Raw genomic sequence first — 57,671 nt, forward strand, 5'->3', positions numbered from 1 at the left:
TTTCTCGTAGGGCCCGGGCACCGCCACGACCAGAGGAGCCGCGAATGGCACCGTAGCCGAGATTCGTGACGATGTTGGTGCCAAAGTCGCCGTCGGACGAACTGCTGATCATCACGTGGATGTTGCAGTCATTAAAGCCGCAGCCGTTTACAAATAGATCTTCGTGCCAGGTGGCGTAGATAGCGCCCGAGCGCGTGACGCGAGGATCTTGGGCCGGGTTGGCTACATCGTGGTGCACTCGTAAGGATGAGTACCACAGCCGAAAGCCCCAAGCCAGGGGCAAAGCAAAGCGGTTGAGAAGATGAGGTTTCGACGATCGGTTGCGAGCCATCCGTGACCTTATTCTGGCAGGTGTAATAGCTGCTCTGTTGTAGGTTCTGACACGTGTATGGTAGCGGAATCGCCACCGCCGCGCAGGGCGACTCTCGCCTCCACCCCGATAGCCGACGACTTATTAGTTTTCGGCCGAAAGTATCAAAATCGCCAGCTCGATGTGCCAATCTCTGAAACATTGTGGCGGCAATCGCCATCTGATATTATGAAATGACGTAATTGCTTCCGTCGGAAGCAATTACGTCCCGCCGCAGAACGTTCTTCCCGCCCTTTGGTCAAAATTCATGCGCAGCTACTTCAACGCGCTTGCCAGCATCACTATCGCCACGATTTTCTCGTGCACTGTCGTTGTCGCCGCTGATAGCACTTCCCCTGCGAAGGCGACCTCAGCAGCCTCGCTCGATTTCCAGAACGAGATCCAGCCTGTCTTGTCTCGTCACGGCTGCAATTCGGGGGGCTGCCACGGCAAAGCCAGCGGGCAGAATGGGTTCAAGCTATCGCTGTTTGGCTTCGACGACCGCTTCGACTACGAGGCCATCGTCCGGCATGCTCGTGGGCGACGAATCACCCCCTCAGCACCCGAGCAAAGCCTGTTGCTCCTCAAGGCCACAGGTCAAGTTCCACATGGCGGCGGCCAGCGCTTGGACCCGGATAGCGAAGGCTATCAAACGCTCAAGAATTGGATCGCGGCTGGTGCTCCGGCTTCAGCACCGGATTCGCCCCGCGTCATCAAGTTGCAGATCGAGCCGACGCAGGTCGTGTTTAAGGCTGATCAAACTCAGCAGTTGAAGGTGATTGCCGAATACTCGAATGGTGAGCGGCGAGATGTCACCCGCCAAGCTTCCTTCGACAGCAACTTGGATGTGATTGCGGCGGTCGACGAAGAAGGACTCGTCCGCGTGAATGACGAACGGGGTGAAGCTGCGATCATGGCCCGGTACATGGGGCAGGTCGCGGTTTTTTATGCGATTCGTCCGCATGGCGACGCACTCGCTGAAATTCCTGGCTGGACACCGAACAACTATGTCGACGAACTGGTCGCGGCCAAGTGGAAGAAGTTGGGCCTGCTACCTTCCGGTCCGTGTGACGACGCCACCTTCCTACGCCGGCTGACGATCGATCTGTGCGGTCGTTTGCCAACGAGCATTGAAGCCCGCGAGTTCCTCGCCGATCAAGATGCCAACAAACGCCAAAAGCTGATTGATAAACTGCTCGACTCGCCCGATTACCCGGCGTACTTCGCCACCCGCTGGAGTGCCATTTTGCGCAACAGCAGTTTGGCCGGCGCCGATCGGGCCGCGTATGCGTTTCATAGTTGGATCAAGGACAATCTGGCCGAGAATCGGCCCTACGATCAATTTGTGCGCGGCATCGTGGCCGCCGCTGGTGAGTGGCAAGATTCGCCCGCGATCAACTGGTATTGGCAAAGCCGCGACGATCAACTGCATACGGTCTCTGCCGACACCGCGCAGGTGTTTCTCGGCCTGCGACTGCAATGTGCCCGCTGCCATCATCATCCGTACGAGCGCTGGGGGCAGGAAGATTACTACGGGTTAACGGGCTTCTTCACCCGCCTGGGCCGCAAGAGTTTTGGTGAGCCGCCACCTTACTTTGCTTCAGCCAACGTCAGCACCGGCGAGAAGAATCCGCTGACGGGAAAGACACCGGAACCGAAGTACCTGGATGGTGAGTATGCCAAGTTCACGCCCGAAGAGGATCCGCGGCACGCGCTGGTCGATTGGATGGCCAAGCCCGAGAATCCGTTCTTCGCCAAGGTGCTGGTGAATCGTTACTGGGGGCACTTCTTCGGCCGCGGCATCGTCCACGAAGTGGACGACCTGCGCGAATCGAATCCGCCTTCGAATCCCGAATTGCTCGCTGCGCTGACGAAGGATTTTGTCGCTCACAAGTTCGACATGAAGCACATGATTCGGACCATGGTCAGCAGCCGGGCCTATCAGCTTTCCAGCGAGCCGACCGAACACAATCGGCACGATAAGCAGAATTATGCCCGCTACTATGCCAAGCGGGTCATAGCCGAAGTCTTTGCGGACGCGGTCGATCAAGCGACAGGCAGCAAGACAAAGTACAACAACATGTCCGCCGTCAGCCGGGCTGTCGATCTGCCTCACGAAGGGTTTGGTTCGTACTTTCTGGATACCTTCGATCGCCCTCGTCGCGTCAGCAGTTGCGAGTGCGAGCGGGCAACCGGCGCAACGCTGGCGCAGGTGCTGCTGCTGGCCAATAGTGACGATCTGGAAAACAAGATTGCCAGTGGCACTGGCAAAATCGCGACGCTGGTGAAGGAGAAGCGGCCGGCGAAAGAAATCATCGACGAACTTTATCTCGGCGCGCTCGCTCGTTTCCCGAACGCTGATGAACTGACCAAAACGCATACGTTTGTCGAAAGCTTGCCTGCCGATAAGCAACAGCAGGCGCTGGAAGATATCCTGTGGGCGGTGCTCAATACCCGCGAGTTCATGTTCAATCGCTAACGAAATGGTTTCTAGGTCAAGGTCCACAACCTTGAGCTTTGAACCTGAAATTTTAGACACGAGATCAATTCATGTTGACCATTCACGGCGAATCCTTTGCGAATTGCGACCGCGTCCCGCGACGTGACTTTTTGAAGGTCGGCGCGCTCACGCTGGGTGGCCTCTCGCTGGCCGATCTGCTGCGGTATCAGGCTCAGGCTGCCAGCGCACCGGCGAAGAAGAAAGCGGTCATCCTGCTGTACCTGGCGGGCGGCCCGAGCCATATCGACATGTATGATCTCAAGCCCGATGCTCCTGCCGAAATTCGGGGCGAGTTCCGGCCGATCAAGACCAACGTGGCTGGCATCGATATCGGCGAGCATTTGCCGCTGCAAGCCAACGTGATGCACCAGATGTCGATCGTCCGGTCGGCGTATCACACCAATGCCGGCCACGGCATGGGCAGCCAATGGATGCTCACGGGGTGGCAGCCCACGATTGAAGTGAACGACAACATCTACCCCGCCACGGGTTCGGTCGTTGCCAAGGTGAAGGGGCCGAATGAACCGGGCTTGCCCGCGTATGTTACGCTGCCAAATCGCACGCCGTTTAGCAAAGCGGCTTACCTGGGCGCGGAGTGCAACCCGTTCACTCCCGATGCCGATCCCAACCAAGATGGCTTTCAGGTTCGCAACTTGAAGTTGCCGGGTCGGGTTACGCCCGAGCGGCTCGATCGCCGCCGCAATCTGCTCACGCAACTTGACCAGGTTCGCCGCGATCTCGATACCAAGGGGGATATCGTCGGCATCGATAAGTTCTATCGCGACGCGATGGAAATGGTCACCAGCGATAAGGCTCAAAAAGCGTTCAATCTGAAGGACGAGGATCCCAAGCTGCGGGAGAAGTACGGTCGGCACGACCTGGGCCAATCCTGCCTGCTTGCGCGCCGGCTGGTCGAAGCGGGGGTTACGTTCGTTACGGTGCAAACCGGCGGCGGTTGGGACACGCACGGCGACAACTTCAATCAATTGAAAAACAGCCTGCTGCCCAAGTACGACCGGGCCTTGACGGCGCTAGTGCAAGACATTCACGACCGTGGCCTGGCCGAAGACGTGCTGGTCATCAGCTATGGCGAATTCGGCAGGACACCGCGAATCAATCCCGGCGCAGGTCGCGATCACTGGCCAGGTGCCATGAGCGTGGTTTTTTCGGGTGGCGGCCTGAAGATGGGGCAGGCCATCGGCGCCACGAACGACAAAGCGGAGTATCCCACCGAGAAGCCTTACACCCCGGGCTGTGTCCTCTCGACGATGTATCACTGCCTGGGCATCGACTACAAGCAATCGTTTTTCGATCACGCCCGCCGTCCGATGCAAATCCTCAACGAAGGAAAGCCGATCGCGGAGTTGGTGTAGCGGTATGGTTCCTGGCATCGACCCTAAAGTCGATTACGCTTTCAAAAAGCTGCTTGGTTCGGAGAGTTCGGCCGACCTGCTCGTTTCGTTTTTGAATGCGGTCCTCGATCCACCGCCCCATCAGACGATTCAGCAAGCCGAGATTCTGAACCCGTTTCAACCTCAGGAGTCGGAGGATGACAAGCTTTCGATTTTAGATATCAAAGCCCGTGATGAGACGGGGCGATTATTCAACATCGAGATGCAACTGGTGCCGGCTTATTTTCTGCCGGAGCGGATCCTGTATTACTGGGCTCGCTTGTTTCAGGATCAACTGTTTGCTGGCGACGACTATAGTGAACTAAGGCCGACGATTTCCGTCTGTATCAGCAGCTTGCCGATGTTTCCGCAATCTGAGCATGCACACTCCAAGTTTCGCTTACTCGAGGAAAGGTCGGCCTTTCCGTTTACCGACCGGATTGAACTGCATACGCTAGAATTAGAGAAGTTTCGCAACGGGGAGGCGGCGATTGCCAGCGACCTGGAACGTTGGATGTACTTTCTGAAACATGCCGCAGGATTCGACCAGGCCAAGCTTCCGCAGTCCCTCGATCGCCCCGTCTTTCACCGTGCCATGGAGGTTTTAACCATGATTCAGCAGAATCGAGCCGAACACGAATTGTACGAGGCACGGCTGAAGTTTCAGCTCGACGAAAATACGAAACGGAAGATGATGGAGACGGGAATTCAGCAAGCTCTGGAGCGAGGCTTGAAGGAAGGGCTTGAACAAGGGCTTGAACAAGGGCTTCAGCAAGGAATCACAACCGGTGCGGTCATCGAGCGCATCAGGATCTTCGAAGAATTGCTCGGAAAGGCCGTTTCGCCAGCAGAGGTTTTGAGTGAGTTGACGCTCGATCAACTCAATGAGCGAGCAGCAATGCTAAAGTCAGAATGGACTGATCGAAATGCCCGCAATTAGAAACATCCTTCGGATCGCACTGCCAGTTCTGCTGGTCATGCTTTCTTCGCCCCTGATCTTCGCTGAACTTCCTTCGCCACGACTCGACCGTGTGAATCCGCTGGGGGCTGCTGCGGGGACATCGTTGGAAGTGCAAGTGTCGGGCGCGGAGATTGAAGACTTGCAAACTCTGGTGTTTGATCATCCGGGGATTGTCGCGAAGCCCGTAGAAGGGAAGGATCTGAACAAAGATCGCAAGTTCCAGGTGACGATTGCCGCCGATGTGCCGGAAGGAACTTACGATGCGCGCGTTACGACCAAGTGGGGCATGAGCAGCCCGCGGTTGTTTGCCGTCTCTCATGGCCTGGCCGATATGGCCGAGCAAGAGCCGAATAATGAGAACGCGACGGCCCAGCAGCTCTCGGTGAATACTGCGCTCAATGGCCAGAGTGACGGCAATGATCGGGACGTGTTTCGCGTCGCACTCAAGGCTGGCCAGCGGATTACCGTCGATTGCCAGTCGGCGCGGCTCGATTTGCAACTCGATGCCGTGATGCAACTCCTCAGCGTCGATGGCCGCCAACTGGCGAGCAGCGGTGATTATTTTGGTCGCGATCCATTCATCGATTTTCAAGCAACTGCAGATGGTGACTACTTCATCGTCGTTCACGATTTGTCCTATCGCGGTGGACTTCCCTATCGCCTGATCGTGAGTAACCGACCATTCGTCGAAAACGTCTTTCCTCGCGCGGTGCAAGTCGGCCAGACTAGCGAACTGACAGCCTGGGGACGCAATCTGTCGGGCAATTCGGAAGGCAAGTTCTCGCTCACGCCGCCTGCCGATGCTGCGATCGGCATGTATCGATTCCTGGAACATCCCACGGCTCACTCCGTCGCTCCGACGGCGGCCACTTGTACGCTCAACGGATTCCAGGTTCGTCCTGATTTTGGCGGTGCGTCCCTTAACGCAGTCCCGGTGTTGCTGGTCGATACGCCGGTCAGTGTCGAGAAGGAACCCAACGAGACCCTCGAAACTCCGCAGCCCATCACGCTTCCCGCCGTGATCAGCGGGCGCTTCGATCAGCAGCGCGACGCCGACTGGTACGAATTCAGTGTTGAGGAAACGGGGCCATACGCGCTCGATGTCTATTGTGAGCGGATTGCTGGGCAGGCTGATCCGTATGTCGTGCTAGTCGATGAGAGGGGAAATCGGTTTCAGGAACTCGATGACTTCGGTCATCGCCAAGGACCGTTTGATGGGCACCTGCGCGACCCTTCGGGGATGGTGAATCTGACCGCGAAGCAGAAGTATCAATTGCTCGTGCAGGATCGCTATCGTCGCGGTGGACCGCGGTATCAGTACGTCCTGTCGCTGCGCAAGCCCAAGCCTGACTTTTTCGTAGCCGCCATTCATCACCAGAATCCCGGCCCCGGCGGTACCACGTTGCGAGCAGGCTCGGCTATCTACCTCGACCTGATCATCCACCAACGGGATGGCTACAAGGGAGCGGTCGTCATCACCGCGGAAAACTTGCCGCCGGGCGTTCATTGCGAGGCCACGTCGATTGTTTCAAACTCGCACGGTTCGGTCGTCCTTTCGGCCGATGAGCATGCGGCCAACTTCGACGGACCGATCAAGCTGATTGCCACGGGCAAGCAGGGGGACGAAACGATCGTTCGCGAAGTTCGTCCTTACGCACGCGTTTGGCAGGACAATCCGGCTTCGAGCCGTCCAACACGGCAGACTTTCATTTCAGTGCGCGAGCAGGCCCCTTTCGGTTTGCAGTTTGAAAACGACAAGCTGACGATTGAAGCCGGCAAGAAGGGAGAGGCGAAGGTGCAACTGAAGCGACTCTGGCCCGACTTCAACGGGCAGCTGAGTTTGCAGTCGTTCGCGCCGCCCAATTCCATCAAGCTGAACTTGCCTCAAATTGCGGCGGGGGCGAATGAAGCAACCGTCACATTTGATGTGCAGAACAACACGCAGCCTGGCGAATATACGATTACGCTGCTCGGGCAGGCCCAGGTTCCCTTTGAGAAAGATCCGAAGAAGGGGAAGGCCAACACGCTCGTCACGCTGGCCTGCAAGCCGATCACGATAACCGTGTCGGCTGCAGCGAAGTGATTGTAACGTGGGCTTTTGCCCGCGTATTATCTACCGGTATGCGTAGGCTAAAAACCACGTTACTTAACACCTACAACTTCTTGATCTTGATGTTCCGCAGGCTCAGCGGCAGGCCATGATCTTGAAAACCGATGGCACCGGTTTTGGGACGAGCCTTCAGTTTGTCGGTTGTTAAATCAACAACGTTGACTGTCTCGCCATTGAGCACGACTGTCAGGTTGTCGCCTTTGGCTGTGATGACAAAGCGGTTCCATTCGCCGGCAGCTTTCGCGGCGCTCTTGGTTGGTGGGATGCTGGGGATGATGCCACCGCTGTCGTGATCGGTCAGCTTGGCTCCTGCGGGCTTACCGTGCGAATCGTAGATTTGCACTTCGATCCCCGTAGCGACAGGCTGTTTCACATCGCCCACGTGAAAATAGAACCCGCTGTTACCCTTCGTCTCCACCTTGTACTCAAAATCGATCTCAAAATCTTGGTAATCTCCTTTGAGCCACAGGTAGGCATCATAACGCTGCCAGCCCTTTTCACCGTCCCGCGGTTTGAGCGTAACGACTCCGTCGTCTCCCAGAATCCAATTCCCGGTGGTGGTCCAGTTCTTGGTGAGATCCTTGCCGAGCAGATCGTCGTCCGCAGTTGCCAAGGACGAGAGCATGCAGAGCGAGAGCGTAATCAGACCAGTAGCGAGAACGAGATTCTGTGAATGACTTTTCATTGCGTTTGCTTTCCAAAGGAGAGGACCAGAACCTGCTGCAATTCTGGCTGGTGGTGAATAATCTCGCTACTACCCATCAAAATGGCCTGATATACTTCCTGATACCCCTGCCCGCAGCTTGTGCTGCAAACCACCCGCCGGAGATTCTTCATGGATCACGAAGATCGCTGCCGCCAGTCGGCCCGCCGTACTTTTCTGCAAGCGGGTTGCCTCGCCGCTCTTGGTTTGGGACTACCACAGTTGCTGGCCGCGCGGACGATTGGTCGCGTGAGTGCTGGTGGCGGCAGAGCCAAGAGCTGCATCTTGCTGTTTGCGACCGGTGGCCCTGCCCAACAAGAAACGTTCGATCCGAAGCCCGATGCAGATATTGCAGTCCGCGGTGAGTTCGACCCCATTGTGACGAATGTTCCCGGCATTCAAATCTGCGAGCATCTGCCGCGGTTGGCCGCCCAAGCGGACAAGTTCGCGATCATTCGGTCGACCTATCATAAGAGCGGCACCCACGGCGTCGGCGTGCACTACAACATGACCGGGCTCAAGCATGCTCCGCGGCAACAAGGCGAGCCGCAGGTCTCGCGGCTCGATCCACCCTGCATCGGCGGCGTGGTTCGCCAGTTACGTGGCGACCTGAACGGCTTGCCGGCTTCGGTGCAGTTACCAGTGCGAATCGGCGACCAGAATAACTTTCAGTGGGGCGGACAGCACGCCGGATTTCTGGGGGCGAAGTTCGATCCGCTCATGCTGATCGACGATTCGTGGACGCCCGGCACATTGCCTCCCGCTTTTCTGCCCCATCCCGAAATTGGCCTCGCGCGCATGGCCAACCGCATGGACCTGCTGCATCAACTGGAAGCACCTCGCCGTACTCTGCCGTCCGAAGAGATCGCCACTTATCAATTGGCACAGCAACGCGCAACAAGCGTGCTCGAGTCGAAATCGGCATGGGAATCGTTTCTGCTCGACGGTGAGCAGCCATCCACAATCGAGCGCTATGGCGATAACAAGTTCGGCCGCAGTTGCCTCGTCGCTCGGCGGTTGGTCGAAGCCGGCGTGGGACTCGTGACCGTGCCCTGGATGCACCTGGTTTCGACCAAGAACTTCGATACACATTCGCAGCACTTTAAGCTGATGAAGGATTTGCTCCTCCCGCCGGTCGATCAGGCTCTATCGGCCCTGCTCGAAGATTTGCACGACCGTGGCCTACTCGACGAAACGTTGGTGGCCTGGACGGGCGAGTTCGGACGGACACCGAAGATTAACAACAACGCTGGTCGCGACCACTGGGGTAATGTTTATAGCACCCTGCTGGCCGGCGGCGGCATTCGCGGTGGGCAAGTCTATGGATCGAGCGACAAGCAAGCCGGCGAACCGGTCGATCATCCAGTTCACACCACCGACTTTGTGGCGACCATCTATCACGCGCTAGGCTACGGCCCGACAACGGTGGTGCACGATGCAGGTGGTCGTCCCCATCCCATCGTGCAAGGCAAGCCCATTACGGCTCTGTTTTAGGCACGCTGTCTGGCACATCGAGCGCGGGGTTTTGCGCAAAGAAGCCTGCGGGAACGAGCGAAAATCCGGAGTGAGCCGCGGACATCACGGGCCATTCTTCGGCCCGAGGTACGTGAGTCACGGTCATCGTGTACCACATTACCAAGTCCTGCTTCTCCAGTGATTCATCGCCGCTCCACTGCGGCAGGCCTTCGCCCGCCGCTCGTTGCCGCGGATAGTCCCCAGCAGCGTGCAACTCTTTGTCCTTTTGCTGGGTGACCCAAAGGTGATGGTCAATATAACCGGCACGCTTGCGGATGATCGATGTCGGGCCCAGCTTGGGAACGCAATTGCTGCCTGGCTCCAGCAAGTAGCCAGAAAAGTGCCCGAGGTCGTTCGTCACGGTTGGGTTATAGACCTTCCAACGCCGATGTTCTTGCAAATTCAGATTCCGCCGTGCTTCGCGCTCCGTACGCAGAGGCGTTTCAAGATGGACGAAGGCATTGGCCGCGGGATTGTCTGGCCCCGCTGGTGCTGGTTTCACGCTCGTCTCGACCACGCTATTGCCGGAGCCGTCGATATCGAAGTCCAGGCGAAAACTGAAGATATGTTGGTGGTTAGCAGCGACAACACTTTTGCCTACGAGCGTCCCGTAGCGCTGGTCACCCTTCGCTTCGCCTGTCGCGCCGCGTTCGACGGCTGCACACTTCTCGCACTTCTGCGGCACGACGCCCTTCACCAGTAAAATGCCCGTCAGGTCGACGCGCGCTTCCAGCGTACCGTCCTGGTGGAAGATCCAATTCAGCCCGTAGTCGTAATTGCCTACGGTGGTCACGGTGCCAATCACCAGTTGTCTCGCGCGACGGATGGCGACCTTCCCCGATGTTTCGTCATAGTGCTTCCAAAGCACGCCGCCATCCTGTTCGTAAATCGCTACCGAGGTGGGCTTCGTATAAGGCTGACCGTAGTCGTCGACGAATGTCGTATCGAATAGCCGGGCATTGGCTGGTACGTCCTGACCCAAGATCAATGAATTGCAAGTGCGCCCGAGGCCATATTCACCTTGATCGAAAGCGCTGCGCCAATTCCAGTTCGCCGCGGCATCGCCGTAAGGCACAACCATCTCAGCCACCGAAGCGCGATGCAGGATCGAACGCACTTTCTCTTTCTCTTCGTACCCGATGGTATGCAGCACCAGTCCTTCGCGCGGATGCAAGGAGTAGCGAAATCGCCACTTCTGCCAGCGAATCTCGTTCCCTTCAACCTCGAAGCTCGGCCCCTCTGGCTGAGAGATCAGGAGTGGCTTCGGTACCGAGCGTGGCGGAATGTTGTTTTTCGCAAAAAAGTCGGTACCAGGATCGTTGGAAACTGGCACTACGCCGGTATCGACCAACTGCTGCACTTTGCCTGTATCGAGATTCACAAGCGCGATCACTCCTTCGACCGGCCGCCCATAGGCGTTCACACCTTCGCCTCGATAGAACGACAGCACCCGCATCAGTCTGGCGGTCTCTGCCCCAGGAACCGACAGGAAACCAGGGGCCCAGCCATCGAGGTTGACCTGCTCGAACTTCTCGATGCCGCGTTTTTTCATCGCCGCTTGCCACAGCGGATCGGCCCGCACGATGTTCGCCACCCGCTCGTATTCTTCAAGTAGCACGGTGGGATGAATGCCGGGCAGTTCTTGCCAACTTGTCAATTTGCCTGCAGCAAGATCGACGGTCGCTTCGTAACTGCGGCGCGCTTGCCGATCGAGCACTACTGCACTCGCGCGGCGAGGAACGCTTTTGCCTGCGGCGAGTCCGTGCAGTTCTTGCTTCGTCGGTTCTTGCAAGGCGAGCATTGGGAAAAGGAGTTCCCCTCGCTTGCCGTGTCCCGCGCAGATTAGGTCGACGCTGCGGTTGAGTTCTGCTTCGGTGAGCGGCAGGAGCGGATGAAGACTCTCTGCTGCGCAGGTCATGTGAACAACTACGAAGAAGCACCAAGTTAAGCCAATGACAGATTTCATCGGGTGGAGTCCTTACGGGCAGGCGCGCGGCAGAGCGACCAATCTTGGGCAAGCAATTGGATTGCCACTACTGTCGCTATTTTCAGATGTCTTGCAATGCGAGTCGCCGGGTATTGAGCGTTCTCGCCAATTGCCAATTTTCTGTTTGGCAAAATCGCGTCTGTGCGCTAGACTATGCCCAATCCCCTCCACCAAGCCTCGCTTGGTCTTCCTGCCGCAGACCCATTCACGCCATCCCCACTCCGGAGCATACGCATGCCAGCGTGGCTCGCGCCGAGACAGAAGCTGCGTTCTCACACCCGGCCCATCCTTGCGGCTATAGCAGGACTGTTGTTGCTGACCGCATGTACGGTCAAGCCGAAATCTCGTGAAGATGAGACCACGACAGATTTTCGGCAGATATCTCGGGCCTACGATTTGGTCATCGACGGTAAGAAGCGTCCTCCCAAAGACGTGTCTGAACTGCGTCCTATCTTGCATGATTTACATCAAGCCAAGATGGGCGATGAACCTGACAAAGTGCTAACATCGGCTCGTGATGGCCAACCTTACGTGATTATCTACAACGTTCCGCTAGGTTTAGATGGCTCGAATGACGTTTTCATTTACGAAAAAAATGGAGCGAATGGTGCGAGGTATGTGATGACAGTGGGGCGGGTTGTCTCTCAAGTTGCGGACAGCAGTTTTTTTCACCAGTCATTCGCAAAGGGCCATCGTCCCGAACGCTAAAGGGATTTTTGTTTGTGCCAAGCGATTGGAGGAAGTTGTAAATGATGCGCGTCCATTCAGTACGTCCTGCCCACCGCGGATTTACGCTCGTTGAACTACTCGTGGTAATTGCAATTATCGGTGTCTTAGTGGCGCTGCTACTGCCTGCAGTTCAAGCTGCCCGAGAAGCTGCGCGACGGATGCAATGCAGCAATCATTTAAGACAAATCGGCCTCGGTTTTCAGCATCATCACGATTCACATTTAAGTCTTCCGAGCGGCGGTTCCGGCGTAGACGTTGCCCGCACTTTAGTCGGGGGCTCACCAGCCATTGGCACCGATCAGGCCTGGAGTTGGGCCTACCAGATTTTTCCATTTATCGAGCAATCCGCGTTGTTTGTTGAACCGATCGACGACAATGTCAAAAAAGCAACAGTCAAGATGTACTTCTGTCCTACGCGTCGTTCTCCCCAAGTTTGGAACGTGATGGCAAGTACAACGAATGGAATGCGGGCTCAAATTGACTACGTGGGTTGTCGCGGTTCGCAAAACAACGGAGAAGACGGCTTAGTTTCTCGAGCACAGCTCGCCTCCCCAATTATCACTCGATTTCAGCACGCAACCGATGGCCTTTCGAATACGCTGCTGGCGGGAGAGCGTTGTTGGGCAATCGATTGGTATCGTACTCCCGGTGGACCTGAAAGCGACTGGTACCGCGGCGGTTATCTCAGCGGGTATACAGGCAATTCGGGCCAAACGTTTCTCTGCCTTGCTGGGACCAACGTACCAATCCCGGATCCCCGCGGTCCCTTTCCTACGACAACAGTACCGCTGCTGATGGCAAAAAGCTTTGGCTCGGCGCATCCTGCCGGAATCAATGTCGTTCTTGGGGACGGCTCGGTTCGCAATGTTAGCTTCAATGTCTCGGGGGCAGTCTTCCTCAACTTTGCTGATCGGGACGATGGAAATGCCTTCAATCCCGGCGATTTGAATTAACGTTCGCGTGGCCGTGGCAATTGGCATCTTCGTTACAGTCCGCACCTGTCGGCGGGGGATCGCGGAAATGTCGGTAAGAGTGCGAACACGCTGACGGGCGGTCTTTGGGGGCGGCAAGCATACTGGCGGAGAGACTTCTCTTGTCTTTCCTGCGAGTCGTTATGTCGACGATCGTTGCACCCCCTGAAGTGGTTTCGCCCATTTCGACTACAAGTTCATCGCCTGTGCCTGCTCAGCAGCAGCCGACGAAGTTTTATCGCCCTGAGTTAGACGGTTTGCGATTCTGCTGTTTTCTGGCTGTGTTTATCGGCCATTCGTTCTTGATCTCGCCGCAGATGTTCTCCGGCAGCGGGCCAATGATGGCGGAACTAGGCCGCTGGCTCGTTGCCATCATGAATATGGGTTACGTCGCCGTGGGGGCGTTCTTTGTCCTCAGTTCCTATTTGATCACCGAACTTCTGCTGCGCGAGCACGAGCGAACGGGACGAATCGATATCGGCGCGTTTTACGCGCGGCGGGCCTTGCGAATTTGGCCGCTGTACTACTTCTTCTTGATTGTGACGTTAGTCGTTGAACGAAGTTGCGGACTCGCCAGTATCCCGACCGCCGACCTACCTTGGTACTTCACCTTTTTAGGGAATTGGCAGATCGTCACTTCCGCTCACATCCCGCACTCCGCTGCCCAGTTGTTGTGGACGGTCGCGATCGAAGAGCAGTTTTACCTGGTTTGGCCTGTGCTCATTGCCTTCATTTCGCCGAAGCGACTGGTCTGGGCGTGCCTGGCACTCCTCCTTGCTGGATCGGTGACCAGAATCTGGTTGTGGCAAACGGGAGCTTCGCACTTCGCCATTTACTTCAACACGGCGGTCCACTTTGACACAATCGCGTGGGGCGCTCTGCTGGCGATCGGCACCCGCTGTGGTTGGTTGGATAGCTGGTCTGCTGCGGCTCGCTGGTCGCTTGTTACCGGGGGCGTTGTCGCAGCGATTCTCACGCAACGCTATCTGGCGGACGTTCAACCCTTCCCCGCTTGGCCGGTGATTGCCTATCCGCTGTTTGCCTTGGCGGCACTGGCGGTGGTTGCCGGCGCAATCCGGTTGAACGCAGAACAGACCAGTCCTTTAACACACCCCTGGCTCGTTCACCTGGGAAAAATTTCGTACGGACTCTACATCTGGCATTTGCTCGCAATTCTGCTCGTCTATCGACTGGGTTGGTGCGCGCCTCGCAGTCCTGGGACGATACTGTTCGCATTGCCATTAACGATCTTGCTGGCGGAGTTGTCATACATCTGGGTCGAAAAGCCGTTCTTAGCCTGGAAAGAACGCTACGCCCGGGCCGATGCCAAACCGGAAGGTCTGCCCCGGCAATCGGCCGTTGCTGAGATTTAGTATCAGCTACGGCCACAATTTTCCTGTTTCATTCGCTGGCGTTCTCTTGCCAGCTTGACGCTATTTCGCACTCGTCCTACGATTCCGGCTCAGGTCCGGTGTTCAGAACAGCGGGCCGCTATAGAATGCAGTAGGTTTTGGCAAACTGGGCGCAGGAACTTACGTTTCTGCGGGCAATTTGCCGATCAGCCAATGTGCATGCTGAATTACCTTTGTCTGCAGCACTGAGATGGTTACGAGTGCTGCGATCATCGATTTCCGTCGTTTGACTAGCAGGAGAGTTTGAGTCATGACCCACGTTGTCTGCGCACCATGCTTCGGGTGCAAGTACACCGACTGCGTTATCGTGTGCCCCGTTGAGTGCTTCTACGAAGACGAGCAAATCCTCTACATTCATCCCGATGAATGCATCGATTGCGAAGCTTGCGTACCCGAATGCCCCGTGGAAGCAATTTTCCATCAGGACAACGTTCCTGAAGATCAAAAGGGCTTCATCGAGTTGAATGCCGAGAAGGCCCCGCAGTGCCCCTCGATCACTGAAAAGAAAGAGCCGCTGGGCGACCACTAGTGCGCTCTGGTTGCCGTCTTGGCTTCGCTTCTCATGAATGTGAAGCGAGCACGCGATTCAAATTTTTAAAAATGAGGGCTCCTATCGAACTGATAAGGGCCCTTTGCATTTCTTGGTCGGTCTGACTTCTCACGTCTAAAACAGCGGCGGCTTGCCCAGTTGGCGGCGAACAACGGCCCATTGGCCACAGTGCATGAGCCAGTGGCTGCCTTGCAGGCAGAGTTGCTCACCTTTGGTCGGACAGTACGGCACGCCGGTGGCGAGGCCCAGATCGCCCTCAGAGATTGCCGCCAGCGCCGCCATGGTTCCTGCCCGTTGTTCGGCCCATGCCTGCAGAAGTTCTTCTTTCGTACAGAACTGGTCTCGGTCATCGCTGGTTGCAGTGTCTTTGTGATACTTCTCGGCAAAACCCGGCGGAAGCGACGGCATGCCCCCGTTGGTGACCATATTCCCGTGATAGTTCTCCGCCAGAATAAGGTGCCCGACCTGCCAATTGATGTGGTTCACACCCGCGTGAGCCCTGCGCATGAGATCTTCGTCGGTTAGGTCGGCCAGGTAGGCCTGACACACGAAGTTTCCCATGTCGATTTGCGACTTGATAATGTCTTTGGCGTTCATCGTTGCTTTCAGGGGAGGAGTTCGACACTCGACACTTGGTTGCTTCATGCTTACCAGTCGTCAATAGCCGCTGACTGCGCCCGCTGCCACGCCAGTGATCGGCGACAGATTCAGCCGGCGGCGAACATCATCGAGCATGTCTTTGGTGCGGCTGGCTCCGCAACGTGTGGCACCAACTTCCCGCACTTTCAGCAACGTATCGACATCGCGGACAGCGCCCGCGGCCTTCACCTGCACATGGGCGGGTGAATGCTTGCGCATCAAGGCGAGGTCTTCGAGCGTAGCTCCGCCTGTGCCGTAGCCGGTCGATGTCTTCACCCAGTCGGCCTTTAGTTCGCCACAGATCTCGCACAGCTTGATTTTGTGTTCGTCCTTCAGGTAGCAGTTTTCGAAGATCACTTTGACCTTTGCCCCAGCTGCGTGGGCCGCTTCGACGACTCCGGCGATATCCTGGCGCACGTTGTCCCAAGCACCGCTCAGCACCTGACTAATGTTCACCACCATATCGAGTTCGCGTCCGCCATCGGCCAAGGCTTGCCTGGCTTCCGCGACCTTCATGGCAGAAGTGTGCCCCCCGTGCGGAAAGCCAATCGTGGTGCTGGGGACTACGGTGCTCCCTTTCAAGATCTCGGCACAGCGCTTGAGGTAGTACGGCATGATGCAGACGCTGGCACAGTCATAGGCAACTGCCAGTTGGCAACCGGCCTCGAGATCGGCAACCGTCATCGTCGGTTGCAGCAGCGAATGATCGATCATCTTGGCCAGATCGGCGTAGGTATAGTTCATGGGTTTTCAATTGGAAAAGTAGAAGTGCAGATGAGGAACAGCAACGTGCTGCGAACTCGACTGCGCTACAATACGGCTGATCGATCCCCGTTGGCAAGTGGCCCCTGTTACGGACCCGGGCGCGCCTGCGACGATCGACTCTCTACTATTGCCGCTGGACCCTTCGATTGAGAAACCAGATATGCCCGAAGAGTTGCTGCTGACGACTAGCCGCTTCAAAGTTGTCCGCGATCGATTTGTCACAAGTAGCGGGGTTACCAAGAATCGCGAGATTGTTCGCCATCCGGGCGCGGTCGTGATGGTTCCCAGATTGCCAGATGGCAGCGTTTGCCTGATTCGCAACTATCGCATTTCGGTGAATCAGACGCTGATTGAACTACCTGCGGGCACGCTCGATCCTCAAGAGACGCCGCAATCGCAGGCTGAGCGGGAGCTGATCGAAGAAACGGGCTATCGCGCCGGCACAATGAAGTTCCTGCACGCTTTCTATCTTTCGCCGGGAATTCTCGACGAACGAATGCATCTGTTTCTGGCAACCGACCTGGTCGCAGGCGAAGCGGCCCGCGAAGTGGGCGAAGAAATCACGAACCTGGTCGTACCGTGGACTGAGGCAATCGCCATGATTTTCCGCGGGGAAATTCAGGACGCCAAGACGATTGCCTCGTTATTGTACGTTGACCGGCTGGATTCGCATTAGCCAAATGGATCAACCGGAGCTGGCATGGGGGCGGCTGGCTTTGGTGCCGCGGGAGCCGGATCGCCAAATGGATCGACTGGTGCTGGAGCGCCAGGCATGGGTGCAGGAGCAGCTCCGGGATCAGCAAACGGATCGATCACTGGCCCGGCCGGCATCGGCTGAGGGGCAGCGGGATTCGCACCACCGGCCGTGGGAATTTTTGGCTTTTTCTTCGCGTCGGTGAAATAGTGAGCTTGTGGATACTTGAGATTCGTCTGCCGAATGCACTGCAGGAGGCCGGTCGTCTGGCCCAGAAAAATGCGATCTGTTTGCAGGTTCGGCATTTTCAGGGTCATGGTGGAAGTCGGCAGTGAACCGAGCAACGCACCGGAGTTGGCGTCGAGCACGATCATATTGCCAGTGACATCGGTGCAATACAGACGCTCGTCACTGCCTGAAAGGAATCCGCCAATGCCGGGCACTACCCATTTTTCGGTGGCATCGGCTACGTTGATCGCATACATGCTATGTTCGCGAGTAATGGCATAAACCATATCGCCAATGGCCACAGGCGAAATATCAATCGGTTCTCCGGTGGTGAATCGCCAGAGGACGTCGCCACGCACCTCGTCGATGCAGTAGACATAGCCGTCGAGCGAAGTGGCAAACAACTTGCCAGCTGGGCTGAAACACGGCTTAGAAACGATTCCATCCTTGGCTTCGATGCGAAACCGCATGCCGGTTTCATTCGCAAACCCAACGTACAGATGTCCTTCGTCGGTTGGCCAAGCCACGCTATTGTACGACGTGACAGGCTGGACCAGGATTCGGCCAAACGCCTTGTAAACGGCCGCGGGACGCTTGGGATCGTTGACGTTATATAGCTCGGTGGCGCCATTGATGCGCGGCACGAACACGAGATTGTCCGAAACGGCCGGGCCAGCACCAGGAGCACCGTTGATGGGGCGCGACCAGGCGAAGGTACCATCGGCCGCATTCAGCACATGTAGCGTCGAACCATTGACAACCGCCACAAACTTGTCGCTGCCCCCGGCAGCGGTCGTGGGATAACGAGTCTTACCAACAGAAGTCGACCAGCGCGTCTTGCCGGTGTTCCCGTCGATGGCATGAACCATGCCCTTTTCAGTGGTCGCGAAGAGGGTAATTTCGGGCACAATCCGTTGTTCGATTGTTGGGACCGTTGGTTCGGGCAGGCCGCGCGTCGCATATTCGAGTACGATCTGGGCCCACATTTGGTCAGCCTTCGATTTGGCTCCCGCGGGGCCGAACACGTTGCCAAAGGCATCCCGATCACGTTCCGATACAGTGTACAGCTGATTATCGAAAGTGAATTCGTAGATCGTCTGGGTCTGATTGCTGCTGACGAATTGAGTTACATCGACCACCCGATCGCGACCACGGTCGACTTCGATTGTCGTGGCCCACGCCAGCTGTAAACCCAGTGGTGCCAACGACTCAGGCCCAATCAGCCCGCGGGAAGTAATTTGTCCCCAACAGATCGATCCCTGGCCGAGAAATGCCAGTGCGAGGAGAAATGCAACCGCGAGACTTACGCAGCGTTTTGCCATGCCAGCCATCCTTCTGTCCACAATCAGAAAAGAACCGCCAGCGGTCTTCGCCGGCGATCAGCATTTGATTCTACTCACTGGACTGGACAAATTCATCTGTCAATTTCTCCGCATTCACCCTGCTGCGGATAATCGTCAGCTGCCGTAAAGTCGCCAATCAAGCAATAATCGGCAGAATCGACGCGCCCGTTTCTGGACGTTACGCCCGCCCTAAATTATCCTTGTTTGGATTGTATAGTTGCAGGAAGCCCCGCCAACGGCGATTTCCGCCGACAGCGCCCCCCCGCGAGTGGTCGATCCCCGCCTCGCATCCCGCCTTTTAACTCTCCAGGAGTTTGTCATGAAGAATTGTTTCGTTGCACTGGCGATTGCCGTCGCAGTTGCCGGTGTGGCCGCCGATACGACTGAAGCCCAGGCCTTCGGTCGCCGCGCTGCACGCCGTCAGGCCGAGTTGTATGGTTCGCTAAATGCTACCCTATCGGCCAAGATGGACCGCGACTTAGGTGCCAAAGTGGCTGCTGCCGAAGAGAAATTGGCGAAGGATTCGCAGGCCCTGGTGGCCGACGAAGCTGCCAAGTTGAGCGACCAGGTAAAAGTTGAACTCGCCAAGCTGCGCGACGACGCGAAAGCCGCCGTGGCCAAAGAAGCTAAGCGTCTGAGCGACGATACCGCTGCCAAGGTCGCCGCGCTGAAGAAGGAAGCTGCCGATCAATTCGCCAGCGAACTCAAGAGCCTCAAAGCTCAAATTCAGGCCGACTTTGTGAAGGCTCGCGAGGATAGTGCGAAGGAAATCGCCCTCGTCATCGCTCAGTTCAAAAAGGACGGTTCCAAGGCTGCCAGCGAACTGAAGGACACGCAAGTCGCACTGCAGAAGAGTCAAGTCAGTCTGCAAAAGAACGTCAGCGACGAATTGGCCAAGGCGCAAAAGACAATGGCCGACGAAGTACAGAAGGCCAAGGAAGCTTTGCAGGCTGAAATGAAGACGATGGTCGAGAGTGCCTCGAAGAAGCCGGAATCGACTCCCGAACCGAAGCCAGAAGAAAACAAGCCCGAGGAAGCAATCGCCCCCAAGCCGGTCGATAGCAAGCCGAAGGACGAAGAGAAGAAGGAAGAGTAAGCTCCTCCCTGTGATTCTCAAACTAGAAACCTTCAAACGCCCCGTCAGATTCTGGCGGGGCGTTCTTGTTGACGAGCATCAGTTATCGCGTTGATATGCAGAGAAAGTACGCGACCGCAATTCATGGCGAAGTTTCAGCTTCCATTTTCAACGTAAGTGTCCAACTCGTACCACCATTGTTGGACACCAACCTGCAGTCAAACCCGAGAATTACGCACACCACTGTCCAACTATCGACCCGATTGTTGGACACCCCCCTTTTGCGGTTTGTGTGCCAAGCTGTCACTCGAAGGTCGCTTCTTCACGACGACGCACAAATCGGCCCACAACCTTCTTCACGACTTGCTTTCCCTCCGCACACACGTCGTTTAAGATGGCCGGTTCAGGAACCTCCCTTCCCGCCCGGTTAATGGGCGCTTGTTGACCGCTATCGGAGCAAAACTCACCATGTCCAAACGTAATCGTCGTCAGTTTCTCGAAGATTCCATGTTCGCCACTGCAGCTGCCGTGGCAGCCAGTTCCAGCGGTCAGCTGTTCGCCCAGGAAGAAGACAAACAAAGCAGCAGCCCGAATGAACGACTGAATGTCGTCGTCGTCGGTGTGAACGGTCGCGGTGGTTCGCACATCGGTGCGTTCGCCGGCCGCAAAGACACTAAGATCACGCACGTCTGCGATGTCGACCGCGATATCGGCGGCAAGCGCGCCATCGAAATCGGCAAGCGGCAAAATGGTTTCGAGCCCAAGATGCTCGAAGACCTGCGCAAGGTGCTCGAAGACAAAGACATCAACATTGTCAGCATCGCCACGCCCAATCACACTCACTCGATCCTGGCCATTTGGGCCATGCTCGCGGGCAAAGATGTGTACGTCGAAAAGCCCGTCAGCCATAACGTGGCGGAAGGACGCCGCGCAGTCCAAGTCGCCCGCAAGCACGGCAAGATTTGCCAGACGGGCACCCAAAGCCGCAGCAATCCCGGCATGCGCGATGCCATCGCCTTCATTCACGCCGGCAAGATTGGCGATGTGAAGCTTGCTCGTGGTCTCTGCTACAAGCCCCGCGGTTCGATAGGTCCAAAAGGCGAATACAAGGTTCCCGCCAACGTCAATTACGACCTGTGGTGTGGTCCTTCGCAGATGCTGCCGCTGACTCGACCGAAGTTCCATTACGACTGGCACTGGCAGTGGGAATGGGGCAATGGCGATCTCGGCAACCAAGGCATTCACCAGATGGACATCGCCCGCTGGGGCCTCGGTGTCGATCAATTGAGCGACAAGGTCATCAGCTATGGTGGCCGCTTGGGCTACGAAGATGCTGGTGAAACTGCCAACACGCAAGTCATCATGCACGAATTCGGCGACAAGACGCTGACATTCGAAGTCCGCGGCCTGAAGACCGGCGCCTACAAGGACGCTAAGGTCGGCGTGATCTTCGAGGGCTCGGAAGGCTACGTCGTGCTCCCCAGCTACAACGGCGGCGCTGCGTTCGATAAGGAAGGGAACAAGATCGCGGAGTTCAAGGGTGGCGACGACAAGAACCATTTCGAGAACTTCCTAAAGGGTGTCCGCTCGCGTAAGTCGGAAGACCTGAACGCCGATATCTCGGAAGGTCACCTCTCCAGCGCTCTCTGCCACACCGGCAATATTTCCTATCGCCTGGGCGAAACCGCCCCGATCGCGTCGCTGACCGCCAAGCTCGACGGCCTAAAGACGAACGACAGGTCGAAGGAAACGCTGGAACGAACCGTTGCCCACCTCAAGGACAACGGTGTCGATCTTGAGAAGACTCCGCTCGCCATTGGCCCACTCCTGACGATGGACCCCAAGAGCGAAACGTTCCCTGGCAACGAAGCCGCCAACAAGCAACTGTCGCGCGAGAACCGCAAGCCTTTCGTCATTCCTTCGGAAACCGAAATCTAAAGCGCACTTACTACTCCCCTCGCCTCGGTACTCCGGGGTGAGGGGCTTACTGCCAATTGACTTTGTTCGGCTTTGAGGCTATCCACCTGCCCGGTCAATCTTGACCGGGCTTATTTTTTATCCCGACGAGCAGGGCGGAAATGAGAACCGAAGCACGCGATGCCGATGAGCAGCGAGTCCTCGACGACATCGCACAGCACGGCTGGCATATCGTCGGTATCGAGGAGGATTCCGAGGGACCGGGATTCGCTTACTCCGTGGGAATGTTCCACACCCTGAAGCATCCTGAGATCATCTTGTTTGGTTTGAGCGACGTCGCCACGATGGCGCAGATCATTAACTCTATCGGCGACGAAATCAGAAACGGAGCAAGCTTCCAAGATTGGTATGAGAGCGATCAGATTCTGGAAGGTTACTCGTGCATTTTTCGAACTGTGCCCGCTGCGGCCTATTCCGAATATCTCGGCTATGGGCGGTGGTTCTACCAAACGGCCTCATTTCCAGTTCTGCAGTGCATTTGGCCGGACAACAACCATCGGTATCCTTGGCAGGCCGACTTCCCTTCCGCCTTGCGTGAACGGTAGCCAATTCTCGCGGCGAGTGATGCGTGGCGATTTCACGAAGGGAAGAACCGAGCTGTATTCACGACCAAGCAAGTCTTGGATGGCACGCAGCCGATCTTGCGAGTGAGTCACGATGCGGATGGGGACTGGCAGTTCCTTTGCGGCACTACGACTGAGTCCGCTGACGGCCGAATTGTGAGCCTGGGAAACATCGTCGGACTTCATCCCACTCTCGCCGAACTCGGTGACCTCCCTGCAGGTTGGCAGGCTGAACGAGTATCCGCAGACTCACCTTGGAAACGTTCCCTTATCCTGTAGGGACCTTGAGCTATAGCGAATATTCGCAATGCGGCTGTCGATCGACTAATCTATTCGTCCGTTCCTCTGTTCAACTTTCTTTCCCGCCGCACGACCATGAACATCACTCGCACCCGCTTTTTCTCGCTCCTGCTCATTATCCTCCTGGTGGCTCCCGCGCTCGCGCAGGAAAAAGCCAAACCCGCACCGAATAAGGCTACTGCCAAAAAGACTGTCCGCGTCATGACCATCGGCAACAGCTTCTCGCAGGACGCTACTTTCTATCTGGACGAACTGGCAGCTGCGGATGGCAACGAACTGATCCTCAAGACGGCGAACATCGGCGGCAGCCCGCTCGAACTCCATTGGAACAAGGCTCAGTTGCACGAGAAGGATCCAGCGGACAAAAACGGCATCTACACCTCCGGCCGCGGGCTGAAGGAAATCCTCGCCGATGGTCCCCACGATTTTGTCACCATTCAACAGCGGAGTATGTCGAGCCACGATATCGCGACGTATCGCCCGTATGCTCAGCAGTTGCAGGAGTACGTCAAAAAGCATGCGCCGAGCGCTGAACTGATCGTTCACGAAACCTGGGCTTATCGCGTGGACGACCCCCGCTTCAATGTCGCCAAGCCCCAGGAGGGCGAACCCAAGACCCAGCGCGAAATGTACGACATGCTGGCGAAGTCGTATCGCACCATTGCCAAGGAACTTGGTGTGCGGCTGATTCCGGTTGGCGATGCCTTCATCGCTGCTGACACCGATCCCAAATGGGGCTACAAGGTCGATGCCAAGTTCGACGCCAAGCAAGCGAAGTCCCCTGCCCTGCCAGATCAAACCCATTCGTTGCACGTTGGCCGCAAGTGGTCCACCAGCAAAGACAGTAAGACGCCGTCGCTAAGTATGGATGGCCATCACGCCAGTGTTGCTGGTCGCTATCTCGGCGCGTGCATCTGGTACGAAGTCCTCTTCAACACCAGTTGTGTCGGCAATAAGTTCACCGCCGGCCTCGACGGCGACTACGCCCGCTATTTGCAGGAAACAGCCCACGCAACCGTGATGAAAGAGAAGTAACCGCAGTCGGAAGGTTCATTTGCGAGGCAACACGTGACCTAAGCCGCCGTCGATTCCGATTACCTGCCCCGTCACCCAATTGTTCTCCGCGGCGAGCAACCACTCCACCAGCGATGCCACTTGCTCGGGTTCGCCTAGGCGACCGAGCGCGTGCATTGCCATTGATGCAGTCGCCGCTGCCGGGTTCTCCCACAGGCGGCGAGTTAGTTCGGTGCGCACGAGACCAGGACTAACGACGTTGACGCGCACGTTTGCCGGCGCATAAGTGGCCGCCGCCGAACGAGCCAGCCCAATGATGCCCGCTTTGGCCGCAGCGATTGCTTCGTGATTCGCAATACCGATTTCGGCCGCTGCCGAGGCAAACAGAACGATCGTTCCGCCATGTTCACGGAGAAACTTTGCCCCTGCCCGCACGGTGGCAAAGGCGGTAAACAGGTTGGTTTCGATCACTCGGCGGAATTCATCGTCACTGGTGGCATGAGCCGGCTTGAGCAGCACAGAGCCGATGCAGTTCACCAGTCCATCGTACGGTCCGTGCGATTCCGCAGCTTGACTCAGCGCACCTTCCAAGTTCTCTGAACTACTCAAGTCGACGGCAACAAACGGTTGGCTCAACTCACTACTGAGCGCTTGCAGTTTCTCGACGCTCCGCCCCACTAGGAGCACGTTCCGACCGTGACCCACTAAACGCCGCGCTAATGCGGTGCCGATGGTGCCAGAGGCCCCCAGGATTGCGACTCGTTGCATGTGACCTAGCTTTTCAGAATGAAATGGGAATGCCAGTTCATCTTAGGCACAGGTCAACTGGGTTCGTCACTGCACAAAGCGTTCCGGCCTACTTCGCGGAACTGAGTTCTTTGATCCGCAGGTTGCGATACTCAACGTCGGTGCCGTGGTTCTGCAGGCCGATGAAACCAACTCTGGGGCGTGTTTTCAGTTCTTCGAGTTTCGACATATCCCCTTCGGTAATCTTCTTGCCATTCAGCACGACGGTGATCAGGTCACCGCGGCAAGTGATTTCGTACGCGTTCCATTTGCCTGCGCCGGCGAACTCGCTTTGGTCGGCGGCGACAGCGCCGTAGATCGAACCGCTGTATTGCCAGGGCTTGAGCTTGCCCATGTAAATCGGTCCGCGGTCATCGAGAACCTGAATCTCGATTCCCTGTATCCAAGGCCTCTCACCTTCCTTGAGTTCCGGCACGCGAATGAAGATACCGCTGTTGCCGTTCTCGGGGACTCGCCACTCCAGCTTGAGGACATAATCGCCATATTGCTTCTCGGTCGCGAGCCACGAGTTTCCCGCCTTCGCGGTCAGCACACCATTGACGACCGTCCATTCATCCGGTTTCGAATTCTTCTCGGCCATCACCTTCCAGCCAGCGAGCGACTTGCCGTCGAAGAGTGGTGTGAAACCTTCCTCCGCGGTGGCCAGGGAAGCACACATGAAGCAAAATGAGAACGTCAAGCAAGCCAGGCGAGTGAGCATGGAGAATCTCCAGAGGATGGATTTTGGAGTGAGAGTACATTCGAGATAGACTATAGAGGCAGCACTCTTCTCCAAGCAATCTACTCACTTCAATTCGCAACAGCTCGTGGAGTTGCCCCTATGTCGACTTCCGCACGAACTTCAATCAACGAGAAAACGCAGTTCAGTCTTCGTTCGCTGCTGTGCACGATGGTGACTGTGAGCATGGTGTTTGCGTACGTGCGGCTGTTCGGCACCGAAGGGGCAAATTTGACGGTGCTCATGGTTGCGTCAGCCGTGTGCGGCAGTGTGCTTGGGATCGGGTCGGGGCGAGCGATGGAAACGCTGATGTGGACGTTTGTCGGCGGCAGCTTGGCTCTCTGCTGCGTGCTGTCGGCCGACAATCACGTGAGCATGCCTCAAAAATATTACTGGGTTGAAGTGGGCGTGTTTGGCGGCGCTTATGCGGGCTACATTGCGCCTGGCGCTTGGAAGTGGCGCATCATCGGCGTGCTAACGATCTGGTTAAAGTTTGCACTCGTCAGCTTGCTCGGCGCGATTGGCCCCCTCGCCTATTTTGACGAGTGGAACGCGCTGTTCGATGCCCTGCTGACGTTGCCGGTTCTGCTCGGGCTGACGGTCTTGGTCGAAGCGATCTATTGGCTGCAGCGGCGACATCACATCGCCCTTGATGTGTGGGCGGCTGGAATCGTCTTTGCCGTGATTGCCGGGAACTTCGGCGCGGTCGTGGTGTGGAACCTCTGGTATGCCTGAGAGATACCGGAGCAGCCGAAACAGTTAACGCTGCGTCGCGCCGGGAGCACCAGGCTGAGTTGCGAGCGTGCCGGCCGCTTCGCCGTCATAGATGGTCCAGACGACCGTTTTCTTACGCAGCGTCTCGATGCACTCCTTGTAAGCCACTTCGCGCCGCTGCTGATTGATCAGTTCCTTAATCTTCACTTGGGCATCGGTGAAGGGAATGAAACCGGCCTGCTGCCTGTCGGTAACGCGGACAATGTGAAAGCTCTTTTCGTCGGCGAGGATTTCACTCAGGGCGTTCATTTCGAGCGAGAAGATGGCACGGTCGACGACTTCGGACGCGAGGCTCTTCTCGGTTGTCCAGTCATAAGCGCCGCCTTTCGAGGCATTCGGCTCTTGCGAACCCTTGCGGGCGACAGCGGCGAACGGAGTGCCGTAATAGATCTCATTTCCCATCTGAGCAATCGCGGCATACGCGGCCTGCTTGTTGGGAAAGCTATCGTACCGAACCGAGATGATTTCGAACTTGGCTCGAGCTTTCACCGCGAAGTCGTCGGCGTGGTCGCGATAGTAGTTGAGCATCTCCAAGTGCGAGACCTCGGTCTTCACTTTAAGCTTTTCGGATAGGTTCGAGCGACCCAGGTTGAAGTCGGCAAACTGCCGTTGTTGCTTTTCGAGCGACGAGCCGTAACGCCGCAGAACTTGATCGAGATCGGCAAGTGTTTCGATCTGATGCTCTTTCATCAGGATGGCGAGGCGCGGCAAGATTGGGTCGCGCTTGGCCATGTCCTGAATCTCTTCCGGCGTTGACGTTAGAACCTTTTCGCGAGTCGAGAGGAGTTGCTTCTCGAAATTATCGCGCATCTTTTTGGCGATTTCCTGGCGAATTTCGTTCATCTTGTCTTTGGCCTTGGCTTCGATCTCACGTTCGAAGTCGAGGTACAAGATTTTCGTTTCGACCATCTGCCGCACCACTTGCTGCGTCAGTCGCGGACGGACAGATTCCAGCTCTTGCCGCTCGGCATCCGTACGAATCTTGGCCAACACCGGGGCCAGCATTTGATTCACGGTCGGCTCTACGTCGCCATACAAAATGTATTGATTGCCAACCGTGGCCACGATCTGGCTCGGCTGATAGAGGGCTGCACCTTCGGGCAGCTTGGCGTTCGGCGAACTCGCCAGCGGGTCGTATCCGGGAATCACTAGCGACACGGCATCGGGGCGCTTCACACCTGCTGGAGGTGCGGCGGCCTGCGGTGGCGCAGTTTGGGGAGGCACTGCTTGTGGCAGCGGCGGATTGAACTGTTGAGGTGCGAATTGCGGATTCGGTTGGAACCCGACTGGTGGCTGCATCGCAGGTTGCGCTTGAGGGGCAGCAGGCTGCGCCGGTTGTTGAAGATTTGGATCGGGCGCGAAGCGAAAGCCCGTATTTCCCCCCGGCACAGGAGGCTGAGCATAGGGATCGGGCCGTGGGCCAGGCTGAAATTGCCAGGCTTGCGCGGAACGCACGAAGTGCGCCGCTATCAGCATCGTCAGCAGGAGCTGCTGCAATTTCACGCCGGTGCCTTCCCTGGCAAATGTGTGCGAACGATTTCGCCGCAGCGAGACCGAAAAACAGGCGGGGAACTAATATCAGTTCACTTGATCGGTCGCAACACCGATTTCACCCAAGAAAATATCTGGTCCGGTTCAGTAACGTTTGCTGGCAAAGGCAGATACGCCGATTTGTCGTCCACAATTCGCAATTTGCCGGGGTTTTGCCGTGCCAACTGATCGAGGCGGCTCCGGTCGCGGTAGTGGAAGACGACGAACTTGTCCTCGCGAAAAATCGCCGAGATGAACCAGAGCGTGGCATCCATTTTCAGTTCGACGAGTGCCAGCAGTCGCTCGACTTGCCGCGGAATCGGGCCGAAGCGGTCAATCAATTCCGCGCGAATGTCATCGAGTTCCTGGAAGGCGTTGATCCGCGTTAGGCGGCGATAGAGATCGATTTTCAGCCGCAAATCGGGAACGTAATTGTCCGGCAGTAACGCTTCGCCGGGCAGGTTGATATCCACTTCCAACTTCAGCCGCGGCGTGGAGTTCTGCAGGGCCCGAACTGCATTCTCCAGCAGCTGGCAATAAAGCTCGTAGCCAACGGTGGCAATGTGCCCGCTCTGTTGGGTGCCAAGCAGGTTGCCAGCACCGCGAATTTCGAGATCGCGCATCGAAATGGCAAAGCCGGCGCCCATCTCGCTGAACTCTTCGATGGCGCGCAGCCGGCGCGAGGCATTGGGCGTGATGTGACGATTGGGGTCGGTCAGCAAATAGCAGTACGCGCGATGTTTGTACCGTCCGACTCGACCACGCAACTGATGCAGATCGGCGAGACCGTAGCGGTCTGCTTCGTCGATGAAGATGGTGTTCGCATTCGGGATGTCGAGTCCACTTTCGACAATGGTGGTCGCCACCAGAATGTCGAACTTGTGGGCCACAAAGTCGATCATCACTTGTTCGAGCTCATCGTCGGCCATTTGCGCGTGGCCAATCCGAATCCTGGCCTCGGGAACCAGTTGATTGATCCGCTTGGCGACCTGCTCGATATCGTTGACGCGATTATGCACGAAGTAAATCTGGCCTTCGCGCCCCAACTCGCGGTTGATGGCATGGCGAATAAGATCGTTATCCCAACGGGTAACGCGCGTTTCGACGGCAACACGATCTTCGGGGGGCGATTCGAGATTTGAAATGTCACGCACGCCGACCAGCGACATGTGCAGCGTTCGCGGAATCGGCGTCGCCGAGAGAGTCAGCACGTCCACCGTCGCGCGCAGCAACTTCAGCCGCTCTTTCACATCGACGCCGAACCGCTGCTCTTCATCGATGACGACCAGTCCCAGGTTATGGAACTCGATATCTTGGGAGGCAATGCGATGGGTGCCAATGACGATATCGACTCTGCCCGACTTGATTCCCGCCACCGTCTCGCGAGTTTGCTGCGGTGTGCTAAAGCGGCTGAGCTTGCCGATATCGAAGGGAAACTCGGCCATCCGCTCGCAAAAACTGTTGTAGTGCTGCTCGCACAGGATTGTCGTTGGCACGAGAACGGCGACCTGATAGCCGTTGTCGACTGCTTTGAATGCTGCCCGCATCGCGACTTCGGTCTTGCCAAAGCCGACGTCGCCGCACAACAGCCGATCCATCGGCCGCGGCTTCGTCATATCGGACTTGATCGCGCGAATGGCTGAAAGCTGATCGACGGTTTCGCTGTACGGGAAGGACGAATCAAACTCGCGCTGCCAGTCGCTATCGACGGTGAACGCAATGCCCGGGCGGCTGCTGCGCATGGCCTGCACTTCGAGCATTTCGACAGCCAGGTCGCGAACGGCACTCTCCGCGGCTTCCTTCTGTTTGATCCAAGTTTTGCCACCGATTTTGGCTAGCGTCGGGCGGGTCTTCGTTCCGCCAACATACTTTTGCACCAAATCGATTTTGATCGCCGGAACGTAGATCCGCGTGCCACCATCGAACTCCAACTCCAGGTGTTCTTCGGCCTGTCCGTTCTTGCTGATCTGCTTCAGCCCGCGATAGCGACCGATGCCGTGCGCCAGGTGAACGACCAGATCACCATCGCGCAAATCGAGAAAACTGTCGATCGCCTTGCCGAGATGTCGCCGCGGAATGCGCCGCAGTTCGCCGCGATGAAACAATTCGCCGCCGGTAATAATCAGCATCTGGTCGCGCGGCAGCCGAAATCCTTCGCGCAAACTGCCGATCACAAAATGCAGCCGGCCCGTCGCCATCAGTTTCGTTTCGCGCAGAAGTTCGCGCAGCCGTTCGGTCTCGGCATCGGTGGCGACAATCAAATAGACGCTGTGATCGACGGCCACATGGTCAAGTTCATCGCGCACGCGTTGCAGTTCGCCGCTGAAGCGTTCGACTGACTCAATGGGCAGATGGCAGTGGGCACCATAAGTGCCGCCCGACAGATGGGCCGCGGTGGCGACACCCAGCCGACTGCAACTGGCCAGGACTGCCGTCACCGAATGAAATTCAGCGGGCTTGTCGGTTCGCTGCAGGATGTTTTTACCTTCGTCGGCCAATTGCTGCGGCTCAATCAGCATCGCCCAGGCATTCGCGGGCAAATAGTCCGCCAGATGCGCGCTTGGGGGCTCTGTCTTGGGCAATACCGTGACTTCGATCTGGTCGAGGATTTCCAAGCTGCGCTGGGTGGAGACATCGAACGAACGGAGCGACTCAATTTCGTCGTCGAACAACTCCAGCCGCACAGGCTCCAGCCAATCGGGCGCGAAGATATCGAGAATGCCGCCGCGATGGGAAAATTCGCCGGGCAGTTCGACCGCGCTCGTCGCGTGAAAGCCACTTTCGACGAACCAGCGCAGCAGTGCATCGATATTCAGTCGTTCGCCGCGGCGGATCGTCCGCGTCGCCTTACGCAATTGCTCGGCACTGGGCACGGGCTGCATCAGGGCGGCAATACTGCCGACCACAACCGGTGCAGAGCCGGCGGGCGAACCAAGAGCCAGTTGTTTTAGGAGGCGAATCCGCTTGCCGTAGGTTTCGTCGCGAATGCCGCGGTCTTCGGGCAGCGTAGTCCACGCGGGAAAGCTGACTGCCTGCATCGTGCCGAAGAGCGGCAAATCGGCCACGAGATCGTCCGCTTCACGCTCATGTGCAGTGACAATGAGCACGGGACGTTGCCCTGCTCTGGCGAGTGCGGCCGCCAGCAGCGCGCAGCTTGAGCCCCAGACTCCGTCGAACGTCGCGGGTTGGCCGGTTGCCAACGCTGCGGTCGCCGCGGCGAAGCCTTCATAACGCATCAGCGAATCGGGCAGCAGCCGAAGGCTCTCGGCAGCTGTCTCTGTGGCGGGCAATGTTGCCGTCATGGCACCACCATTCTAGCGCAGTGGGCAAATCCAGCCAACGGCGGTTCGCAGCTCGCTCGCCCCCTGGGCAAAGAGGAGTCCTGCGGCCAATAATCGCGACCATGAGAAGCATGCTGCGCGAGAATTTGACTTACGACCCGATTCACGGCTATCTGCCGTTCGTTTCCGGCACCGACCTACCCGCCGATGAAGTGGCCGAGCGGCAACTGATCGATCATCCCTGGCTGCAGCGAATGCGGCAGATTCACCAGCTTCAAACCGCCTGGTGGGTCTTTCCAGCGGCGGAGCACTCGCGCTTTCCACATGTGCTGGGGGCCATGCATTTGGGAAGTCGCGCGATCGCGCAAATGTATGACAGCTTGCAGGACTCGTGCGCCGATACGCCCAGTCGCGGCTTGGTCGAATGCACGGTGCGATTGGCCGGGCTCTTGCACGACGTGGGGCACGGCCCGTTTGGACACTTCTTCGACGAGCATTTTCTCAAAGCCCACGGCCTCACTCATGAGTCGCTCGGCGCGGCCATCATCGAGCGCGAACTGGCGGACCTGATTCGCGGTATTCGGCGGAATCCCCATTCCGAACTGTTGGCAGACGAGCAAATTGACCCGGCTCAGATCGCCTGGCTCATTCAACGCCCCAAGCCCCAGGACGAAACCACCGAGCGTCCCAAGTGGCTCGTCTTCCTCCGCGGCCTGCTGAGCGGAATCTATACGATCGACAATATGGACTTCGTTCTTCGCGACGCGGCCCTCAGCGGCTATAGCAAGCAGGCTTTCGATCTTGATCGCCTGTTGCATTACACCTTCTTCAGCGAGCGCGGGCTGACGATTCACGACCGCGGCAGCGATGCATTGGTGCGGTTCGTCACCGTTCGGGCCGAACTGTTCCGCAACATCTATTATCACCGCACGGTCCGGGCGATTGACTTTTCGCTGCGAGACTTGTTCAACGAGAGCAAGCAATGGCTCTTTCCGGGGAACCCGCTGGAACATCTCGACGACTATCTGTACTTCACCGAGTCGACGCTGTGGGCCGACGTGCAACGGTGGGCCAAGTCGAGCAATCCACAATTGGCTGACTTAGGAACACGCTGGCGAGCGCTGCTGGCCCGCAAAATTGAATGGCAGATGGTTTGCCAGCGGAGCCAGGTCTATGCACCGAACGACGCCGAGCAAGCGAGCATCTTCAGCGATGCGGAACTCGTGGAGCGGAAGTTGCGGCAACTGCTGCCCAGCGATCTGCAGCAAATCCCGTTAAGAATCGATATCGCCCGGACAATCTTGCGACCCAACACCAGCGGGCCAGCCATGGGTCAGAACTTTCTGTACGATTCGGCCCGCCGGGTTGTGCGGCCACTGGTCGCCGAAGAACTTTATCGCCGGTTGCCTATCAGCCACCGGCTCTGCCGAATCTATGCGAAGTCCTTGGACTACGCACCCATTATCACCACCGCCCTCGATCAACTCGTCGGTGGACCCAGCGGCGATGATGCGACAAATATGTAGTAGCTAATACTACTTTTTGACACTGGGTGCCGCGGCTTTGGCGGGCTTCGGATTTTCCAACTGGTTTAATCGATCCTTGATTGCATCCAGGTCACTCTTGTTCGCTGTCATGAAGCCGTCCAACTTCGTGCCCAATTGTTGAATGGCCTTCATTTCTGTACTGGGTTGCGGGGGAATCTTCGGGGCAGGCACCGGGGCGTTTTGACTATTGGCCAAGCTAACCCGCATCTTCATGATGTCTTTCTGGATCCTCTTCATTTTCAGGAGTGCGGCTTGGTGCGACTTATCAGCTTTCAGCATGTCATCGGCTGCTTCAGCTACATCGGCTTTGTAAGCAGCGCGGAGGCTGGCCGCATCGGGCGACCCAAAGCCAGCCCCGCCATCACCTCCGCCGTCGCCACCGCCACCTGAGTCGGCTGGTGGAGTTGGATTGACAAATTGATAGACTACCGGCGCTACGGGATACGCATAATAGTAATGGTGGCGATGATGATGTCCCCAATGCGCAGAGCCTGCAGTCGGCAGGGCGAAGATTGCCAATATTGGCAGAATCAGGGCAGGAAGATACTTGAGCATTAAACCCCTCCTAAAAATGAATTGCCTACGTCAAATAGCGTATGTCGTAAGCTGGGGTATTTCAAGTCGTCCGTTCCGGAAAGGCAAGATATAACACCTGTTGGAAAGCAAAGAAAAATAGGTTGCTGCCCTCCAAAAACTGACTGCTTTAGCGGTTATGCGACGCATGGTATGGCAGAAGCTGTCCAACACCTGGCATGGTTGAGATTTGCACAAAGAGCCAGAGATAGGCAGCCGAACATTTCTCTATACCCCGGTGAATTCGAGGGGTGGATCATCCTCTGTCCAGGTACATGAAGGCGAGCCGGCCATGAAGCATACTGCAATGAAGCTCTTCTCCACGGTATTTGCAGGCATCCTCGGATTCTCGACCGTCGCGGGCACCGCGCAAGCCGGCGGTGGCTGCGGGTGCGAAGCGCCAACGGTGGTCTGTGCTCCTCGCTGTCATCACCATCGCCACTGTCACTATCCGCCGACCGGAATCCTGGTGCAGTCGGCCCCGGTAATGGCCACGCAAATGATGGCGGCACCCATGATGGCCCAGCCCGCAATGTTCGCGGCACCGGCGGCGCAAGTAACGTTTGCGGCACCTGCTCAATACGCTCTGGTGCAAGTCGCTCCCAGTTCAACTTCCAGCAATACGAACTCCAATCTCAACTCGAATTGCCAAGGTGCTACGGAGTTATTAGAAGAGCTGCGCAAACTCCGCGGCGGACAGGCCTCCAGCCTTTCGCAGGCTGCGTTGGGTTCGCAGGCCGAGCAGGACCTCGCCCGTTTGCAAGATCGCGTGGGCGAGATTGAAACGACCATCAAGCAAATCAAGGATTTGATCACCGACCAGAATAAAGCCATCCTTGAATTGCGTAATAAATAAATTTAGACGGCAGTGGCACCTGCGGCCGCTTCATAGTGCCGAGTAATCAAATCGTTCTGCAGCCACAATACTCTATTAAATGCCCGGAGGGTCTTGACCTCCGAAGCGCGATCGAGTCCCAGTCCGAGCACAGTGCTCAAGACGGCGTCCGACACAAAGCCCATGAGGGCATTCATTTGCACCAGCGGCACGTTCAGGGTCTTCGAGCCGGCCAGCGGAGTGTGCATCTTGCCGACGTTATCGAGATAGCTCAGCATCTTGTTGTCGTAAGGGCGGGTCACCAGGGCAGCGAGATAGCGCCCCAAATGTTGCTTGCGAAACGCGATCATCGGGTGGTCCATCGCCAGTGAGCTCACATCGCTGGGCACATCCCCCTCATAGCCGAACTGCCGGGGTACGAAGTGTCGCTTGGTCGCGTCGTACGAGAACAGTTTCTCGTAAACTGCGTCAACCAGCGCCGGCACCAGCGGCGCGAGCAACGGAGCCGACGCATGCAACGTGGCTATATCTTCCGCACCAAAGCCCATGAATTCGCTGGTATAGCCCACGCGATAGGCTAAATCATGTTCGAGCCGGGTTTCGTCGATGTGTTGCATGGCCGATACTCCAGTCAGGCGATAGTAAGCTGGCAAGTGATAACTGGACAAGTTAGTCCAGTTATCGTAAGATAGCGGTTGCTAACTGGATGTCAATGTCCACTTTTGCAAGTTTTCGCGTCCGGAGTTCAGAGCATGCTATCTCAGACAGTCGAATATGCACTGCGGGCCGTGGTGCATCTGGCGAGCATGTCTCCTACGGCGCGGACGACAGAGCAGATCGCGCAGGCGACCCTTGTGCCGCGGGCTTATCTCTCTAAGGTGCTGCAAAGCCTGGCTCGCGGCGGCGTCGTGCAATCGCAGCGCGGTCTAGGGGGCGGCGTGTCCCTCGTCAAATCGCCCGACCAGTTAACGATTCTCGAGGTCGTCAACGCTGTCGAACCGATTCAACGAATTCGCACTTGCCCACTTGGCCTGCCGAATCACGGCACGCATCTTTGTCCGCTGCATAAGCGGGTCGACAACGCGCTGGCCATGATGGAACAAGCCTTCGCCAGCACCACACTCGCCGAAGTGCTGGCGGAACCGAGTCGCAGTATTCCTCTCTGCCGCTTTCCCAATGAACAAGTTATTGACGATTCTGTTGCCGAAAAACATTCTCAACCAAAAGCAAAATCCAAAGCCAAGGCATAGTTCAATTTTGAGCCGCGCGCTGGGCAGCCACATAGCGGCTGAGCAGATCGAGATTCTTGATAAACGTTTCGCTGCGGACGATTCCTCCTGGCGGATCGACTTTCTTCCCTTCCGCATCGCGAATGGTTCCCTTCTCCGTCCATGCGCCGCGGCTGTCCAAGCTGGCGATAACAGCCTGCACGGGACCGCTCGCAGGTAGCCCACTCTTTTTGCTGGCCGGTTTCTTCACCGAAAAATCCCTCGCGGCTGCAGCCTGATACTTCGTTTCCAGGGAAGCCACGTTCGAGCTGACGATGTACCCATAGCCGTCGGCAATGTTATGGTCGTCGTAGGTCCATTCGTGACCCTTGCCCCCCGGACCGCGCTGAAAATAAATCGGCCGGTTGGTACGCACTTCATAGAACCGTGCGAGCTTGCCGCCGGGTAGTTCCGATTTTTCTAAATAAGCCAGCGCGGGCGGAATTGGCGCGAGATACTTCTTGTCCTGCGTGGCTTCGTACAAAGCGATGAGCGACAGGATGATCTTTTGCGTTTCGCCACCTGTAATTGCAGGCGGCTCGAAGGCGCGGCACCAGCATGGTCGCATTTGCTCGTCGTACTGCTGAGCCCACGCCGCTTGAGGCGCGGGCAATTGGGCGAGAATCAGAAAGTCTCCGGCTCGTTTGGCTGCGGCCAGATACTTCTCTTCGCCATACGTCTGCCAGGCGAGCAGGAGCGTATCGATGCAGTTCGACATTTGATTGTCGTTGAGCACATAGCAGCCCGTAAAATCCTTCGGCCACTTTTGCGAAACCGTCTCGGGCAATTCCGCTTTCTTAATCGGGAACGTCTCTGGCGAAGGAGATCGATCGGGAAAGCGGTCCCACGACGAACTCCAGCCCCCGCTCGGATACTGCGCGCAGAGCAGCGCTTGCAAACTGTAGAGCGCGGCATCGTGAATCTCTTTATCCTGGAACTTCTTCTCGGCATCCATTCGCATCAGAAAGCGCGTGGCCGATTGCGTCACGTCGTCGTCATACGTGGTGATGTTTCCCTTGTTTTTGCGGCGTTTCCAGTCGAGCCAGCCATTGGTGGACTGACGGTCGGCGGCGGCCGTGGGATCGGCCAGCGGCTGGCCTTGCAGATCGCGGCGATAGGCCATCTTCTGGCGAACTTCCGGCGCAAAATGAACGCTGTAGTACCAACCGCCGGAATGCAACTGCCCGCGCGTCAAACTGAGCGCAGCCGCATGCGCGGCACGCCAGACTTCCTCATCTCCAGTTGCCTGATAGGCTCGCAGCAGCGCTTCGCCCACCGCAGGTGTTCCGGGGGGCTGCACCCAGATGGTGTCGTCGTCGGGAATTCCTTCCGCTTCACGCAGCTTCAAGTCGGAACTGCTTAAATAGACGTAGCCGCCGTGGCGGGCCACTTTCTCGTGCGCGAACTTGACCGCCTTAAGGAGCGTCTGTCGAACTTCGTCTGCGGTTGGATCCGCGGCGCGAATTTTCGCGGTGGAAACCAAGCAGCCAATGATGACCCCGAGCAGCAGGAAACGTTTCATAGGAGGCACTCAATGACGAAGGCCGGTGGAGAGATGGGGCGGACGTACGATCATATCCGCGCGGAACAGCCCGAAGATAGTCTCACTATCGACGAAGTCGTGCGTCAAGCATTCGGACAGGAAGACGAGGTAACTCTCGTTCGCGCCTTGCGCGACGGCGGCCTTAATCTGCTGTCGCTGGTGGCGACATCGCAGCAGCAGATTGTGGGGCATTTGTTATTTACTCGTTTGACGATTGTCGGTGCCGATCACACCTGGCCGGCCGTCGCGCTCGCGCCCCTGGCAGTCTTGCCCACGAAGCAGCGCTGCGGAATTGGCAGTGCTTTGATGCAGGCGGGATTGCAGCAACTGACAGGTCAGGGCGAAAAAATTGTGGTCGTCTTGGGGCACGACCACTTCTACGCCAAGTTCGGCTTCACTGCGGCTGCAGCGCTGCCGTTACTCGCAAGTTTCAGCGGTCCCGCCTGGATGGCACTGGCGTTAGTTCCCGGCGCATTGGACGGCGTACGGGGGAAAGTGAAGTACTCAGCGCCGTTTGGCTGCTAACCTGGGACATGCTTCCAGCTTGTCGCTCCGATCGCACGACAAATCCTCACAGGCTGGAAGCCTATGTCACGGCAGATCAGATATTCAGGAACTCTTCGAGCGCATCGCGCATGACTTCCGGATCGGGATCGACGCCGGTCCAAATCTTAAAGCCGATGACAGCCTGATTCACAAGCATGCCAAGACCATCGAGCGTGCGGCAGCCGCGCCCTTCGGCATCGCGAATCAGTTTGGTGCGGGGTGGATTAAAAATCACATCGGCTACGACGAGTTCATTTCGCAGCGTAGCGACATCGACGGGCACCTGAGCCTGCGCATCGCCGAGACCGATCGACGTGGCGTTGATGAGGACGTCGATCTCCGCGGGAACTTCAAAGTCCCCTTTCCAGTGCACCAACCGGCTGTTGACCTTCACTTTGTCATTCAGCAGCGATACCAGGTCTTGCCCGCGCCCCACCGTTCGATTGACGATCACAATTTCAGCGGCACCGCTCAGACCCAGTTCCACCGCAATCGCCCGCGCTGCGCCACCACTGCCGAGAATAGCGATGCGTTTACCACTGGGATCGAGCAGGGAGCGAAGTGATTGCACAAAGCCTTTGCCGTCGGTGTTTTCGCCCAGCAGTTTCGCACCGTCACGCTTGACGCAATTGACCGCGCCCATCAGTTCGGCTGCGGGACTGAGGCTGTCGAGCAGCGGAATGACGGCGACCTTATGAGGAATAGTAAAGTTCGCGCCGCGAAAGCCCATTGCTCGCAGCCCGCGAACGGCATCCGTCAGTTTGTCGGCCGGGACTTCCAGCGTGAGATAGCGCCAGTCGAGTCCCGCAGCGACGAAGGCTTTTTCCATCATATACTGCGTCGGGTTACCCGCGACGGGTTGGCCCAGGCAGCACACAATCTCTTGCAACGCTTGATGAGGCACGGGAAGGAGCTTTCGTTCGCAGGAATTAAATCGACCCCGCCGATGATTAACGCATCAGCTCTTTCATCTCGCGCACGGCCCGTTCGAAGCCGACGAGCACGGCCCGCGCCACAATGCTGTGGCCGATGTTCAACTCGCGCATGTCTTGGATTCTTGCCACGGGTCCGACGTTTTGATAGTTCAGCCCGTGACCCGCATGCAGCGTCATACCCAACTCACGAATCTGCTTGCCAGCCGCGATCAATTGCGACAATTCACGCTCGCGGGCCTGGCCGGTGGTGAGTGCATATTGACCGGTGTGCAGTTCAATTGCCGCACAGCCCAACTTGTGACCAGCTTCGATTTGCCGCGGATCGGGATCGAGAAACAGGCTGACGAAAACACCGGCCGCATGCAAGGCATCGACCGTGCGGCGGACGGCATCGAGGTTGCCGACCACGTCGAGTCCGCCTTCGGTCGTTACTTCTTCGCGCCGTTCGGGGACAACGGTTGCCTGTTGCGGTTTGACTTGCGTAGCAATGCCGACAATCTCGGGAGCGACGGATAACTCAAGGTTCAATTTGACCGTTACCGTTTCGCGCAGCACGCGGACATCACGATCTTGAATGTGCCGGCGGTCTTCACGAAGATGGACCGTAATCACATCGGCCCCGGCCAACTCGGCGAGGACTGCTGCCGCCACCGGATCCGGTTCATAGGTTTTGCGCGCTTGCCGAATGGTCGCCACGTGATCGATATTCACCCCAAGATCAGGCATTCCGTCTCAATCTCCCATTAAGAACTGGCAACAAACTAAAACCTAACTCAACAACTGCTTGACGACTTTCCCTTCGACATCGGTCAGGCGAAAGTCGCGCCCTTGAAAGCGATAGGTCAGCCGGGTGTGATCGATCCCCAGGCAATGGAGCACCGTCGCGTTCAGGTCGTGCACGTGCACGCCGTCGCTGACAATGTTGTAGCAGTAATCGTCGGTCTCGCCATGCGTGATGCCCGGCTTGATGCCGCCGCCGGCCAGCCACATCGAATAACAGCGGCCGTGATGATCGCGGCCGTAGTTGGTTGCGGTCAGCGAGCCTTGGCTATAAACCGTGCGGCCGAATTCCCCGCCCCAGATGACGAGCGTATCTTCGAGCAGGCCGCGATCCTTTAAGTCTTTCACTAGCGCCGCGCTGGGGCGGTCGACGTCTTTGCATTGCCCGCGAATCTGTCCGGGCAGTGAACTGTGCTGATCCCAGCCGCGATGCATCAACTGAATGAAGCGCACGCCGCGTTCAGCCATCCGCCGAGCGAGCAAACAGTTGCGGGCAAAGCCGCCGTCGACGTTGGAGTCGTTCACACCGTACAGTTCAAGCGTCTCTTTGCTCTCGGTGGCGAGATCGGTCAACTCCGGCACCGACGACTGCATGCGGTACGCCATTTCGTACTGCGCAATTCGGGTCTGAATCTCTGGATCGTTGAGTGTGCCCGCCGACAGGCGATTAAGCTCGCCGACGCCGTCGAGCATTTCGCGCCGCGCGACGGCATCAATCCCGCTCGGGTTCGATAGATAAAGAACCGGGTCGTCTCCGCTGCGAAAGCGGACACCTTGATGTTCCGACGGCAAAAAGCCGGGGCCCCAGAGTCGCGAGAAGATCGGTTGATCGGTTTTATTGCCGCTCCCTTGCGAGATCATCACGACGAACGCGGGCAGATTGTCGGTCTCAGCACCCAGGCCATAACTGAGCCAGGCACCCAGGCTCGGCCGGCCCGGTTGCTGCGAACCGGTTTGCACAAAGGTAATCGCCGGGTCGTGATTGATCGCCTCGGTATGCAGCGATTTGACGATGGCGATGTCGTCGGCCACGCCACCGATATGCGGCAACAGTTCACTGATCCACGAACCACTTTTGCCGTGCTGCTCGAACTTGAAGAGAGACGAAGCGCAGGGAAACGCTTTCTGGCCGGCCGTCATCCCGGTGATCCGCTGCCCCATGCGAATCGAAGCGGGAAGCTCGGTGCCGTGATGTTTTTTCAGTTCCGGTTTGTGGTCGAACAAGTCGATGTGACTGGGACCGCCCGACATCACCAGATAGATGACGCGTTTCGCTTTGGGGGCGAAATGCAGCGTCTTCAGTTCGCCGGGACGCGCGTTCCCCTTCACCGGCGCCGCGAGCAGGTTTGGATTCAACAGCGCCGCGAGCGCAGTCGCACCCAGCCCGGCACTAGCGCCGCCCAGGAATTGCCGGCGCGCGAGCGGAAGATTCGCAGGTTGAAATTGCATGGGCTTAACCTTTGCTGAGCGCTTCGTCGGTGTTCAAAATCGCGCTGGCAACCATTGTCCAGGCCGCTAACTCGGTCGCTGAAAGAGTCGCATCGGCGGGATATTCGCCGACTTTAAGCAACTGGCCTGCTTCATCGGCATTCTTGCCAAAGTGGACAAGTTGACGACTGTAAAGGTTCTTGAGGACCACAATTTCTTGCTCGCTGGGTGCTCGCGCAAGGACGGTACGGAACAAGTAAGTCAGCCGCTGGTCCGGCGTGCTGCCACCCGTCTTCATCGCCCGTTCGGCAAGCAACCGGGCAGCCTCGACATAGGTGGGATCGTTCATCGCCACGAGCGCTTGCAGCGGAGTGTTGGTGCGCGAGCGCTTGACGGTGCAGATTTCCCGATCGGGCGCGTCGAACGTCGCCAGGCTGGCCGGTGGACAAGTCCGTTTCCAGAAGGTGTACATCGTGCGGCGATACAAATCGACGCCATGACTCTGCGAGTACTTTTGCGCCGTCCACTTGTCGTTATCGGCCCGCGACATCAGTTCTTCCCACAGGCCGGCGGGCTGATAGGGCGAAACGCTTTTGCCGCCGATGTGCCGATCGAGCAGCCCGCTACTGTAGAGGGCCTGATCGCGAATGAACTCAGCTTGCAGGCGAAATCGCGGCCCGCGCGAGAGGAGCCGATTTTCGTGATCGCCGGCTCGCGATTGCGGCGAAGCGGCCGATGTTTGCCGATAGGTGGACGAAGTCACCAGTTGCCGAACCAAATGTTTCACATCCCAGTCGGTAGTGCGCTGCGAAGTCGTGCCGACGAAATCCGTCGCCAGCCAATCGAGCAGTTCGGGATGGCTGGGCGAATCGCCTTGCGAGCCGAAGTCGTCCGCGGTCTTCACCAGTCCCGTGCCAAAGACAAGTTGCCAATAGCGATTGACCGTCACGCGCGACATTAAAGGGTGAGCCGGATCGATCAACCAATTCGCGAGCCCCAGGCGGTTCTTCGGAGCCTTCGCCGGCAACGGCGTTAGAAATGATGGAACTTGGGCACTCACTGGCTGGTTCTTATCCGGTTTGTCATAGGCACCCCGCATCAGCAAGTAGGTGGGGCGAGCTTCGGGCAGTTCCTGCATTACCATTGTGGTGGGAATGGCCTGCTCCAACTGCGTCTGCAATTGCGTCAGTTGTGTCAGCTCGTCGCGCAGGGTGCTGAGCGATTGCGAGACATAATTGCGAAAGTAAGTGGTCACTTCGAGTTGCTCGGCAGTGCTCCGCGAATCGCGCGATTGCTGGAGGAACCGGGCGATCTTTGCGGGCATTGGCGCTCTGGCAATCGGTTGCTCGGCATCGGTTACCGAGATCCGCACGCGCCCCATCTGATGCTGCGCGAAGGACGACTCGAACGCGAGGCTGAGCTTGACGCGCGCCGCTTCCGAAGCCGCAATCGGCTCCAATAAGTGAAACACAGCCGAGTGATCTTTGCCAGTTTCTGGATGAATCGCCCAGCCTGACTTGGGATCAGCATCGAAGGCCTTCGCCAACGGAAAGGTCTCTTGCTCATAATCGGCTGCGGCGGCTTTGATTCCGACCGCGGCGAATGTGTCGTTCTCGGCAGCCGCTTCAATGCGCACATCAGTCAGGACGAAGTTGCCATTGATCGATCGCCCGGGGCCTTTCCCCTTAAAGCTGTCGTCGGCCAACGCTTCGACGCGAATCGCCGTGATTTTCGGCAGCGGGGCATAGAAGTTGAACTCTAGCAATTCGGTAACGCCGTTCGCACCGCCAAAGAGGAGCGAATGATCGTCGAGTTCTTTCACCGACGCGCCACCGCGACTCTTAGCAGCAGCTTTTTCCGCGACCTGCCATTTCACTTCTTTCTTGGCGAGGGCTGTTTGCTCCCATCTGGCTTGTTCGGCATTGGCAGCTGGCAAATCGCCGGCCAGTTCCTGCTGAATCGCCTGCATGCGGGTGGCGATGCGTTGCAGTTCGTTTTGCTGAAAGGTGGTGGGGGTCTTCAGCAGCGGGGCGGCGTTACCTTTCGAGCCGTCGAGCCCTTTTTCTGGGACGGCATTAAAGAACGCAAACAGCTGATAGAAGTCGCGCTGGGTGATTGGGTCGTACTTATGGTCGTGGCACTGCGAGCAGCCCACCGTCAGGCCGAGGTAAATCGTGCTGGTCGTGTTCACGCGGTCGATGATGTACGCCGTCAGATATTCGTCCGCAATCGCCCCACCTTCGAAGTTAATCATGTGGTTGCGATTGAACCCGCTGGCGATTTTTTGCCGCAGGTCGAGCGTCTCGTCCCCCGTGGCCGGCAGCAGGTCGCCGGCCAGTTGCTCCAGCGTAAAGCGGTCGTAAGGCAGGTTCTGATTGAACGACTCAATCACGTACTCGCGCCACCGCGTCATATTGCGACCGCTGTCGATGTGATAGCCGTGAGTGTCGGCAAAGCGGCTGGCATCCAGCCAATCAACGGCCAGTCGTTCGCCAAAATAGGGCGAAGCCAGCAGCCGGTCGACCGTCTGCTCATAAGCATCAGGGCTTCGATTGCCCACGTAGTCGTCCACTTCAGCTATCGTCGGCGGCAGGCCGGTCAAATCGAGCGTCACGCGCCGGATCAACATCTCGCGCCCCGCAGCGGGCGAAGGTGTGAGTCCCGCTTTCTCCAATTTGGCCAGAATGAAGTGATCGATCGAGTTCGCTGTCCAGCCGCGGTCCTTCACCACCGGCAACGCGGGCTGACGGGGCGGGACGAACGACCAATGCTGTTGAAAATCGGCTCCAGCGGCAATCCAAGCCTTCAGCAGGTCCTCTTCTTCGGCTGTCAGCTTCTTGTTCAGCGACGGGGGCGGCATTTGCACGTCGAGATCGTCCGACATGATCCGCCGCAGCAGTTCGCTTTGCGCAGGCTTGCCAGGAACGATGGGGTGTTCCCCCGAATCGGCTGGCTTCACAGCGGACTCGCGCTCGTCCAGCCGAAAGCCCCCCTTGCGCTCGGCCGCATCGGGTCCGTGGCAGCGATAACACTTGTCCGACAGAATCGAACGTATCTGGCGGTTGTAGTCGATCTTGGCGGGCTGCTCTTGGCCGGCTGTTTCTCCAGGCAAACTTACGCCAGCAAAACCAAGCCCCGCCAGCAACAGCAAACTCAAGCGAGACCAGCCTGGCAATACCCGGCAAATACGAACGAGCGAGTTCATGGGCGTGTAACCGTGGCAGGAAAGGGTGGGAGGTAACCCACAGCATAGCTCAAAATGCTGGGGCAACCAATGTTCGCCCCGCTGGAACATTTTTTCCCCTTCTGCTACTGTAACGCCTTGCAGTTCCGTCGCTTCCGGCCCCGTATTCGTTCGCTAGAACCATGACCACCACTGCTTTGCCCATTCCCCAAGCCATTGCCGGTGTCACTCCCGCAGAAACTCGCGAAACCACAGTCATGACCGTGTGGCCGTCCGTCGCCCGTTTTGGGTTGGGGCGAATGCTCGGCTCGTTGTACGACATCCGCATGCCGGATATCTACTTCTTCCGCCTCGGCCGCCTGATCGCCCTGGCTGCCATTCCGGTGTCGTTGGTCCTGTTCTTCATGCGCGTGGCCCCAGGCATTGGCACTCGCTACTTGCTGACCAACCGCCGCCTGATCGTGCAGAAGGGTTGGAAGATGGCCGAAGATAAAGCCATCGACCTCGACCGCTTCGATACCATTGATGTCGAAGTCCTTCCCGGCCAAAGCTGGTACGACGCGGGGGACCTCGTCTTCCGCAAGGGAAATGTCGAGACCTTCCGCCTCGACGCCGTCTCGCGCCCCGAGGCGTTCCGCTCGACCGTCATGAAGGCCCACATGGCCTACGTCGGTGTGAAGCAAGCCCGCGACCGCCAAGGCCGCTAGTTGGCCGTCCTCACGCGCTGTGAGAGGGGCTACTGCTTGACCGTCGTGATCCACAAGAATGGCCGGTCTGCTTCGTCGATCCGCAGTTCGTACTTGAGCTTGGCTTGAAATAGCAGCCGCTCGAGAATCTTCGCGTAATACGTGTTCGTCTTCGGCAGCGTGACCTTCACCGTCGCGAAGTCGATCTTTTGCCGGGCCAGCGAATTCTGGTCGATAATCATCGGCACGTTCAAGCGCCCCCGAATCGCTTCGACCGACTCGGCCAGCGAGGCATCGCTGACTTCCACGTTCAGAAACTTAAAGAGATCGGGGAGCGTTTCGCGGGGCGAAGTCTTCATCGGCCAACCGACGGGCCAGACTTGTTCTGCGGCCTGCGAGTCCAACACCCGCAGCGTGACGTCGTTTCCCACTTTCGCCGGCAACAGCACCAGCCCCAGTGGACGAATTGCCGCGGCCAGCGCCGTACCCGAACTCATCCCCAGCAGTTCGTCAGTGACTTTCTCCTCGCCGAACTTATCGCGCACGGCCGGATCGACCTTCATCCCGATCGGCAAGTTCACAGCAATTGCCTGCACCACTTCGCGGGTCGTCTTGCCGGTGGTCGAGAAGTTCACCTTCGTTGTCAGCCCTTCGTGCACGGCTACCAAATCTTTGGGTACGAGCCCAAAAGCCCCCGCCCTGGCATTCAACCCTTCTTCGCCACCTGCCTTCAGCTTCTCGACCCAGGCGTTGATTTTGCCGCGACTCTCGAACGAATAATTGCCGTTGGGCAAGTGCAGCCGATTGTCCGATGTCAGCACTGCTGTCACTTGATAGTTGGCCGAGTTCCCGCTGCCGGTCGCCACAATCGCCGCGCCGTCGCCATCGCGACCGGTTCGCACGCGCACGTTGCTAAAGCCCGCCTTCTCCAGCGCGGGGAGCCATTCGCGAATTTCTTCGGCCGAGAACCCGGGCTGCGTTACCACTTCCAGCGAGACGCGCGCCCCACTCTGCGCTGCTGCGGGCAATGTGGCCAGCATCGCCGCCCCCACGAGCATGGTCAGCCAGCAGGCGGCAGCAGCCTTCCTAAGGGAAATCATCGTCACGATTGTTTCTCCCGCCCTGTTTCTGCCCTGGCACCACTGAGACGCCGCTGGTCCGAAATCGGCGCAGGCAATTATATGCCCTTATTTCCCGCAGCAAACGCGCAAAACGGACGGCCTTGGCGGTTTCTGCCAGCGGCGCTCGCCAGCGGCCCATTTGCGAAGCTGCGTAAGCTGCTCAAGATGCCGGTCATGCCGAATAATCGTTCAATGCCGGTCGCAAGGTCTGCCGATGGGATTAGTACAGGCCGCTGGACCCAACGGCGTGCATGATTCCGGATCGCCCGCAACGATCCGCGACTCGTGCCGCTTCTGCAAAATTGGCCGCTTCCTCGACTGACAATGCCGAGGCTGACGATCCGGGTGACGAAGGGCTCTAAGGGGGGACTCTGATGATACGTCGTTTGCTACTGGCGCTTGCCTGCGCCTTTGTCATGGGCGTCGTTACGACGGCCTCAACCGCCGAAGCCCAAGAGCGTGCCTATGGCCGCGTGTGGGGCGGGCAATACAGCCGGATGGACTGGGAACGGTTCTACCACTACCCCTACGTCTACTATCCGCAGAACTTCTACGGCAACGAATACTACCGCAGCAGCGAAGACATGTACTTTCGCTATCCGTCCGAAATGCGGATCCCAACCTACAACCGCCAATGGCACAACGAATATCCGGAAGAACGCCGGTATCACCAAGGCCACCAGTTCATGCTGGACGTGTTCTAAGCGGGAGCTGGGAATTGGGGCTAGGAACTAGGGTCTAGGGTCTGGCAGCAAGACCAAACCTCAACCGTATTACTCCCTCGCCTCGGTACTCGTGGTACTCCACGAAACGACAGGGAGAGGGTTGGGGTGAGGGGCTGAGGCGCTAAACGCCCAGCCACCCACACAAATCACCGAGTGCGAACAGCGTTCTGAACGCAGACGCACTTACCAAAAAACTACAACCCCGGATCTTTGCACCCTGAGCAAGTGCCTGGAAACGGGGTTGTGGCTTTTCTTGTCCCCGCTTTAGGTAACCCGAAGCGTGAGCGAGGAGCGCGCCGTGGTAGCCAGCGATTCCATCTCTCGCTATTCGTTCGCTTCGATTTGGCACCGAGCGCGCTGGTGAGGAATGATCGATCTTGCAGGCGACTGTGTCTACGGTCTTCTGAACAGGAGCAAACTCCCGCATTGCGCACTACTGCGCGAACGTTAGCGTGTGCTGCACTTCATACGTCCGCGAGTCGGTCCCATTTCCCTTGCCCACATTCTCGCGGGCAATCTGATACAACTTCTGCCCGCTCGGCGTCGGATAGCGACCGGTGATGCAAGCCTGGCACAAACTGCTGGCGTCATAACGCACCGCTTTAGAAATCGATTCGACCGGCAAATATCGCAGCGAATCGGCACCCAGCGAAGCGGCCATCTCGGCTTCGATTTCGGGCGTGATTTCGCGTCCCTGCAAAAACTTCGGCGCGAACAGCTCATCGATGGTCGACATATCGATGCCGTAAAAACAGGGCGCGACAATCGGCGGGCAAGCCACGCGCACGTGAATCTCTTTCGCGCCCCCCAAACTTCGAATGCGATTCAGCAGCACCCGCATCGTCGTCGAACGGACGATCGAATCTTCCACCAGAAAGACCCGCTTCCCCTGCAGCACTTCACGCAGCGGGGTGTACTTCGTTTCAGCCTTCTTCCGACGACTGTTCCCACCTTCAATGAAGGTCCGGCCCGAGTACCGATTCCGAATCAACCCTTCGCGCGAGGGAACGCGCAGGCGGTGAGCCATTGCATCGGCGGCCGCTTTGCTGGTGTCCGGCACCGGCACAACGATGGTGTTCTCGTCGATCGGCACCGAACCATCGAGCAGTTCCAAGCGGGCCAACTCTTCGCCCAGCGCGGTGCGCGATAGATAGACGCTCCGTTCATCGAGCGTGCTGGCCACGTTGGCGAAATAGATCCATTCGAAATAACAGTGGGCTCGGCCCACCGTATCGGCATAGCGCTGAATGTCGAACTGGCCGTCGATGATCGTGATCGCATAACCGGGGGGGAGCGACTTGATATTCTCGGGCTGAAAACCCAGATTCAGCAGCGGGACACTTTCGCTGGCGGCCGCGAACAGGTTCCCCTCTTTGGCATAACAGAGTGGCTTGATTCCCAACGGATCGCGGGCGACCAGCATATCGCCTTGGGCATTCAGCAGCACCAGGCTATACGCCCCATCGAACTTGCGGCTGAGGTTCGTCATCAGTTCGATCAGCGTGGGGCGGCGCTCGCCCGACATCTCGCGGCCGATCTCGTGCATGATGACTTCGGTGTCGTTGTCGCGCGTTAAATGGTGCGACGTATCGGCCAGCAGTTTGTCTTTTAGCTCTTGCACGTTGGCCAGTTGGCCATTGAAGCCAAAGCTGAACCACTTGCGCTTTTCGATATGGTTACGCTCGAATGGCTGGGCATAATTGCGATCGTCGGCACCACACGTGGCATAGCGCACGTGGCCAATGGCCGCGATTCCCAGGTTTTTGCTCATGATCGCTTCGGCTTCGTCTCGTTGCGACAGCCGAAAGGCTTCGCTGACCATGCCGAGTTCTTTGTGCGTCGTGAGGAGTTGCGGCCGACCGGGCAGATAAGACGTCATTCCCGCGGCCAATTGCCCGCGGTTTTGAATGTCTTGCAGCATCCGTGGCAACAAGCGGGCAGCATCTTCGTGCACCAGACCAGGCACGAGAGGATGTAAATCGCCTGGCAAGTGATAGATCGCGGCAATGCCGCATTCGTGGTGGATTTCACTCATTTCGGGCGGCACTCGGGCGACGTAAATCGCTAAACAGGTCGCGGGAAAACTTCGAAACCATCACAGGCCTCCATTCTAGCAAGCAGCGGGTGCTGAACAAGCCAACACCTGTGATTCGTAACACAATGCGCGCGAACATGCGCCAAGTTGCGCGAACTACGTAGAAAAATCAGCGCCACACTGCTCGTTATTTCTTCCGCCCCGCCAGCTTCTTCGCTAATAACGCTTGCCTGGCCCGCCGCTGGTGGCGATTCAGGGGGATTGCGGCGGAAGTCGCAGCTTCGCTTTGCTCCTCTTGAACAGTTCGCATTTCGCTCTCTCGGTGCTGCCGAAACGCGAACCGCTCCGCGCGCGAAACCGTTCCATTCTCACGACTTACTAGCTCAGCGATGATCTCGCACGGAGCCTCTGCGGGCTGCTGGCTCGTGCGGGTTGAACAGTCCTCAACCGGGTGGTTTACAGCCGGTTCATTTACAACCGCCGCGCTCTTGTGCCGCTTCTCCGGACGCACTTCGTTCTCGCTCGTCACTGCTTGCCACGGCGGCAGGCGCGAGGCCGTCATTTTGGCGGCCATCACGTTGATGCGCACCGCAGCGGACAGGTATTGCACGTCGCCATAGTTCCGCCGCGTCGTGCTCACCGAGCGCGAGTCGCGCCCCACGCTCCGCGACGTCGTCACGTAACCTTTCGAGTCTTCCCAACTTTGCATGGCCACCCGAAACAGAAAATCGAAGCGATCCGCGGCCACTTCCTTGGCCACATACATGGCCTGCGCGCGCCGCGCTTCGTCGTCGGCAGTGGGGGCCGTCTCGATCAAAAACTCCAGCACCCGCTGCACAATCTGGCAGACTCTGGTCTGCGAAATGCCCAGTAGTTCGGCCACCGCCCGCGTCGTCCGCTGCTCGACTTTAATCAATCGAAACGCTTGAAAATCACGTTCGCTCGGCGGCACTTTCAGATCCGCAACCATGGCAGTTCTCCCGACTCGTGAAAGAAATAATCTCCTCATTCCATCACAACTCGTTGACTAGTCTGGTCAGCAGTCAGCGACTATTTCTTCACAACATCTGTTTTTTCTCCCCCGTAGCTCGGTCACTCCGTGACCGAGAGCTATGCGGTTCAGCCGGATTGGAAAAGCGAGTCATGGAATGACTCGTCTACGGGGAGGGCACCCCAATCACCTCAAAATCCCCATGTCACGGGTTGCCTCGCCTACGGAAAAACGCCCTCTTCCGCAAAAATTCTTCGTCCCCAAGCGTTGACAGCCGCCAGCCAACAAAGAACAATTTGCGGTTTACGAGACGCCGCTCCCTACCAGCCTTGTTGGTGGGTCGCGGCGTTTAGCCGTTTCTGCCCGTAATGGTTCGGCGGGCTAGTAGAAGCAGCAGTAATACCAAAGCTGGGTGTTGCACCCAGGTTAGCTCGCGACGCCGTCGCGGTGGGAGTTTGCCTGAGTTGGAAGAAGCCATTCAAAAGGCCGACGTGCTGATCGAAGCACTCGGTTGGATCCGCCGGTTCCGCGATAAGATCACCGTCATCAAGCTCGGTGGCAGCATCATGGAACAGGAGAATTCCCTGCGCCACGTGCTGCTCGATATCGTCTTTATGGAAACGGTGGGCATGCGTCCCGTCGTGGTGCACGGCGGTGGTGCTGCCATCGACCGCGCCATGGATGCCGCGGGGCTCGTCCCCAAAAAGATCAAGGGCCGCCGTTACACCGACGACGATACGCTGCGGATTGTCGAGGAAGTGCTGGCCGGCGAAATCAACGAAGGCATCGCCCGCCAGATCGAAGAGCTCGGCGGCCGGGCAATGAACCTCAATTTCAAAACCACAAATGTCCTGTTCGGCGAGCGGATGACGTTGCCGGGCGAAAACGGCGAGCAGATCGACCTCGGTCACGTCGGCAAAGTGACCCGCGTCGACCGCAACGTGATCGAAAACCTCTGCTATGCCGGCCAGGTGCCGATTATCCCCTCGATGGCTCTCGACGCCAGCGGCGGCAAGCTGAATGTGAATGCCGATACCGCTGCCACTGCGGTTGCTCAGGCACTTGGTGCCGAAAAGCTCATCTACATGAGCGACGTGAATGGCGTGCGGCGCGATAAAACCGACCCGACGTCGATCATTCACTCGCTCACCGACGTCGAAGCGCGTGAACTAATCCGGACCGGCGTTGTCGATGCTGGCATGATTCCCAAAGTCGAAGCCTGCCTCGAAACACTCGACCGCGGCGTGCGTAAGGTGCACATCATCGATGGTCGCCTGCGTCATTCCCTGCTGCTCGAGATTTACACGACCTCGGGCGTTGGCACGGAAATGATGAAGGCTCAGTAGCGAATTGTTTTGAAAATATTCCCCTCTCCTCGGTATCCGTGGTATTCCACGCAAATACAGGGAGAGGGATAGGGTGAGGGGCTGCGGCTGAATGGTCGCGACTACTCCACTTCGGCCCCTCACCCCGGCCCTCTCCCCGTGAGTACACGAGGCGAGGGAGTAAGAATCGAATGCAGGGAGAAACGAAATGCCTACCGCCGTTGGACTCAGTTCCGCCGAAACCGTCGCGCTGTTCAAGCAACACGTGATCGCCAACTACAACCGCTATCCGGTCAACCTGGTCCGCGGCGAAGGCTCTCTGGTGTGGGACAGCGAAGGGAACCGTTATCTCGACTTCTTCCCCGGCTGGGGCTGCAATCTGCTGGGCCACTGCCCGCCGAAGGTGGTCGCCGCCGTGCAGGAACAAGTGGCCACGCTGATTCACGTTCCCAATACGTGGCACATGGACGTTCAAGGGCGTTGGGCCCAGGTCATCAACGAGCGCAGCTTTGGCGGCCAGGCCTTCTTTTGCAACAGCGGTACCGAAGCCAACGAAGCGGCCATCAAGATCGCGCGTCTGCATTCGCCCAAGGGCAAGTACAAGATCATCACCTTCACCGGCGGCTTTCATGGCCGGACGATGGGTTCGGTCACTGCCACCGCGCAGCCCAAGTATCACGACGGCATCGAGCCGATGTTGCCCGGCTTCGTCTACGCCCCGTTTGGCGATCTCGAAGCTACCCGCGAACTGGTTGACGACGAGACCTGCGCGATCATGATCGAGCCCATTCAAGGGGAAGGTGGCGTCCGCATTCCCCCTGCCGGCTTTCTGCAAGGGCTGCGCGATTTGTGTAACGAGCGCGGCCTGCTCCTGATGTTCGACGAAGTCCAAACCGGCTGCGGCCGCACCGGCGATTGGTTCGCCTATCAAAAATTCGGCGTCACACCCGACGTGATGACGCTCGCCAAAGCTGTCTGCGGCGGCATTGCTGGCGGCGCACTGATTGCCAAGCGCGAGATCGCCCCGGCACTTCGTCCCGGCATGCACGCGGCGACCTTCGGCGGCAACCCCATTGCCGCGCGAGCCGGCATTGCCACGTTCGAAACGATCGAAGAAGAAAACCTGCTCGACAATGCCAAGCAGTTGGGCGAGCTCTTCCGTCGTCGCTTGACGAAGTTGCAGCAGCAATGCGATCTCATCAAGGAAGTTCGCGTGGCCGGCGTGATGATCGGCGTCGAACTTTCGGTCGATGGCAATCCGGCCGTGCAGGCCTGTCTCGAACGAAAGCTGCTCATCAATTGCACGCAGGGGAAGACGATTCGCCTGCTGCCGGCGATGAACCTGCCCGAAGAGCAAGCCGAAGAAGGCTGCGATATTCTGGCCGACGTACTGCAGAAGTTGCCCCGCTCCTAGTCGATTCATCCTGCTTTTTCCGATTGGCTTTTTCCGCTTCGTAGTCCTGCTCCTCTTTCTTGAGGAAGGCGTGTTTTTAATGCGACATGTTCTCACGTTATTCGAATTGTCGAGCGAAGAAATTGGCGAAGTCTTCGCCCTTTCGCACGAACTGAAGCGCGACCTGGCTGCGGGCATTCGCGAGCCTCACTTGCCCGGCCGCGTGATGGCGATGCTCTTCGAGAAGCAATCGCTCCGCACCCGCGTCAGCTTCGAAACGGCCATGGCCCATCTCGGCGGCAATACGCTCTTTTTGGGGCAGGACGTGGGCTGGGGAAAGCGTGAATCGACCGCCGACTTCGCGCAAGTGCTGAGCAGCTATGTCGACATCATCGTCTGCCGCACCACGGCTCATTCGCGCATCGAAGAACTGGCCAAATACTGCAACTGCCCGGTGATCAACGGCCTGACCGATAGCGCCCATCCTTGCCAGGCGCTGGCCGACCTCTTCACGCTCGAAGAGATTCACGCCCCGCTCAAGGGCAAAAAGCTGGCCTTCATCGGCGACTCGAACAACGTGGCCCGCAGCCTGGCCGTCTGTTGCGGCAAATTGGGCGTGGAGTTCGCTGTTGCGTCGCCCAAGGGCTATACTTTCGACGCCGAGTTCCTTGCTGAACTGAAGCGCGAAGTGCCTGAGTTGGTCCTCACGCAAACGGCCGACCCGCGCGAAGCGGTCAGCGGCGCGATTGGCGTTTATACCGACGTCTGGACCAGCATGGGACAAGAGGCCGAAGCAGAGGAGCGCAAGCTGGCGTTCAAAGATTACCAGGTCGATGTCGCCCTGATGGAAGCCGCACCCGAAGGAGCTGTCTTCCTGCACTGCTTGCCCGCCAAGCGCGGCGAAGAAGTCGCTGCCGACGTCATCGACGGCCACTACAGCGCCGTCATTCCCCAGGCCGCCAATCGCATGCACGTGCAAAAGGGCCTCATCGCCTGGCTGCTCGGCGAACGAGCGTAAATCCTCTCTGAAAGCCCTCATGACCCGCAAAGCCAACGAACTCCGCCCGGTGAAGATCAAACGCGGCTATACCAGCGCCACGCCGGGGAGCGTCCTCTATCAAGCGGGCGAGACCGTCGTCCTGTGTACCGCCAGTGTCGAAGCCAAGGTTCCCGACTGGATGGCCGGCAAGGGGAAAGGCTGGATCACCTCCGAGTACAGCATGCTCCCCGGCAGCACTAGTCCGCGTAAGGGGCGCGATCGCGCGAAGGTCGATGGCCGCACTACGGAGATTCAGCGGCTCATCGGTCGCAGTTTGCGGGCGGTGGTCGATTTGAAGGCGCTCGGCGAACGCTCGATCTGGGTCGATTGCGATGTGCTGCAAGCTGACGGCGGCACGCGCACCGCGAGCATTACCGGCGCGCTGATTGCGCTCGTCGATGCCTTGAATTCGATCCGCAAGGATCTGCCCGATCCGACCAAGTATCCTCTCACCGATAGTGTCGCTGCCATCAGCGTGGGAATTGTCGATGGCAAACCGACGCTCGATCTCGACTATAAGCAAGACGTCGACGCCGACGTCGACATGAACGTAGTGATGACCGGCAAAGGTCGCTTTGTCGAGATTCAAGGAACCGGCGAAGAAGCCACCTTCGGCGACGATGAACTCGCAGCCCTGCTCAAGCACGCGCGCAAGGGAATCACCGAGCTGACCGAGATTCAAAAGAAAGCGCTCGGACGGCAGTGGCCCTTTTAGGCAATCACTGGCGCTTTACTGATCGGCCAGGAGTTGCTCGATCGCCCGCTTGGCTTCGGCCACTTGCGGCTCTAGCTTGCGCCGGGTGGCTTCATCGGCACCGGCGACCGAACGGGTAATTTCCGCCAGTCGCGCGCTGTAGCGATCCTTCCGCCCGACCGCCTTTAGTTCCGCAGCGACGCTGCCCATCTGGGTGAAGTCGCGCTTCAAAAGCGCTTCCTTCATTTGCAAAGCGAGAATTCCCTGCTTGGCCACCAGGTCGAGCAGATCGTCATTGAGTTCCGCTAAGGCTGCCGCCAGTTCCAGGCGACGGCGATCGCTGGCCAGGGCCAATTGCAGGCGGCTTTGTAGCCCCGCGATGAACGGAACGCTCACCAGTTCTTCGCCACCATGCTTGACCGTCAGCCGTTGCAGGCCGGTGGTCGTTGGCGGAATGATTAATTCTCCGTTGCGGTCGCTCGCTCCCAGGCGAGGCTTCTCCGCACTGACATTCGAAGTAGCCAGCGCCTGTGCGATCACTTCATAGCCTTCTAGCGGCTGCGCCGAAGTCGCTTCGTCGACCAGTTTGACTGTGGTCACCGCACTTCCCTGCGAGATGCCCAGCGCCAGCCGCACTTGCCGCGGATGGTACTCCGGCAAGATGGTCCCGCGCAGGCCGGTGTGCAACTTGGCGCGGAAGTTCGCCCGCTTCGTTCCCGTTGTAACCACCGTGCTCATTTGTGGCGCGAGATAAGTCCACGGCACGAGCACCGCCGTGCCACTGGGTGCCTGCTGTTCGCCAGCGCGCGCGAGAATGAAGGGACGGAAGGCGGGCGTTGAGCCAATGGTGAGATACGTCCCGTCGCGGCGCGGAATGTTGCCAGCTTTTAACTTGAGGGTGACCTTATCTTGATCGACCGCATCGATGCGCGCGAGGGGCGCGAACGCGGCAACGATGGCCGCACTAGCTTCGGCGGGCAGGCGACCGACTTGCTGTGTAGTCCGCACCACAGGCACATTCCACGCCTGGCAGGTGACGTCCCATTCGCGGGCACAAATGTCGATCTTCCCACCTTGTTCACGCACGGTGACCAGCAGCACTTTGTCGGGCCCGCTCTTGTCATTAGCGGGAAATTGGAGCGGCAGCGCGTCGACGTCGATCAGCGTCAGTAGCAAGTGGCTCCGCAGCGCGGCGAACTTGTCTGCAGCGGATACTTGCCAGGGGCCACCCAGCGTGGCGTTCGCTTGGGCGATCAACTGCGCTTGCAAAGCGGCCTCGACGTTCGGCAGCAGTCGCGCCGAGGGCTCAACGAAAACGGCCAGCTGAATATGATAGGGCGTCAGTTCCCAACTTGTCGCGACTTCTGCTGCAGTCCCCTGTGCACGCGTCGCGCTCAGCGGCGAGAGGCCGATGAGGGCAAACGCGATCATCGTAACAAGCAACTTCATCCGATCACTCCTGCGGCTTTTGCCAGGCGATCTGCCACCGCTGCACATCTTCGTACAACGACACTGGACGATCGGCCAGCCCCTTGAGGCTCGAGTGAACAACCAGGTGATTTGTCGTCTGCCAGAGCGGAATGACAGGTAACTCGGCTGCTGCCAGGCGATGCATGGCGCGGAGGCGAGCCGTTGCCGACGGCCAATCGGCGGCCGCATCGAGACTGCGCAAATGTTCCAGCATGAGGGGCGAACAAGCGCCGGTGAGACCACCGGGACCGAGCAGCGCCCAGGCATCGACCAGCGGCTCTTGAATGGCAACTTCGACGTAACGCAGGTCGGCATCGGTCGCTGCTTCGTCACCTTCGATCTGCTTGAGCGTTACCGGTTGACCGATGCGCGCCAGCTGACGAGCGATCGACTCGCAAGCGATCTTGGCCGTGGGTTGGTCATCGTGCGCAAGCACGAGTGGGGGCACAATCGCCGCGGGCTTGCCGCCGGTCGCTTCGCCGCGCGCAACTTCCAGCAGCATAATCGCCAGACTCGGATCGTACGCGCGGGGCTTCACTTCGGCGTTGTATGCATAGCTCCAAGCTTCGCGCTCTGCTCCCAGGGGGAATGGCCCGCTGATTACTTCGCAGCCGGGGATCTGTTGTTCGACGAGCAGGCCTTGCTTCAGAATCGATTCGCGGTCGAGCGCGTACAAGAGCGCGCGGCGAAACGTACGACTGGCGAGTAACTGCTTGTTGGGGTTGGGAATCAACAGATGCACCGTCGGAATCGCGTACGGCACGACGCGCACATCGCTCATCGTGCGCAGTCGCCGCAACTCCCACGGAGGGACGCGATCGAGCAAACTGATCTGCCCGCGGCGCAGCGCCAATAGTGCGGGAGTGGCATCTGCAAACGTCCGCTCGCGGATGATCTGCGGCGCGGCATTCGCTGCTGAAGCTGTGCCATTCATTTGATACGTCCGCAGCGGGAACGAATCGTCGGCGATTTTATATTGCCCCGTCATGGCAGGCGATTCTTGCTCAGTGGTAACCAACTGCTGAGTGCAGAATCGCAGCCAGGCTCCTGGTCGCAACTGCGGCTGCTGAAACTCAATCAGCAAATCCTGCGCGTTTCGCGCGCGAATGGCCGAGACGAACGGCTTCGCTTCGTCGCTTGGTTTCAGACACCGCGCAAGTTCCACCGCGGATGCACCTTCAGCCAGGCGGATGAGGAACTGCTGCGTGTCCGCCTGCGGTACGATCTGGCCAAATTCCGAACGATATGTCAGTCCCTTTTCGCTATCGACCATATTGACCAGCGGAGTCGCCACCAGTTGATTGGCTCGCCGCGCGGGCCACGAAGCCAACGCATTCTCAGTGGCAGGCAACGAAGACGAAGCACCGATGACACCGATCGTCACGACCGGATAGCGCCCGTGAATCTGCTGCGAGAGGGGACTTCCGCCGGCTACGCGCGGCCAGACATCGAGCGCCTGGCTGCACAACCGGTGGGCGTCGCTCCACCGATTGGCGACCGACGCTGCTTGCGCCTGCGCGAGTAGTTGCTCGGCCTGCTGTTGCAATTGCGTGTGGAACGGAGCACTTACGGTGGCCCCCGCTTCCGGAAAGCGCTTGGCAAGTGAAGTCAAAAGCCCGCGCGCGCCGCGGTAGTTCCCTGCTGCGATTCGCGCTTTCACTAATTCGCTCGTGGTCCGTTCGAAGGCGGTGGAGAGGCCCGGGCGATTCGGGTTGCGGCGATGTAATTCGACCAGCAGGGCAAGCGTTTCGTCGGGTTTGCCTGCGCGAAAGCTGCCGCCAATCTGTTGCCAGAGGAACTTCTCAATCGCTTCGCCCAGCTTGGGAAGTTGCGGATACTTGGTTTCCAGAAAACGAAAGCTGGCCTGCGCTTCATCGTAGTGCCCCGCGGCCACCTGCTGCTCCGCTTCGGCCAGCACACGCTCTTCGAACAATTTGACATCGACCACATTCAGCCAGGGAATGGCAAAGTTCTCGCCCGGGCGTTCGATCATCTCCAGTTCGAGATCGCCGCGGCGATTGGCCACCGCGGGGACCTTGCGCTCGGGCAAATTCAGCGGCTTCACTTTCAACAGTGTGTTGCCGTTCGTCTCATCGAGCTTCACCTCGTCGTACGGGGCTTGCAGGTACAACGGCTCGGCCGCCGTCGCCGATAGCGCTCCGAACAACATCAACAGCAGGGAAGTCAGTCGGTGATTCATGGCTGGACCTGCTCGCGGGCCAGAGAAAGCTGCAACACCTGTCCGCTGGTCGCCGGTAGCCAGAGCGTATTGCCGGCCAGCAATGAAGTTCCTTGCAGCGGTTGACCACAATCGATGCTTTGCACCAGTTCGCCAGTCTCCGCGGCGCGTACTTCGACGACCCCACTTTGCGTTAGTAGCAACCAATGGGTTCCGTGAACCAGCGGCGTGCCAATGAATGGGCCATGCGTCAGCGTCATTCGCCAGCGGCGCGAACCATCGGCCTGCAGACACTGCAACTCATCGCGGCTGGTGGCGAAGAGAATGGCGTCGCCCAGCGCGTGAGGACCGAAGCTGAGGCGAGCCCCAGACAGATTCGTCTCTGGCCCCGGCGTGAGGTCGGGAAGCAGGAACTGACGAAGAGTGCCGCCGAGTTCGCTGACAAACAGTGACGAACCGACGATCGCTGCTGGCGAGCTTGGCAGCCC

48 protein-coding genes (2 of these 48 cut by a window edge) are annotated in these 57,671 nt (G+C 58.1%); 25 read left to right on the forward strand and 23 right to left on the reverse strand.

Annotated features, from left to right (window positions below; all coding sequences use genetic code 11):
• On the reverse strand, positions 1-331 hold the start of the coding sequence (locus tag ETAA8_RS15530; RefSeq protein WP_145089932.1) for a lysophospholipid acyltransferase family protein. 431 nt of this gene lie to the left of the window's left edge; only the first 331 of its 762 coding nucleotides appear in the window; it begins with the start codon at positions 329-331; its stop codon lies off the left edge, out of view.
• A gap of 286 nt (positions 332-617) precedes the next feature.
• On the opposite strand from ETAA8_RS15530, the gene ETAA8_RS15535 reads away from it, so the two are divergent.
• The 4 genes from ETAA8_RS15535 (at position 618) to ETAA8_RS15550 (ending at position 7,284) form a co-directional block, all read left to right on the forward strand.
• Positions 618-2,828, forward strand: a complete 2,211-nt coding sequence (locus ETAA8_RS15535; protein ID WP_145089935.1) for a DUF1549 and DUF1553 domain-containing protein — start codon at positions 618-620, stop codon at positions 2,826-2,828.
• A 71-nt stretch (positions 2,829-2,899) separates the two neighbouring features.
• Positions 2,900-4,222, forward strand: a complete 1,323-nt coding sequence (locus ETAA8_RS15540) for a DUF1501 domain-containing protein (protein ID WP_145089939.1) — start codon at positions 2,900-2,902, stop codon at positions 4,220-4,222.
• Between the two features lie 4 nt (positions 4,223-4,226).
• Positions 4,227-5,180 (forward strand): Rpn family recombination-promoting nuclease/putative transposase, encoded by a 954-nt coding sequence (locus ETAA8_RS15545; RefSeq protein WP_145089942.1) that lies wholly within the window; start codon positions 4,227-4,229, stop codon positions 5,178-5,180.
• Complete coding sequence (locus ETAA8_RS15550; RefSeq protein WP_145089945.1) at positions 5,167-7,284, forward strand: PPC domain-containing protein; 2,118 nt, start codon at positions 5,167-5,169, stop codon at positions 7,282-7,284. The genes ETAA8_RS15545 and ETAA8_RS15550 overlap by 14 nt, the downstream gene beginning before the upstream one ends.
• A gap of 70 nt (positions 7,285-7,354) precedes the next feature.
• Here ETAA8_RS15550 and ETAA8_RS15555 read toward each other — a convergent pair whose 3' ends face one another.
• Positions 7,355-7,996 (reverse strand): 3-keto-disaccharide hydrolase, encoded by a 642-nt coding sequence (locus tag ETAA8_RS15555; RefSeq protein ID WP_145089948.1) that lies wholly within the window; start codon positions 7,994-7,996, stop codon positions 7,355-7,357.
• A gap of 150 nt (positions 7,997-8,146) precedes the next feature.
• Here ETAA8_RS15555 and ETAA8_RS15560 point away from each other — a divergent pair, with 150 nt between their 5' ends.
• A complete protein-coding gene (locus ETAA8_RS15560; protein ID WP_145089951.1) occupies positions 8,147-9,508 on the forward strand; it encodes a DUF1501 domain-containing protein in 1,362 nt (453 codons plus the stop codon).
• Here the strand turns inward: ETAA8_RS15560 and ETAA8_RS15565 are convergent.
• Positions 9,492-11,495, reverse strand: coding sequence for a primary-amine oxidase (locus ETAA8_RS15565; protein ID WP_145089954.1), 2,004 nt, complete (start codon positions 11,493-11,495; stop codon positions 9,492-9,494). The genes ETAA8_RS15560 and ETAA8_RS15565 overlap by 17 nt on opposite strands.
• A 255-nt stretch (positions 11,496-11,750) precedes the next feature.
• Here ETAA8_RS15565 and ETAA8_RS15570 point away from each other — a divergent pair, with 255 nt between their 5' ends.
• The 4 genes from ETAA8_RS15570 to ETAA8_RS15585 all read left to right on the forward strand — a co-directional run bounded on the left by ETAA8_RS15570 (position 11,751) and on the right by ETAA8_RS15585 (position 15,157).
• Positions 11,751-12,224 carry a hypothetical protein gene (locus ETAA8_RS15570; protein WP_145089957.1) on the forward strand — a complete coding sequence of 158 codons (474 nt, stop codon included), beginning with the start codon at positions 11,751-11,753 and terminating at the stop codon, positions 12,222-12,224.
• A gap of 41 nt (positions 12,225-12,265) precedes the next feature.
• Entirely contained in the window at positions 12,266-13,198 is a 933-nt protein-coding gene (locus ETAA8_RS15575) for a DUF1559 domain-containing protein (RefSeq protein WP_145100588.1), read from the forward strand.
• A gap of 161 nt (positions 13,199-13,359) precedes the next feature.
• Positions 13,360-14,589 carry an acyltransferase family protein gene (locus ETAA8_RS15580; protein WP_145089960.1) on the forward strand — a complete coding sequence of 410 codons (1,230 nt, stop codon included), beginning with the start codon at positions 13,360-13,362 and terminating at the stop codon, positions 14,587-14,589.
• Between the two features lie 289 nt (positions 14,590-14,878).
• Entirely contained in the window at positions 14,879-15,157 is a 279-nt protein-coding gene (locus ETAA8_RS15585) for a ferredoxin family protein (RefSeq protein ID WP_145089963.1), read from the forward strand.
• A 135-nt stretch (positions 15,158-15,292) separates the two neighbouring features.
• On the opposite strand, the gene ETAA8_RS15590 is transcribed toward ETAA8_RS15585, so the two are convergent.
• Both ETAA8_RS15590 and deoC read right to left on the reverse strand, forming a co-directional pair.
• On the reverse strand, positions 15,293-15,775 hold the full coding sequence (locus ETAA8_RS15590) for a DinB family protein (protein WP_202921861.1): 483 nt from the start codon (positions 15,773-15,775) through the stop codon (positions 15,293-15,295).
• 60 nt (positions 15,776-15,835) lie between these two features.
• Positions 15,836-16,561, reverse strand: coding sequence for a deoxyribose-phosphate aldolase (deoC, locus tag ETAA8_RS15595; RefSeq protein ID WP_145089969.1), 726 nt, complete (start codon positions 16,559-16,561; stop codon positions 15,836-15,838).
• Between the two features lie 181 nt (positions 16,562-16,742).
• Here deoC and ETAA8_RS15600 point away from each other — a divergent pair, with 181 nt between their 5' ends.
• Positions 16,743-17,258 (forward strand): NUDIX hydrolase, encoded by a 516-nt coding sequence (locus ETAA8_RS15600; protein ID WP_145089972.1) that lies wholly within the window; start codon positions 16,743-16,745, stop codon positions 17,256-17,258.
• Here the strand turns inward: ETAA8_RS15600 and ETAA8_RS15605 are convergent.
• Positions 17,255-18,826 carry an outer membrane protein assembly factor BamB family protein gene (locus tag ETAA8_RS15605; protein WP_202921862.1) on the reverse strand — a complete coding sequence of 524 codons (1,572 nt, stop codon included), beginning with the start codon at positions 18,824-18,826 and terminating at the stop codon, positions 17,255-17,257. The genes ETAA8_RS15600 and ETAA8_RS15605 overlap by 4 nt on opposite strands.
• Before the next feature lie 340 nt (positions 18,827-19,166).
• On the opposite strand from ETAA8_RS15605, the gene ETAA8_RS15610 reads away from it, so the two are divergent.
• The 4 genes from ETAA8_RS15610 to ETAA8_RS15625 all read left to right on the forward strand — a co-directional run bounded on the left by ETAA8_RS15610 (position 19,167) and on the right by ETAA8_RS15625 (position 23,797).
• The gene (locus ETAA8_RS15610) at positions 19,167-19,943 is read left to right on the forward strand and encodes a hypothetical protein (RefSeq protein WP_145089978.1); all 777 of its coding nucleotides are present in this window, start codon (positions 19,167-19,169) and stop codon (positions 19,941-19,943) included.
• A gap of 447 nt (positions 19,944-20,390) precedes the next feature.
• Entirely contained in the window at positions 20,391-21,860 is a 1,470-nt protein-coding gene (locus tag ETAA8_RS15615; protein ID WP_145089981.1) for a Gfo/Idh/MocA family protein, read from the forward strand.
• Between the two features lie 140 nt (positions 21,861-22,000).
• Positions 22,001-22,444 carry a DUF4262 domain-containing protein gene (locus ETAA8_RS15620; RefSeq protein WP_145089984.1) on the forward strand — a complete coding sequence of 148 codons (444 nt, stop codon included), beginning with the start codon at positions 22,001-22,003 and terminating at the stop codon, positions 22,442-22,444.
• 393 nt (positions 22,445-22,837) lie between these two features.
• On the forward strand, positions 22,838-23,797 hold the full coding sequence (locus tag ETAA8_RS15625) for a DUF4886 domain-containing protein (protein ID WP_145089987.1): 960 nt from the start codon (positions 22,838-22,840) through the stop codon (positions 23,795-23,797).
• 15 nt (positions 23,798-23,812) lie between these two features.
• Here ETAA8_RS15625 and ETAA8_RS15630 read toward each other — a convergent pair whose 3' ends face one another.
• Complete coding sequence (locus ETAA8_RS15630; RefSeq protein ID WP_145089990.1) at positions 23,813-24,544, reverse strand: SDR family NAD(P)-dependent oxidoreductase; 732 nt, start codon at positions 24,542-24,544, stop codon at positions 23,813-23,815.
• A gap of 88 nt (positions 24,545-24,632) precedes the next feature.
• On the reverse strand, positions 24,633-25,283 hold the full coding sequence (locus ETAA8_RS15635; protein ID WP_145089993.1) for a 3-keto-disaccharide hydrolase: 651 nt from the start codon (positions 25,281-25,283) through the stop codon (positions 24,633-24,635).
• 120 nt (positions 25,284-25,403) lie between these two features.
• Here ETAA8_RS15635 and ETAA8_RS15640 point away from each other — a divergent pair, with 120 nt between their 5' ends.
• Entirely contained in the window at positions 25,404-26,036 is a 633-nt protein-coding gene (locus tag ETAA8_RS15640; protein WP_145089997.1) for a hypothetical protein, read from the forward strand.
• 24 nt (positions 26,037-26,060) lie between these two features.
• Here ETAA8_RS15640 and ETAA8_RS15645 read toward each other — a convergent pair whose 3' ends face one another.
• Positions 26,061-27,578 carry a peptidylprolyl isomerase gene (locus ETAA8_RS15645; RefSeq protein WP_145090000.1) on the reverse strand — a complete coding sequence of 506 codons (1,518 nt, stop codon included), beginning with the start codon at positions 27,576-27,578 and terminating at the stop codon, positions 26,061-26,063.
• An 80-nt stretch (positions 27,579-27,658) separates the two neighbouring features.
• The gene (gene mfd / locus ETAA8_RS15650) at positions 27,659-30,907 is read right to left on the reverse strand and encodes a transcription-repair coupling factor (RefSeq protein WP_145090003.1); all 3,249 of its coding nucleotides are present in this window, start codon (positions 30,905-30,907) and stop codon (positions 27,659-27,661) included.
• 101 nt (positions 30,908-31,008) lie between these two features.
• On the opposite strand from mfd, the gene ETAA8_RS15655 reads away from it, so the two are divergent.
• Positions 31,009-32,412 carry an HD domain-containing protein gene (locus ETAA8_RS15655; RefSeq protein ID WP_145090006.1) on the forward strand — a complete coding sequence of 468 codons (1,404 nt, stop codon included), beginning with the start codon at positions 31,009-31,011 and terminating at the stop codon, positions 32,410-32,412.
• A 9-nt stretch (positions 32,413-32,421) separates the two neighbouring features.
• Here ETAA8_RS15655 and ETAA8_RS15660 read toward each other — a convergent pair whose 3' ends face one another.
• Positions 32,422-32,988, reverse strand: a complete 567-nt coding sequence (locus tag ETAA8_RS15660) for a hypothetical protein (protein WP_145090009.1) — start codon at positions 32,986-32,988, stop codon at positions 32,422-32,424.
• A gap of 310 nt (positions 32,989-33,298) precedes the next feature.
• Here ETAA8_RS15660 and ETAA8_RS15665 point away from each other — a divergent pair, with 310 nt between their 5' ends.
• Positions 33,299-33,862, forward strand: coding sequence for a hypothetical protein (locus tag ETAA8_RS15665; RefSeq protein ID WP_145090012.1), 564 nt, complete (start codon positions 33,299-33,301; stop codon positions 33,860-33,862).
• Between the two features lie 2 nt (positions 33,863-33,864).
• On the opposite strand, the gene ETAA8_RS15670 is transcribed toward ETAA8_RS15665, so the two are convergent.
• Positions 33,865-34,458: a protoglobin family protein gene (locus ETAA8_RS15670; protein WP_145090015.1), complete on the reverse strand. Its 594-nt coding sequence runs from the start codon at positions 34,456-34,458 to the stop codon at positions 33,865-33,867.
• 135 nt (positions 34,459-34,593) lie between these two features.
• Between ETAA8_RS15670 and ETAA8_RS15675 the strand changes: the two genes are divergently transcribed.
• Positions 34,594-35,091: an RrF2 family transcriptional regulator gene (locus tag ETAA8_RS15675; RefSeq protein ID WP_145090018.1), complete on the forward strand. Its 498-nt coding sequence runs from the start codon at positions 34,594-34,596 to the stop codon at positions 35,089-35,091.
• 1 nt (position 35,092) lies between these two features.
• On the opposite strand, the gene ETAA8_RS15680 is transcribed toward ETAA8_RS15675, so the two are convergent.
• On the reverse strand, positions 35,093-36,631 hold the full coding sequence (locus ETAA8_RS15680; protein WP_145090021.1) for a polysaccharide lyase: 1,539 nt from the start codon (positions 36,629-36,631) through the stop codon (positions 35,093-35,095).
• A gap of 12 nt (positions 36,632-36,643) precedes the next feature.
• On the opposite strand from ETAA8_RS15680, the gene ETAA8_RS15685 reads away from it, so the two are divergent.
• The gene (locus ETAA8_RS15685) at positions 36,644-37,177 is read left to right on the forward strand and encodes a GNAT family N-acetyltransferase (RefSeq protein WP_238397778.1); all 534 of its coding nucleotides are present in this window, start codon (positions 36,644-36,646) and stop codon (positions 37,175-37,177) included.
• Between the two features lie 76 nt (positions 37,178-37,253).
• Here ETAA8_RS15685 and aroE read toward each other — a convergent pair whose 3' ends face one another.
• Genes aroE through ETAA8_RS15705 form a run of 4 tightly spaced genes read right to left on the reverse strand, consistent with a single transcriptional unit; the run spans position 37,254 to position 43,546 of the window.
• Entirely contained in the window at positions 37,254-38,102 is an 849-nt protein-coding gene (gene aroE / locus ETAA8_RS15690; RefSeq protein WP_238397779.1) for a shikimate dehydrogenase, read from the reverse strand.
• A gap of 46 nt (positions 38,103-38,148) precedes the next feature.
• Positions 38,149-38,859 (reverse strand): pyridoxine 5'-phosphate synthase, encoded by a 711-nt coding sequence (locus tag ETAA8_RS15695; RefSeq protein WP_145090023.1) that lies wholly within the window; start codon positions 38,857-38,859, stop codon positions 38,149-38,151.
• A gap of 42 nt (positions 38,860-38,901) precedes the next feature.
• On the reverse strand, positions 38,902-40,362 hold the full coding sequence (locus ETAA8_RS15700) for a DUF1501 domain-containing protein (RefSeq protein WP_145090026.1): 1,461 nt from the start codon (positions 40,360-40,362) through the stop codon (positions 38,902-38,904).
• Between the two features lie 4 nt (positions 40,363-40,366).
• Positions 40,367-43,546: a PSD1 and planctomycete cytochrome C domain-containing protein gene (locus tag ETAA8_RS15705; protein ID WP_202921863.1), complete on the reverse strand. Its 3,180-nt coding sequence runs from the start codon at positions 43,544-43,546 to the stop codon at positions 40,367-40,369.
• A gap of 161 nt (positions 43,547-43,707) precedes the next feature.
• On the opposite strand from ETAA8_RS15705, the gene ETAA8_RS15710 reads away from it, so the two are divergent.
• Positions 43,708-44,232 (forward strand): PH domain-containing protein, encoded by a 525-nt coding sequence (locus ETAA8_RS15710; protein ID WP_145090029.1) that lies wholly within the window; start codon positions 43,708-43,710, stop codon positions 44,230-44,232.
• Between the two features lie 29 nt (positions 44,233-44,261).
• Here the strand turns inward: ETAA8_RS15710 and ETAA8_RS15715 are convergent, their stop codons facing one another.
• Complete coding sequence (locus ETAA8_RS15715) at positions 44,262-45,317, reverse strand: hypothetical protein (RefSeq protein ID WP_145090032.1); 1,056 nt, start codon at positions 45,315-45,317, stop codon at positions 44,262-44,264.
• Between the two features lie 389 nt (positions 45,318-45,706).
• On the opposite strand from ETAA8_RS15715, the gene ETAA8_RS15720 reads away from it, so the two are divergent.
• Positions 45,707-46,036: a calmodulin-binding protein gene (locus ETAA8_RS15720; protein ID WP_145090035.1), complete on the forward strand. Its 330-nt coding sequence runs from the start codon at positions 45,707-45,709 to the stop codon at positions 46,034-46,036.
• A gap of 454 nt (positions 46,037-46,490) precedes the next feature.
• Here the strand turns inward: ETAA8_RS15720 and ETAA8_RS15725 are convergent, their stop codons facing one another.
• Together ETAA8_RS15725 and ETAA8_RS15730 are read right to left on the reverse strand one after the other, a co-directional pair.
• Complete coding sequence (locus tag ETAA8_RS15725) at positions 46,491-48,092, reverse strand: amidophosphoribosyltransferase (RefSeq protein WP_145090038.1); 1,602 nt, start codon at positions 48,090-48,092, stop codon at positions 46,491-46,493.
• 187 nt (positions 48,093-48,279) lie between these two features.
• Entirely contained in the window at positions 48,280-49,062 is a 783-nt protein-coding gene (locus ETAA8_RS15730) for a sigma-70 RNA polymerase sigma factor region 4 domain-containing protein (protein ID WP_145090041.1), read from the reverse strand.
• Between the two features lie 485 nt (positions 49,063-49,547).
• On the opposite strand from ETAA8_RS15730, the gene argB reads away from it, so the two are divergent.
• The 4 genes from argB to rph all read left to right on the forward strand — a co-directional run bounded on the left by argB (position 49,548) and on the right by rph (position 53,555).
• Positions 49,548-50,429 carry an acetylglutamate kinase gene (gene argB, locus ETAA8_RS15735; RefSeq protein WP_145100600.1) on the forward strand — a complete coding sequence of 294 codons (882 nt, stop codon included), beginning with the start codon at positions 49,548-49,550 and terminating at the stop codon, positions 50,427-50,429.
• A 187-nt stretch (positions 50,430-50,616) separates the two neighbouring features.
• Positions 50,617-51,822: an aspartate aminotransferase family protein gene (locus tag ETAA8_RS15740; protein ID WP_145090044.1), complete on the forward strand. Its 1,206-nt coding sequence runs from the start codon at positions 50,617-50,619 to the stop codon at positions 51,820-51,822.
• A 79-nt stretch (positions 51,823-51,901) separates the two neighbouring features.
• Entirely contained in the window at positions 51,902-52,819 is a 918-nt protein-coding gene (argF, locus tag ETAA8_RS15745; RefSeq protein WP_145090048.1) for an ornithine carbamoyltransferase, read from the forward strand.
• 19 nt (positions 52,820-52,838) lie between these two features.
• A complete protein-coding gene (gene rph, locus ETAA8_RS15750; RefSeq protein ID WP_145090051.1) occupies positions 52,839-53,555 on the forward strand; it encodes a ribonuclease PH in 717 nt (238 codons plus the stop codon).
• Positions 53,556-53,570: 15 nt separating this feature from the next.
• Here the strand turns inward: rph and ETAA8_RS15755 are convergent, their stop codons facing one another.
• The 3 genes in view from ETAA8_RS15755 to ETAA8_RS15765 are tightly spaced (at most 4 nt apart) and all read right to left on the reverse strand, a layout consistent with a single transcriptional unit that may run on beyond the window.
• Entirely contained in the window at positions 53,571-54,983 is a 1,413-nt protein-coding gene (locus ETAA8_RS15755) for a hypothetical protein (RefSeq protein WP_145090054.1), read from the reverse strand.
• Positions 54,984-54,987: 4 nt separating this feature from the next.
• A complete protein-coding gene (locus ETAA8_RS15760) occupies positions 54,988-57,204 on the reverse strand; it encodes an ABC transporter substrate-binding protein (RefSeq protein ID WP_145090057.1) in 2,217 nt (738 codons plus the stop codon).
• A protein-coding gene (locus tag ETAA8_RS15765) for an outer membrane protein assembly factor BamB family protein (protein WP_145090060.1) crosses the window boundary here: on the reverse strand, positions 57,201-57,671 show its final stretch. Its footprint extends 3,243 nt past the window's final position; the window shows 471 of its 3,714 coding nt (coding positions 3,244-3,714); the start codon falls outside the window, past its right edge — the gene reads right to left on this strand; it ends in the stop codon at positions 57,201-57,203. The genes ETAA8_RS15760 and ETAA8_RS15765 overlap by 4 nt, the downstream gene beginning before the upstream one ends.

Origin of the sequence: Anatilimnocola aggregata, assembly GCF_007747655.1 — a bacterium.
Taxonomy (GTDB): domain Bacteria; phylum Planctomycetota; class Planctomycetia; order Pirellulales; family Pirellulaceae; genus Anatilimnocola; species Anatilimnocola aggregata.

Excerpts from the sequence above, each read along its gene's own strand:
- ETAA8_RS15610 (WP_145089978.1), top strand. The coding sequence starts at position 19,167 with ATGAAGAATTGTTTCGTTGCACTGGCGATTGCCGTCGCAGTTGCCGGT.
- ETAA8_RS15545 (WP_145089942.1), top strand. The coding sequence starts at position 4,227 with ATGGTTCCTGGCATCGACCCTAAAGTCGATTACGCTTTCAAAAAGCTG.
- ETAA8_RS15570 (WP_145089957.1), top strand. The coding sequence starts at position 11,751 with ATGCCAGCGTGGCTCGCGCCGAGACAGAAGCTGCGTTCTCACACCCGG.
- ETAA8_RS15705 (WP_202921863.1), bottom strand. The coding sequence starts at position 43,546 with ATGAACTCGCTCGTTCGTATTTGCCGGGTATTGCCAGGCTGGTCTCGC.
- ETAA8_RS15630 (WP_145089990.1), bottom strand. The coding sequence starts at position 24,544 with ATGCAACGAGTCGCAATCCTGGGGGCCTCTGGCACCATCGGCACCGCA.
- ETAA8_RS15585 (WP_145089963.1), top strand. The coding sequence starts at position 14,879 with ATGACCCACGTTGTCTGCGCACCATGCTTCGGGTGCAAGTACACCGAC.
- ETAA8_RS15680 (WP_145090021.1), bottom strand. The coding sequence starts at position 36,631 with ATGAAACGTTTCCTGCTGCTCGGGGTCATCATTGGCTGCTTGGTTTCC.
- ETAA8_RS15620 (WP_145089984.1), top strand. The coding sequence starts at position 22,001 with ATGAGAACCGAAGCACGCGATGCCGATGAGCAGCGAGTCCTCGACGAC.
- ETAA8_RS15600 (WP_145089972.1), top strand. The coding sequence starts at position 16,743 with ATGCCCGAAGAGTTGCTGCTGACGACTAGCCGCTTCAAAGTTGTCCGC.
- ETAA8_RS15640 (WP_145089997.1), top strand. The coding sequence starts at position 25,404 with ATGTCGACTTCCGCACGAACTTCAATCAACGAGAAAACGCAGTTCAGT.
- ETAA8_RS15655 (WP_145090006.1), top strand. The coding sequence starts at position 31,009 with ATGAGAAGCATGCTGCGCGAGAATTTGACTTACGACCCGATTCACGGC.
- rph (WP_145090051.1), top strand. The coding sequence starts at position 52,839 with ATGACCCGCAAAGCCAACGAACTCCGCCCGGTGAAGATCAAACGCGGC.
- ETAA8_RS15760 (WP_145090057.1), bottom strand. The coding sequence starts at position 57,204 with ATGAATCACCGACTGACTTCCCTGCTGTTGATGTTGTTCGGAGCGCTA.
- ETAA8_RS15725 (WP_145090038.1), bottom strand. The coding sequence starts at position 48,092 with ATGAGTGAAATCCACCACGAATGCGGCATTGCCGCGATCTATCACTTG.
- ETAA8_RS15605 (WP_202921862.1), bottom strand. The coding sequence starts at position 18,826 with ATGGCAAAACGCTGCGTAAGTCTCGCGGTTGCATTTCTCCTCGCACTG.
- ETAA8_RS15535 (WP_145089935.1), top strand. The coding sequence starts at position 618 with ATGCGCAGCTACTTCAACGCGCTTGCCAGCATCACTATCGCCACGATT.
- ETAA8_RS15730 (WP_145090041.1), bottom strand. The coding sequence starts at position 49,062 with ATGGTTGCGGATCTGAAAGTGCCGCCGAGCGAACGTGATTTTCAAGCG.
- ETAA8_RS15755 (WP_145090054.1), bottom strand. The coding sequence starts at position 54,983 with ATGAAGTTGCTTGTTACGATGATCGCGTTTGCCCTCATCGGCCTCTCG.
- ETAA8_RS15555 (WP_145089948.1), bottom strand. The coding sequence starts at position 7,996 with ATGAAAAGTCATTCACAGAATCTCGTTCTCGCTACTGGTCTGATTACG.
- ETAA8_RS15615 (WP_145089981.1), top strand. The coding sequence starts at position 20,391 with ATGTCCAAACGTAATCGTCGTCAGTTTCTCGAAGATTCCATGTTCGCC.
- ETAA8_RS15695 (WP_145090023.1), bottom strand. The coding sequence starts at position 38,859 with ATGCCTGATCTTGGGGTGAATATCGATCACGTGGCGACCATTCGGCAA.
- ETAA8_RS15580 (WP_145089960.1), top strand. The coding sequence starts at position 13,360 with ATGTCGACGATCGTTGCACCCCCTGAAGTGGTTTCGCCCATTTCGACT.
- ETAA8_RS15710 (WP_145090029.1), top strand. The coding sequence starts at position 43,708 with ATGACCACCACTGCTTTGCCCATTCCCCAAGCCATTGCCGGTGTCACT.
- ETAA8_RS15720 (WP_145090035.1), top strand. The coding sequence starts at position 45,707 with ATGATACGTCGTTTGCTACTGGCGCTTGCCTGCGCCTTTGTCATGGGC.
- ETAA8_RS15740 (WP_145090044.1), top strand. The coding sequence starts at position 50,617 with ATGCCTACCGCCGTTGGACTCAGTTCCGCCGAAACCGTCGCGCTGTTC.
- ETAA8_RS15675 (WP_145090018.1), top strand. The coding sequence starts at position 34,594 with ATGCTATCTCAGACAGTCGAATATGCACTGCGGGCCGTGGTGCATCTG.
- argF (WP_145090048.1), top strand. The coding sequence starts at position 51,902 with ATGCGACATGTTCTCACGTTATTCGAATTGTCGAGCGAAGAAATTGGC.
- ETAA8_RS15565 (WP_145089954.1), bottom strand. The coding sequence starts at position 11,495 with ATGAAATCTGTCATTGGCTTAACTTGGTGCTTCTTCGTAGTTGTTCAC.
- ETAA8_RS15665 (WP_145090012.1), top strand. The coding sequence starts at position 33,299 with ATGAAGCATACTGCAATGAAGCTCTTCTCCACGGTATTTGCAGGCATC.
- mfd (WP_145090003.1), bottom strand. The coding sequence starts at position 30,907 with ATGACGGCAACATTGCCCGCCACAGAGACAGCTGCCGAGAGCCTTCGG.
- ETAA8_RS15575 (WP_145100588.1), top strand. The coding sequence starts at position 12,266 with ATGATGCGCGTCCATTCAGTACGTCCTGCCCACCGCGGATTTACGCTC.
- ETAA8_RS15635 (WP_145089993.1), bottom strand. The coding sequence starts at position 25,283 with ATGCTCACTCGCCTGGCTTGCTTGACGTTCTCATTTTGCTTCATGTGT.
- ETAA8_RS15550 (WP_145089945.1), top strand. The coding sequence starts at position 5,167 with ATGCCCGCAATTAGAAACATCCTTCGGATCGCACTGCCAGTTCTGCTG.
- ETAA8_RS15560 (WP_145089951.1), top strand. The coding sequence starts at position 8,147 with ATGGATCACGAAGATCGCTGCCGCCAGTCGGCCCGCCGTACTTTTCTG.
- ETAA8_RS15700 (WP_145090026.1), bottom strand. The coding sequence starts at position 40,362 with ATGCAATTTCAACCTGCGAATCTTCCGCTCGCGCGCCGGCAATTCCTG.
- ETAA8_RS15590 (WP_202921861.1), bottom strand. The coding sequence starts at position 15,775 with ATGAACGCCAAAGACATTATCAAGTCGCAAATCGACATGGGAAACTTC.
- deoC (WP_145089969.1), bottom strand. The coding sequence starts at position 16,561 with ATGAACTATACCTACGCCGATCTGGCCAAGATGATCGATCATTCGCTG.
- ETAA8_RS15670 (WP_145090015.1), bottom strand. The coding sequence starts at position 34,458 with ATGCAACACATCGACGAAACCCGGCTCGAACATGATTTAGCCTATCGC.
- ETAA8_RS15685 (WP_238397778.1), top strand. The coding sequence starts at position 36,644 with ATGACGAAGGCCGGTGGAGAGATGGGGCGGACGTACGATCATATCCGC.
- ETAA8_RS15660 (WP_145090009.1), bottom strand. The coding sequence starts at position 32,988 with ATGCTCAAGTATCTTCCTGCCCTGATTCTGCCAATATTGGCAATCTTC.
- ETAA8_RS15625 (WP_145089987.1), top strand. The coding sequence starts at position 22,838 with ATGAACATCACTCGCACCCGCTTTTTCTCGCTCCTGCTCATTATCCTC.
- ETAA8_RS15540 (WP_145089939.1), top strand. The coding sequence starts at position 2,900 with ATGTTGACCATTCACGGCGAATCCTTTGCGAATTGCGACCGCGTCCCG.